Source organism: Roseomonas acroporae, assembly GCF_023223525.1.
GTDB lineage: Bacteria > Pseudomonadota > Alphaproteobacteria > Acetobacterales > Acetobacteraceae > Roseomonas_E > Roseomonas_E acroporae.
This window is the reverse complement of sequence record NZ_JALPRX010000017.1, coordinates 1-44346: the sequence shown is the minus strand read 5'-3', so window position 1 is coordinate 44346 and position 44346 is coordinate 1. Positions and strand designations below refer to the sequence as shown.

36 protein-coding genes are annotated in these 44346 nt (G+C 73.5%); 21 read left to right on the top strand and 15 right to left on the bottom strand.

Going from position 1 to position 44346, the window contains the following annotated elements:
• Positions 1-94: 94 nt before the first annotated feature.
• Positions 95-1555 carry a DUF5666 domain-containing protein gene (locus M0638_RS28750; protein ID WP_282571849.1) on the bottom strand — a complete coding sequence of 487 codons (1461 nt, stop codon included), beginning with the start codon at positions 1553-1555 and terminating at the stop codon, positions 95-97.
• Between the two features lie 2 nt (positions 1556-1557).
• Positions 1558-2385 carry a DUF6502 family protein gene (locus M0638_RS05275; RefSeq protein ID WP_248665915.1) on the bottom strand — a complete coding sequence of 276 codons (828 nt, stop codon included), beginning with the start codon at positions 2383-2385 and terminating at the stop codon, positions 1558-1560.
• A 190-nt stretch (positions 2386-2575) separates the two neighbouring features.
• Between M0638_RS05275 and M0638_RS05270 the strand changes: the two genes are divergently transcribed.
• From M0638_RS05270 to M0638_RS05255, 4 genes are all read left to right on the top strand, one after another.
• Positions 2576-3310 carry an ATP-binding protein gene (locus tag M0638_RS05270; RefSeq protein WP_248665914.1) on the top strand — a complete coding sequence of 245 codons (735 nt, stop codon included), beginning with the start codon at positions 2576-2578 and terminating at the stop codon, positions 3308-3310.
• A 652-nt stretch (positions 3311-3962) separates the two neighbouring features.
• On the top strand, positions 3963-5372 hold the full coding sequence (locus M0638_RS05265; protein WP_248665913.1) for an MFS transporter: 1410 nt from the start codon (positions 3963-3965) through the stop codon (positions 5370-5372).
• A gap of 196 nt (positions 5373-5568) precedes the next feature.
• The gene (locus M0638_RS05260) at positions 5569-6345 is read left to right on the top strand and encodes a class II aldolase/adducin family protein (protein WP_248665912.1); all 777 of its coding nucleotides are present in this window, start codon (positions 5569-5571) and stop codon (positions 6343-6345) included.
• A gap of 260 nt (positions 6346-6605) precedes the next feature.
• Positions 6606-8270, top strand: coding sequence for an ABC transporter substrate-binding protein (locus tag M0638_RS05255; protein WP_248665911.1), 1665 nt, complete (start codon positions 6606-6608; stop codon positions 8268-8270).
• A gap of 75 nt (positions 8271-8345) precedes the next feature.
• Here M0638_RS05255 and M0638_RS05250 read toward each other — a convergent pair whose 3' ends face one another.
• Complete coding sequence (locus M0638_RS05250; protein WP_248665910.1) at positions 8346-9335, bottom strand: tripartite tricarboxylate transporter substrate-binding protein; 990 nt, start codon at positions 9333-9335, stop codon at positions 8346-8348.
• 212 nt (positions 9336-9547) lie between these two features.
• Between M0638_RS05250 and M0638_RS05245 the strand changes: the two genes are divergently transcribed.
• On the top strand, positions 9548-10762 hold the full coding sequence (locus M0638_RS05245; RefSeq protein ID WP_248665909.1) for a hypothetical protein: 1215 nt from the start codon (positions 9548-9550) through the stop codon (positions 10760-10762).
• A gap of 241 nt (positions 10763-11003) precedes the next feature.
• On the opposite strand, the gene lepA is transcribed toward M0638_RS05245, so the two are convergent.
• Positions 11004-12815, bottom strand: coding sequence for a translation elongation factor 4 (gene lepA / locus M0638_RS05240; protein WP_248665908.1), 1812 nt, complete (start codon positions 12813-12815; stop codon positions 11004-11006).
• Between the two features lie 615 nt (positions 12816-13430).
• Between lepA and M0638_RS05235 the strand changes: the two genes are divergently transcribed.
• Together M0638_RS05235 and M0638_RS05230 are read left to right on the top strand one after the other, a co-directional pair.
• Positions 13431-14039: a PadR family transcriptional regulator gene (locus M0638_RS05235; RefSeq protein ID WP_248665907.1), complete on the top strand. Its 609-nt coding sequence runs from the start codon at positions 13431-13433 to the stop codon at positions 14037-14039.
• Positions 14040-14056: 17 nt separating this feature from the next.
• Entirely contained in the window at positions 14057-14347 is a 291-nt protein-coding gene (locus M0638_RS05230; protein ID WP_248665906.1) for a DUF2218 domain-containing protein, read from the top strand.
• Between the two features lie 93 nt (positions 14348-14440).
• On the opposite strand, the gene M0638_RS05225 is transcribed toward M0638_RS05230, so the two are convergent.
• A complete protein-coding gene (locus tag M0638_RS05225; RefSeq protein ID WP_248665905.1) occupies positions 14441-14986 on the bottom strand; it encodes a MarR family winged helix-turn-helix transcriptional regulator in 546 nt (181 codons plus the stop codon).
• Between the two features lie 282 nt (positions 14987-15268).
• Between M0638_RS05225 and tkt the strand changes: the two genes are divergently transcribed.
• From tkt to M0638_RS05195, 6 genes are all read left to right on the top strand, one after another.
• Positions 15269-17308 carry a transketolase gene (gene tkt / locus M0638_RS05220; RefSeq protein ID WP_282571848.1) on the top strand — a complete coding sequence of 680 codons (2040 nt, stop codon included), beginning with the start codon at positions 15269-15271 and terminating at the stop codon, positions 17306-17308.
• A gap of 58 nt (positions 17309-17366) precedes the next feature.
• On the top strand, positions 17367-18383 hold the full coding sequence (gap, locus tag M0638_RS05215) for a type I glyceraldehyde-3-phosphate dehydrogenase (protein WP_248665904.1): 1017 nt from the start codon (positions 17367-17369) through the stop codon (positions 18381-18383).
• A gap of 270 nt (positions 18384-18653) precedes the next feature.
• The gene (locus tag M0638_RS05210) at positions 18654-19856 is read left to right on the top strand and encodes a phosphoglycerate kinase (RefSeq protein WP_248665903.1); all 1203 of its coding nucleotides are present in this window, start codon (positions 18654-18656) and stop codon (positions 19854-19856) included.
• Positions 19857-19924: 68 nt separating this feature from the next.
• A complete protein-coding gene (locus M0638_RS05205) occupies positions 19925-20254 on the top strand; it encodes a hypothetical protein (protein WP_248665902.1) in 330 nt (109 codons plus the stop codon).
• A gap of 235 nt (positions 20255-20489) precedes the next feature.
• Positions 20490-21080: an NUDIX hydrolase gene (locus M0638_RS05200; protein WP_248665901.1), complete on the top strand. Its 591-nt coding sequence runs from the start codon at positions 20490-20492 to the stop codon at positions 21078-21080.
• Complete coding sequence (locus tag M0638_RS05195) at positions 21077-21610, top strand: hypothetical protein (protein ID WP_248665900.1); 534 nt, start codon at positions 21077-21079, stop codon at positions 21608-21610. Before M0638_RS05200 ends, M0638_RS05195 begins: the two co-directional genes overlap by 4 nt.
• Positions 21611-21825: 215 nt before the next feature.
• On the opposite strand, the gene M0638_RS05190 is transcribed toward M0638_RS05195, so the two are convergent.
• Positions 21826-22650 carry a creatininase family protein gene (locus tag M0638_RS05190; protein WP_248665899.1) on the bottom strand — a complete coding sequence of 275 codons (825 nt, stop codon included), beginning with the start codon at positions 22648-22650 and terminating at the stop codon, positions 21826-21828.
• 107 nt (positions 22651-22757) lie between these two features.
• On the opposite strand from M0638_RS05190, the gene M0638_RS05185 reads away from it, so the two are divergent.
• Positions 22758-23228, top strand: a complete 471-nt coding sequence (locus M0638_RS05185; protein WP_248665898.1) for a hypothetical protein — start codon at positions 22758-22760, stop codon at positions 23226-23228.
• Positions 23229-23268: 40 nt separating this feature from the next.
• On the opposite strand, the gene ftsY is transcribed toward M0638_RS05185, so the two are convergent.
• The 6 genes from ftsY to M0638_RS05155 all read right to left on the bottom strand — a co-directional run bounded on the left by ftsY (position 23269) and on the right by M0638_RS05155 (position 30413).
• The gene (ftsY, locus tag M0638_RS05180) at positions 23269-24315 is read right to left on the bottom strand and encodes a signal recognition particle-docking protein FtsY (RefSeq protein ID WP_248665918.1); all 1047 of its coding nucleotides are present in this window, start codon (positions 24313-24315) and stop codon (positions 23269-23271) included.
• Positions 24316-25024: 709 nt separating this feature from the next.
• Entirely contained in the window at positions 25025-26299 is a 1275-nt protein-coding gene (gene mtaB, locus M0638_RS05175; protein ID WP_248665897.1) for a tRNA (N(6)-L-threonylcarbamoyladenosine(37)-C(2))-methylthiotransferase MtaB, read from the bottom strand.
• The gene (gene dapF, locus M0638_RS05170; protein ID WP_248665896.1) at positions 26296-27138 is read right to left on the bottom strand and encodes a diaminopimelate epimerase; all 843 of its coding nucleotides are present in this window, start codon (positions 27136-27138) and stop codon (positions 26296-26298) included. The genes mtaB and dapF overlap by 4 nt, the downstream gene beginning before the upstream one ends.
• 353 nt (positions 27139-27491) lie before the next feature.
• Positions 27492-28346: a Hint domain-containing protein gene (locus M0638_RS05165; protein ID WP_248665895.1), complete on the bottom strand. Its 855-nt coding sequence runs from the start codon at positions 28344-28346 to the stop codon at positions 27492-27494.
• A gap of 142 nt (positions 28347-28488) precedes the next feature.
• Positions 28489-29547, bottom strand: a complete 1059-nt coding sequence (locus tag M0638_RS05160; protein ID WP_248665894.1) for an MBL fold metallo-hydrolase — start codon at positions 29545-29547, stop codon at positions 28489-28491.
• A gap of 5 nt (positions 29548-29552) precedes the next feature.
• Positions 29553-30413, bottom strand: coding sequence for an ATP-binding protein (locus tag M0638_RS05155; protein ID WP_248665893.1), 861 nt, complete (start codon positions 30411-30413; stop codon positions 29553-29555).
• A 346-nt stretch (positions 30414-30759) separates the two neighbouring features.
• Here M0638_RS05155 and yajC point away from each other — a divergent pair, with 346 nt between their 5' ends.
• Complete coding sequence (gene yajC, locus M0638_RS05150) at positions 30760-31125, top strand: preprotein translocase subunit YajC (RefSeq protein ID WP_248665892.1); 366 nt, start codon at positions 30760-30762, stop codon at positions 31123-31125.
• Positions 31126-31292: 167 nt separating this feature from the next.
• On the opposite strand, the gene M0638_RS05145 is transcribed toward yajC, so the two are convergent.
• Positions 31293-31928, bottom strand: coding sequence for a superoxide dismutase (locus M0638_RS05145; RefSeq protein ID WP_248665891.1), 636 nt, complete (start codon positions 31926-31928; stop codon positions 31293-31295).
• A 225-nt stretch (positions 31929-32153) separates the two neighbouring features.
• Between M0638_RS05145 and M0638_RS05140 the strand changes: the two genes are divergently transcribed.
• Both M0638_RS05140 and M0638_RS05135 read left to right on the top strand, forming a co-directional pair.
• Positions 32154-33053: a squalene/phytoene synthase family protein gene (locus M0638_RS05140; RefSeq protein ID WP_248665890.1), complete on the top strand. Its 900-nt coding sequence runs from the start codon at positions 32154-32156 to the stop codon at positions 33051-33053.
• Positions 33054-33356: 303 nt separating this feature from the next.
• Complete coding sequence (locus M0638_RS05135) at positions 33357-34139, top strand: hypothetical protein (RefSeq protein WP_248665889.1); 783 nt, start codon at positions 33357-33359, stop codon at positions 34137-34139.
• Between the two features lie 153 nt (positions 34140-34292).
• Here the strand turns inward: M0638_RS05135 and uvrA are convergent, their stop codons facing one another.
• The gene (gene uvrA / locus M0638_RS05130; RefSeq protein ID WP_248665917.1) at positions 34293-37280 is read right to left on the bottom strand and encodes an excinuclease ABC subunit UvrA; all 2988 of its coding nucleotides are present in this window, start codon (positions 37278-37280) and stop codon (positions 34293-34295) included.
• Between the two features lie 288 nt (positions 37281-37568).
• On the opposite strand from uvrA, the gene ssb reads away from it, so the two are divergent.
• Complete coding sequence (gene ssb, locus M0638_RS05125) at positions 37569-38138, top strand: single-stranded DNA-binding protein (RefSeq protein WP_248665888.1); 570 nt, start codon at positions 37569-37571, stop codon at positions 38136-38138.
• Between the two features lie 58 nt (positions 38139-38196).
• Here the strand turns inward: ssb and M0638_RS05120 are convergent, their stop codons facing one another.
• Positions 38197-39747, bottom strand: coding sequence for an OmpA family protein (locus M0638_RS05120; protein ID WP_248665887.1), 1551 nt, complete (start codon positions 39745-39747; stop codon positions 38197-38199).
• Between the two features lie 315 nt (positions 39748-40062).
• On the opposite strand from M0638_RS05120, the gene gyrA reads away from it, so the two are divergent.
• The 3 genes from gyrA to M0638_RS05105 all read left to right on the top strand — a co-directional run bounded on the left by gyrA (position 40063) and on the right by M0638_RS05105 (position 44202).
• A complete protein-coding gene (gene gyrA, locus M0638_RS05115) occupies positions 40063-42867 on the top strand; it encodes a DNA gyrase subunit A (RefSeq protein ID WP_345892993.1) in 2805 nt (934 codons plus the stop codon).
• Positions 42860-43366: a pantetheine-phosphate adenylyltransferase gene (gene coaD, locus M0638_RS05110; protein ID WP_248665886.1), complete on the top strand. Its 507-nt coding sequence runs from the start codon at positions 42860-42862 to the stop codon at positions 43364-43366. The genes gyrA and coaD overlap by 8 nt, the downstream gene beginning before the upstream one ends.
• Positions 43367-43683: 317 nt before the next feature.
• A complete protein-coding gene (locus M0638_RS05105) occupies positions 43684-44202 on the top strand; it encodes a peptidylprolyl isomerase (protein ID WP_248665885.1) in 519 nt (172 codons plus the stop codon).
• Positions 44203-44346: the final 144 nt, after the last annotated feature.

Here is a 44346-nt window from a genome sequence, read left to right as displayed (position 1 = left end):
CCCCCCCCGCCCCGCGGGGGGCGGAAACGTGCCGGGCCCCGTCCTCCCCGGACGCGGCCCCGGGCGGGGCGTGGACGCCCGGCCCGGGAACGCTCTACCGCCCGCCCGGCGCGCGCCCCATGCCGGCCGGATCCGGGGCGCCGCGGGCCCCGATGCCGGCACCGATCCCGGCCCCGGGTCCCGGGCCGATGTCGATGCCGCCATCGCCCCGGAGCGGCGGCGCCAGGCCGAGGCGGCCTGCGACCGGATTGCCGGGGCCTTGATCCCGGCCGCCCGGAAAGCCCGGTGCGCCGCCCGTCCGGCCTTCTCCCGGGCCGCTGCCGCGCAGGCCGGGCATCGGGGCCGGCGACCAGTGCCCGTTGCCGCCCGTTGCCCCGCCGTCACGCGGCGGCGCGAAGGCGCCGCCCGGGGCCGGCGGCGCTGGCGGTTCCGCCGCGGCGCGCATGCCGGTGGCGAGCAGGCTGCCATCCGGCCGGCGCTCCAGTTCCAGCACCGCACGCCGCTCCGGGGGCGCCATGCCGGGAAGGCCGAGTGGCAGCGTGACGCCGTCGCCCAGCCGGAAGCGGTCGCCGAGCCGTTGCACCTCGGCCTCCACCACGTAGCGACGGACCGCCGGCCCGAAGGCCGCGGTGGGGTCGCGCAGCAGCGGGTCGGCGGCAAGGGAGGCGGCGGCCAGCGTGCCCTCGGCGTAGCGGCCGGTGGCCTGCACGGGCTGGCCGAGCAGGGCGGCCGGGAGCTGGCCCGGCCGCACCGTCAGCGCCCCGATGCGCAGCGCGCCGCCGTCGCGGCGCAGGACGCCGCGCACCACCGCCTCGCCGGGCGCCCGCCGGTCGAGCCGCGTGGCGCCCACCGTGCCGTCCGGGCGGCGCAGCCCGCTGACATCCACCCAGTCGCCGGCCCGCAACCCGGCCACGCCCGGCACCGTCCCGGCGGTGACCACGCCCTGGCCGGCGACCCGCAGCAGCACCGGCGAGGCGTCGCCGCCGGCGACGATGGACTCCACCGGGCCCGACACCTCGTGGCGCAGCACGACCCGCCGCGCCTCCAGCACCGTGTCGCCCGGCGCGTCGCCAACGGGGCTGCCAACGGGGCTGCCAGCGGGGCTGCCAGCGGGGCTGCCAGCGGGGCTGTCCGCAGGAGTGCCCTGGGAGGCGGCCACGGGACCGCTCGCCTCGATCAGCACGATCTGGCCCACGCGCAGCATGCCGATCGGCATGGCACGCCCGTCGATCTCCACCGTGGCGTCGGGCGCGTGCCGCACCTCCAGCCCGTTGACGCAGATGCTGGCGAAGCCGGTGATCACGCCGACGATGCCGATGGGGGCGCCGGTGCCGCCGATGCCGCGCTCGGCGAACCGGGCCGTGCCCGGCGCGGCGGGGGCGCCGGTGCCGCCGATTCCCCGCTCTGTCACCTGCGCCGGCACCGGCGCGCCGCCATCCGGACCGACGCGGCACTGGCCGGGGCGGTCGAGCGCCGCGGCGGGCGGCGCGGGCGGCGGCGCGGCCGGGCGGCAGGCGGTGAGGGCCGCCAGGAACAGCAGTGGCAGGCGACGCATCGTCACGCCTTCTCGTCGGCGGGTTCGTCCTCGACATACAGGAATACGCCGAGGTTGACCCGCCGGGTCGGCGCCGGCGCCGCCTCTCCCGGGGCCGTCCTTCCCGGGCCGCCGGCCGCCTCGTCGGCCTCGACGATCGCCAGCGCCAGCCGGTTGATGTCGAGCAGCAGGCGCTGCGCCGCCTCGCGCCCGGCCGCCTCCAGCCGCGCCGCCGAGTCGGGGCTCAGCCGGTCGTAGTGCACCGTCCGGTCGAGGAACGGCGCGGCGCCGGCGGCGAGGATGTTGGCCCCCGCCGCCGCGATGTGGTCGTGCAGGTTGCGCGAGAAGTAGAAGAGCTGCGCCTCGCGCCCCGGGCGCGGGATGAAGGCCGACTCGTTCAGCACCACGAGCCCCGACCCGTCGAGCGAGACGATGCCCTGGTCGAGCCAGTCATCCAGCACGGCGCGCGCGCGCAGGTCGGTGGTCACGGACTCGACCAGCGTCTCGAAGCTCGCATCGCCGCTGCGGGGCAGGGGCCTGGGCCGTCCCTCCGCCGCGTAGGCCGGGGTGCCGAGCCAGCGGGCGACGATCTGGCTGCCCAGGGTCACCGCGGCGGGCGGGGCCTCGCTGACCGCCGGCTGCTCGCGCAGGCGCCGGATCTCCTTGCGGTGCACGCCGGTGAGCAGGCTGACGCGGCTGTCCGTGCGCGCGCCCTGGCCCGACAGCATCTCGCGCGTCGCCACCTCCACGTAGAGCGCGCGGAGCAGGTCGGCGAGCACCGGGAAGGTGACCCCCGTGCGGATCAGCACGCGCACCAGCGGGCGCAGCAGACGCGCGAGGGGCCGGAGCATGGCGTCCGGCTGCGGGGTGGAACTCTGGGACAAGAGGCCGTGGCGGTTCGACGTGATGAAGCGATATACCACCCGAAGCACGTGGGAAAAATACCCACGAACGCGCCCCGGATTGACGTCGCCCCGGATTGACGTGGGAAATTTTCCCACATAATGTCCGTCCGTCAACGCCTCCTCGCAGGATCGCTGAATGACCGAACTCCATCCCATCGCTCCCAGGGGCATGCCGCCCCGGCACATGGGGGTCAGGGCCGGCGCGGCGGTCACCGCCGCCGGGACGGACCGGGCCGAGGACCCGTCCGATCGGCGCGAACCGCTGGACGAGACGGCGTTCCGCCAGCTCCGGCACCAGACCAAGAACGCCCTGCAGCGCGTGCTGGGCCTCGTGCTGCACAACCCGGCGCTCCACGCGACGCTGGACGGCCAGCGCCTGGCGCGGGAGCTGGAACGGCGCATCTGCCTTTCCGCCGCCGTCTCGGACGCGCTGTTCGGCCTGACGCGACGGCCGGCCACCATGGCGGAGCGGCTGCGGCAGCTCGGCGAGAGCGTGATCGCGCTGCTCGGCGACATGGAGCAGATGCTGCACCTCGACGTGGCGACGCAGGGCCACTGCCCGCCGCCGCTGCGCGGCACCGTGGTGCGCATCGCGCACGAGCTGCTCGGCAACACGGTCAAGCACGGCATGCATATGCGCCTGCTGGGACACATCGAGGTCCGGCTGGCCAGCGAGGCGTCCCGGACCGTGCTGACGGTGCGCGACGACGGCTGGGGCTTCGTGGGCACGGTGCAGGATGGGGAAGGCCTGTCGCTGGCGCGCCAGCTCGCCGCCGCGCATGGCGGCAACGTGCGGCTGCGGCGCGCGGAGCCGTTCACCGAGGCCGAGGTGATCCTGCCGCATCCGCGGGGCTCGGAGCCGGTCGAGTAGCGCGCGGATGGGTCCGGCGGGTCCTTTCCGCGCCCGAGGGGAGAGGGTGGACGTCGGCACCCCGGCACGATGCATCGCCCGCGCCGGCTTCCCTTCCTGCCAGGCGCGGAGGCTCTCTCGTCATCCCCTGCCGGCCGGCCTGCCCATGCACTCCCTGCCTTGCGGGCGGCCTGATCCCCCGGGCCGCCCGCTGCGGACGCCGCGCTTCCCCCCGCTGGCGGCGTCCGGCCCGGCATCGCTCCGCAGCCCGGAACGATGCCGGGCACTCCTCCCGCGAGTGCCCGTCGGCCGCGTGCCGCCGGTCCCGCGCCGCGTCCTGCCCGCGCGATCCGCGGCGGGGTGCCGGGCCGGGGGACTCGCGCCTGCGGGCATATCGGTCCTGGAGGCGTTCCGGCCTGACCGTGCCAGGCCGGAACGGCTCTAGAGCGGATCGCCGACGGGCGGGCATGTAAGGCGGCGTGAATCCGCGCCGAGAACAACGAGCTACGGCGAACCGCAGTCCGGTTAGGACTGCGGTTCGCCGTAGCCTCTTGATTCGGCGAATTTTCCGAGCCGCCGAGCGCGTGCGCCCAGCTCGGGGATGCTCTATGCTTCCGTCCGGATGAGAGAACAGAAAGAGCCGGCCGCCGAGGCGCCCTCGCCGGAACCGACCATGCCGCCGCCGCGCGACCCGCGCCTGATCGCGGCGATCGTCGCCAGCGCGCTGTTCATGCAGAACCTCGACTCCACGGTGATCGCGACGGCGCTGCCCGCCATGGCGGCGGATTTCGGCGTGCCGGTGCCGCGCATGAGCGTCGCCATCACCGCCTACCTCGTGGCGCTGACCGTGTTCATCCCGGTCAGCGGCTGGGTGGCGGACCGGTTCGGCGCCAGGCGGGTCTTCCTGGCGGCGATCCTGGTCTTCACCGCCGCCTCCGCCCTGTGTGGCCGCGCCGAGGGGCTCGGCGCGCTGGTGGCGGCGCGGGTGCTCCAGGGCATGGGCGGGGCGATGATGGTGCCGGTGGGGCGGCTGCTGCTGCTGCGGCAGGTGCGGCGCGACCAGCTCCTGACCGCCACCACCTGGCTGACCATGCCGGCGCTGCTCGGGCCGATCATGGGGCCGCCGCTGGGCGGTTTCCTGACCGACGCGCTCTCCTGGCGCGCCGTGTTCGACATCAACGTCCCGGTGGGGCTGCTCGGGATGGGGCTGGTCTGGCGCTTCATCCCCGACCTGCCGGCCGGCGACCCCGGGCGGCTCGACCTGACGGGGCTGGCGCTCACCGGGATCGCCCTGGCCTCGCTGATGCTCGGCATCGAGACGATCGGCCGCGGCGTGCTGCCGCATCCGCTGCCCGAGGCGGCGATGGCGCTCGGGCTCGGCCTGGGCTGGCTCGGGGTACGGCACTGCCTTTCGGTGCCGTCGCCGGCGATCGACTTCACCCTGCTGCGCATCCCGAGCTTCAACGTCCCGGCCCTGGCCGGCTCGCTGTTCCGCGTCGGCGCCGGGGCGGTGCCCTTCCTGGTGCCGCTGACGCTCCAGATGGCCTTCGGGCGCAGCGCGGCGCAGAGCGGTCTGATCTCCTTCGCCAGCGCCCTCGGCGCGCTGCTGATGAAGCCGGTGGTGCGGCCGATGCTGGCCCGCTTCGGCTTCCGCCGGGCGCTGGTGGGCAACGGGGTGGTGGCGGCGCTCTCGGTCGCGGTCTGCGCGCTGTTCGACGCCTCCTGGCCGGCGGCGGCGCTGTTCGGCGTGCTGCTGGCGGCGGGGCTGTCCCGGTCGCTGCAATTCACCGCGCTCAACACGCTCTGCTACGCCGACGTGCCGCAGAACAAGCTTTCGGCCGCGACCAGCCTGTACGGGACCCTGCAGCAGCTCTCGCTGGCGGCCGGGGTGGCGGTGGCGGCGGCCTCGCTGGAGGTGCTGACGGCGCTGGCCGGAAGGGCGGAGCCGGTGCGGGCCGACTTCGCCGGCGCCTTCCTGGTGGCGGGGCTGGCCGTGCTGCTCGCCGTGCCGCTCTACGCGCGGCTGCCGGCCGATGCCGGGGAGGGGGCGTGGGAGCAGCGTCGCGCGAAGGCGCGCGGATGACGGAGCGCGAAGGCGCGCGGATGACGGGGGAGCCGAGACGCGCGGATCGAGGTCGTGCAGGCGTCGGCGCGGCCCGGCGGAGACGGGCGCGGCCCGTCGGCGGGGCACCGTGGTCGGGCCCTCGGGACGTGTTGACGCAGGGGTGGGGCGGGCGGAAGCTGGCGGGCACCCCCGCCAAGCCCGCCGGAGATGCGCCATGAACGTCGTCACCTCGCCCGCCCGCCTGCACGGCTGCTCCGAGGAGGAGTGGCAGATCCGCTGCGACCTCGCGGCGCTGTACCGGCTGGTGGCGCACCATCGCTGGACCGACCTGATCTACACCCACATCTCCGCCCGCGTGCCGGGGCCGGAGCACCACTTCCTGATCAACAAGTACGGGGTGATGTTCCACGAGATGCGCGCGAGCGACCTCGTGAAGATCGACTGCGACGGCAACGTGGTCGAGGGCGACGCGGCGAGCAGCCCGGTCAACGCCGCCGGCTTCACCATCCATTCGGCGGTGCACATGGCGCGCGAGGACCTGACCTGCGTCATCCACACCCACACCGCCGCCGGCATCGCCGTCTCGGCGCAGAAGGACGGGCTGCTGCCGATCTCGCAGCACGCGCTGAAATTCTACGGGCACCTCTCCTACCACGGCTACGAGGGCATCGCGCTCGACCTCGACGAGCGCGAGCGGCTGGTGGCCGATCTCGGCACCAACAACGCGATGATCCTGCGCAACCACGGCCTGCTGGCCGCCGGGCGCACCATCCCCGAGGCGTTCAGCAACATCTACTACCTGGAGCGCGCCTGCTCGGCGCAGGTCGCCGCCATGTCCGGCGGGGCCGAGCTGGTCTTCCCGCCCGAGGAGGTGCGCCGCAAGACCGCCGGGCAGTTCCACCGCGAGGACGTGCTCGACCACTACAAGGACATGCTGTGGCCCTCGGCGCTGCGGCTGATCGAGAACGACCGGATCGACTACCGGAGCTGAGCGGCGCGAGGCGCCCCGCTTCCCGGGAGCGGGGCGCGGGGGGCTGCCGGCACGTTGTGCAGGCGGGGCGCCGTTTGGGTGCCGGTTGGGCAAGGGATTGCGGCGCGGCCCCGTTTTCCGGCCGCGGTGCGTCGGGCGGCCGCTTGTCGCGCGGCGGTCGGGCTTCATAGCCTTGCCCGCCGGCCCCGCTGGAGCCGAAGCCGCGCAGGCGGCCCGGGAGCGGCGGCTCGACCCTCCGCAGCCCGAGCGCGAGTACCCGCATGCCCATGCCCCGACCCTTCGGCCGCCGCCGTCTCGGCGGCCTCGCCCTCGGCCTCACGGCCGGCGCCGCGACGGGGGCGCCGCCGGCGCTGGCGGCGGAGAAGGTGGTGCGCGTCGGCATGACGGCGGGCGATATCCCGCGCACCCACGGCCAGCCGGACCAGGCCTTCGAGGGCGTGCGCGTCGCGGCGCTCACCCTGTACGACGCGCTGACCGTCTGGGACTACGACACCGGCACCACGCTGCGCCCCTGCCTCGCTACCGACTGGCGGGTGGACGAGGCGGACCGCACGAAATGGGTGTTCCGGCTGCGGCCCGGCATCCGCTTCCACGACGGCGCCGCCTTCGACGCCGAGGCCGTGGTCTGGAACGTGCGCAAGGTGCTGGACCGCGACGCGCCGCATTTCGACCCGAGCCAGGTCGGCCAGACCGTGTCGCGCATGCCGACGCTGCGCTCGGCCCGGGCGATCGACGCGCTGACGGTGGAGCTGGCCACGGCCGAGCCGGACGCCTTCCTGCCGCTCAACCTGTCGAACCTGTTCTTCGCCTCGCCGGCGCACTGGCAGGCCAAGCTCGCCGCGGTGCCGGCCACGGTGACGGAGCCGGCGCAGCGCGCGGCCCAGGCCTGGGAGGCCTTCGCCCGCGATCCCTCCGGCACCGGCGCCTGGCGCCTCGCGGTCCTGGTGCCGCGCCAGCGGCTGGAGCTGGTTCGCAACCCGGACTACTGGGACCGCGACCGCGTGCCGAAGCTGGACCGCTTGGTCTTCCTGCCGCTGATCGACCACAGCGCGCGGGCAGCGGCGCTGCTCTCCGGACAGGTGGACTGGATCGAGGCGCCGGCGCCCGACGTGATCGATTCCATGAAGGCGCGGGGCTTCCGCATCGTCACCAGCCGCATGGCGCATGTCTGGCCCTGGCAGCCCTCGCTGCTGGAGGGCTCGCCCTGGCGCGACAAGCGGGTGCGGCAGGCGGCGAATCTCTGCGTTGACCGCGGCGACCTCGTGGTGCTGAACGGCGGCCTGGCCGAGCCCGCCGCCGGCCAGGTGCGCCGCGACCATCCCTGGTTCGGCAATCCGGGCTTCCGCCTGCGCCACGATCCGGCGGAGGCGCGCCGGCTGATGGAGGCGGCGGGCTACTCCGCGCAGCGCCGCGCCGCCGTGACGGTGCTGGTGACGCCGGGTGGCTCGGGCCAGATGCAGTCCCTGCCGATGAACGAGTACCTGCAGCAGGCGATGGGGCAGTGCCACTTCGACGTGAAGCTGGAGGTGCTGGAGTGGGGGACGCTGTTCACCAACTGGCGCGAGGGGCCGCGCGCCCCGGCCGCGCGCGGGGCCAACGCCACCAATGTGAGCATCGCCACCATCGACCCGTTCTTCGCCATCGCGCGCTTCGCGGATTCGCGCATGGCGCCGCCGGTGTCGAACAATTGGGGTTTCGTGAACGATCCCGAGCTCGACCGACTGACGGCGGCCGCGCGCCTCGCCTTCGGGCCGGGCGCGCTGGACCAGGCGGTGGCGCGGATCCATGAGCGGCTGGTGGACGAGGCGATGATGCTCTGGTTCGTCCACGACGTCTCGCCGCGCGCGCTCGGGCCGCGCCTTGCCGGCTACCGGGCGCCGAACGGCTTCTTCGTCGACTGGTCCTCGCTGGACATCGCGGCGTAGCGGCCGCGCCTGCCGGGGCCGCGCCTGCGGCCCCGGCGATGCCGCCCGATCGGGGCGTTCCGGTGCGGGCGGCGCTCAGTCCGCGTACTGCCCCGCCGCCTGGATGATCGGCCGCCACTTCGCGATCTCGGCCATCCAGAAGGCGCGGTGCGCGTCCGGAGTCGCGCGCGCCTGCGGCTCCGGCTCGGTGCCCAGCTCGCGGAAGCGGCGCACCACCTTCTCGTCGCGCAGCGCCACCTGCAACGCCTGCGAGAGGCGCTGGCGCACCTCCATCGGCGTGCCGCGCGGGGCGTAGAGCCCGTGCCAGATCGTCACCTCGAAGCCGGGCAGCCCGGCCTCGGCGGCGGTGGGCACGTTGGGCAGGGAGCCGAGGCGCTGCGGCACGGTGACGGCGAAGACCTTCACCGCGCGGGCGTTGATCTGCTCGGTGGTGTTGGTGGTCTGGTCGCACATCAGGTCGACGCGGCCGGAGAGCAGCTCGGTCATCGCCGGGCCGGTGCCGCGGAAGGGCACGGTGGTCATCGGCGCGTTGATCGCGGCCATGAACAGCAGCCCGCAAAGATGGCTGGCGGCGCCGATCCCGGCATTGGCGTAGTTGATGCCCTCGCGCTCGCGCCGGATCACCTCGATCGCGCCCTGGAGGTTCTCGGCCGGGAAATTCGGCTTGGCGATGATGGTCATCGGCACGGCGGTGACGAGGCCGATGGTCTCGAAGCCGGTCGGGTCGTAGCCCAGGCGCCGGTACAGGGTCGGCGTGGTGGCCATGCCGATATGGTGCAGCAGCAGGGTGTAGCCGTCCGGCCGCGCCTGGGCGACGCGCTGCGAGCCGAGCGTGCCGCCGGCGCCGCCCACGTTCTCCACCACCACGGACTGGCCGAGGTTCTGCGCCATCGCCTCGGAGACGAGGCGCGAGACCGTGTCGGTGGGGCCGCCGGCGGCGAAGGGGACGATCACGGAGACGGTGCGGTTGGGGAAGGGCTGGGCCAGGGCGGCATTCGAGGCGGGGCCGAGCAGTGCCGCGGCGGCGAGCGCCACCACGGGCAGCCCTGGCAGACGTAGCCGCATGAAACGTTCTCCCGGATTGGATCGTGGGCCGGGAAGATGAACAGGCCCTGTCCGAATTGCAATTTTCTCCTGTCCGGCCGGGCGGCGGCCCATGCGGCCCTCCGGTAACGGGGCGTCAAGCCATGGAAGCGCAGGATGTTCCATCAGGCGGGTGCCGAGGGAGCACCCTGTCGGCCGGCAGCGATGCGGGCCGGGGAACGAGGCATCGCAGGATGGTGGAATTCGCCGCTCAGGCCGGAGGCTTCGACTTCCGGACCTTCTCGATGCCCCCGGCCCAGGACTTCAGGACGCGCGTGGCCGCCGAAAGCGTCTTCATCGGCGTCTCCATCAGCGTCGTCCCGTCCGAGCAGTACAGCATCACCCTCATCGGCAGCGGCTTCGGCAGCTTCACGGGTGTCGGCCCGATCGAGGGCCAGGTGTCCCGGATCGCCTTCGCGGCCAGCCCGGATTCGCCCTACGCGCATGCGGGCTTCACGATCCAGGGGATCGCCATCGATATGGCGCCCTACCGGATCGCGATGCAGATGGGCACCTGGCAGGGCCTGCTGCAGACCCTGATGTCGGGCTCCAACCAGATCACCGGCTCCCCGGCCGACGACGTGCTGCCGGCGTTCGGCGCGATGAATTCGATCGACGGCGGCGCCGGGCACAACACCGTCATGCTCCCCTTCGCCGTGTCCCAGGCGCACCTGCTGGGCTGGCACGGCCAGTACGTGGCCTACGACACGGTGGCCCTGCATTTCGACCGGATGGTGAACGTCCAGACGCTGCAATTCACCGACGGGACGCTTGCCATCGGGGCGGCGGTGGCGGCGAGGCCGCTGCAGTACATCGCCAGCCATGCCGACCTCGCCACCGCCCTCGGGGCCGATGCGCAGGCCGGGTTCGACCACCTCGCCAGCACCGGCCTCCTGGAGGGTCGCAGCGTCAGCTTCGACGGGCTCGCCTACGTCGCCTCCCACCGCGACCTCGTGGCGGCGATCGGCGCCGACGGCGAGGCGGGGGCGGCCCACTACATCGTCGCGGGACGCGCGGAGGGACGCGGCGTCGATTTCGACGGCCTCGCCTACATCGCCTCCTCGCCGGACCTGATCGCGGCCTTGCCGCACGACGCCGATGCCGGGGCCGCCCACTACATCCGGAACGGCTTCCAGGAGGGCCGCGCCGTGACCTTCGACGCGGCCGAGTACACCGCCTCCCATGCCGACCTGATCCAGGCCTTCGGCACCGATGCCGACCTGGCGACGCGGCACTACCTCGACACCGGCTTCGCCGAGGGACGCAACCCGGCGCTGTTCAACGCGGCCCAGTACCTCGCCAACTACGCGGATCTGCGGGCGGCGTTCGGCGGCGACCTGCACGCGGCGGCGCTGCACTACGTCCGGAGCGGCTACGCCGAGCACCGCACCGATCATCCGTTCGGCTGATCCGACGGGCACCGGGTGAGGCCGCCCGCCGGGCCGCCCGCCGAGCTGCCCGGAGCCGGCGGAAAGACCGGATCGGGAACGCCCGCCCGCCGGAGGCACCGGCCCGACCGGCCAGGGTCAGGCCGGACGGGCAGCGGCCTCGCGCGGCGACTCGGCCGGTTTCCGGCCGATCCGTTCGAATCGTGGGGCCGCACTCGATGCGGGGGACGGGTCCGGCCGAGGGAAGCGGCCGGGAACCGTATCAGCCATCCATCTTGAGCGCGGCGATGAAGGCGCTCTGCGGGATCTCGACCTTGCCGAACTGCCGCATGCGCTTCTTGCCCTCCTTCTGCTTCTCCAGGAGCTTGCGCTTGCGGGAGATGTCGCCGCCGTAGCACTTGGCGGTGACGTCCTTGGAGAGGGCGCCGATCGTCTCGCGCGCGATGACGCGGCTGCCGATCGCGGCCTGGATGGCGATCTTGAAGAGCTGCTTCGGGATCAGCTCCTTGAGCCGCTCGCAGATCTGCCGGCCGCGCTTCTCGGCCTGGGAGCGGTGGGCCATGAAGCTCAGCGCGTCCACCGGGTCGCCGTTGACCAGGATGGAGATCTTGACGAGGTCGCTCTCCTCGTAGCCGTCCATGTTGTAGTCGAAGGAGGCGTAGCCGCGGCTGACCGACTTCAGCCGGTCGTAGAAGTCGAACACCACCTCGTTCAGCGGCAGCCGGTAGACCGCCATGGCGCGGCTGCCGACATAGGTCAGGTCCGCCTGCCGGCCGCGCCGCTCGGTGCAGAGGGCGAGGATGTTGCCGAGGTAGTCGTCGGGCACGAAGATCGTGGCCTTGATCCACGGCTCCTCGATATGGGCGATGCGCACCACGTCCGGCATGTCGGCGGGGTTGTGCATGTCCTGCACGCTGCCGTCGTTCATGTGCAGCTTGTAGACCACCGAGGGGGCGGTCGCGATCAGGTCGAGGTCGAATTCGCGGGAGAGGCGCTCCTGGATGATCTCCAGGTGCAGCAGGCCGAGGAAGCCGCAGCGGAAGCCGAAGCCCAGCGCCGCCGAGGTCTCCGGCTCGTAGTGGAAGCTCGCATCGTTCAGCCGCAGCTTGGAGAGGCTGTCGCGCAGCTTCTCGAAGTCGTCCGCATCGACCGGATACAGGCCGCACCAGACCACCGGGATCGAGGGCTTGAAGCCGGCCAGCGGCTCGGCGGCGGGGGTGCGGTCGTCGGTGATGGTGTCGCCCACGTTGGTGTCGGCGACGGTCTTGATGGCGGCCGTGATGTAGCCCATCTCGCCCGGCCCGAGCGACTCGACGCTCTGCATCTTCGGGCGGAACACGCCGACCTGGTCGATGGTGTGGACCGTGCCGGTGGACATCATGCGGATGCGCTGGCCGCGCCGCAGATGCCCGTCCTTGATGCGCACCAGGATGATCACGCCGAGATACGGATCGTACCAGCTGTCGACCAGCAGCGCCTTGGTGGGCGCCGCGGCGTCGCCCTCGGGCGCGGGCAGCCGGGCGACGATGGCCTCCAGCACGCCCTCGATGTTGAGGCCGGTCTTGGCGGAGATCTCGACCGCGTCCGAGGTGTCGAGGCCGATCACGTCCTCGATCTGCTGCTTCACCCGCTCGGGCTCGGCCGCCGGCAGGTCGATCTTGTTGAGCACCGGCACGATCTCGTGCCCGGCGTCGATCGCCTGGTAGACGTTGGCCAGCGTCTGCGCCTCGACGCCCTGGGAGGCGTCCACCACCAGCAGCGAGCCCTCGCAGGCGGCGAGGCTGCGCGAGACCTCGTAGGCGAAGTCCACGTGGCCGGGCGTGTCCATCAGGTTCAGGACGTAGGTCTCGCCGTCCTTCGCCTTGTAGTCGAGGCGCACGGTCTGCGCCTTGATGGTGATGCCGCGCTCCTTCTCCAGCTCCATGTTGTCCAGCACCTGCTCCTTGCCGGCCATCTCGCGCTCGGAGAGGGCGCCGGTGGCCTGGATAAGCCGGTCGGCCAGCGTGGACTTGCCGTGGTCGATATGCGCCACGATCGAGAAATTGCGGATGCGGGAAAGGGGCGTGTCGGTCATCGGGATCCGGCGGTAGGCGGGCGAACGGGTCCCGCGGCGTTGCAGCACCAGATAGGCCAGCGGCACCGGAAGTCCAAGCGGCGCGTCGGCGGGGCAGGCCAGCGGCCCCGGTGCATCGCCCCGGATGTCACGGGGAGCATCGTCCCGGGTACCCGGGTGGCGTCGCGGCGGGCGACCGGACCGGAAGGCAGGCCGGCGGCGGGCCGTAAGCCCGCCCGGCCATGCCGCGCGCCTCCGCCGCGCCCGGCGCGTCGTGGCGCGGGGCGGCCCGGCTCGGCCTGCGCCGCGACGGCGGGCGGCAGGGTCGGGGTGGCGGGATCGACGCGGAGGCGCTCGCCGGTGGCCGCGTCCTCGGCCAGCCAATCCGGGCGGGGCGCCATGCGGCAGCGGATGCGTTCGAGGCGCCATCGTGCGGGGCGCCCGGCCTGATACGGTCAGGTCGGAACGGCCCTGGGCGGCCCTTCTGGCGGCCGCCGCTCGTGTCCCGCGGTCTTCTTCCGCCCGGCCCAAACATCACGAAATCGAGAGCGCTTCGCGACCCCTTGCGCTCAGACTGTGTTTCGATATATCGGAAAGCGCGAAACAGATATATCGAAACACACTCTGGAGAGTTTCATGTTCGGACGTCTACGCAATTGCGGCGAAGGCCGCCGCTTCGCCCGCGGCTTCATGGGCGAGGGGCGGGGCGAGGGCCGCGGCCCGATGGGAGAGGGGCGGGGCTTCGGTCGTCATGGCGGCCGGGAGCGGTGGGGCGGCGGCCGTGGCGGCCGCTTCTTCGACCACGGCGACCTGCGCCTCGTGATCCTGCACCTGATCGGGGAGAAGCCACGCCACGGCTACGAGATCATCAAGGCGGTCGAGGAGCGGCTGGCCGGCGCCTACAGCCCGAGCCCGGGCGTGGTCTACCCGACCCTCACCATGCTGGAGGAGCTGGGCCAGGCCACGGTGACGCCGGAGGAGGGCGGCAAGAAGCTCTACAGCATCACCCCGGAAGGCGAGGCGGCGCTGGCGGCGAGCCGGCCCGAGCTGGACGCGATCCTGGCGCGCATGGACGCGGTGGGCGGGCAGGCGGGCAGCGATCCGACGCCGCGCATCATGCGGGCCATGCACAACATGAAGATGGCGCTGCGCCTTCGCCTCGGCCGCGGCCCGGTGGACGCGGCCGAACTGGACCGGATCGTCGCCGCGATCGACGCGGCGGCGGCCGAGATCGAGCGGAATTGAGAGGAAGGACGGAAGCCATGTCGAATTCCACGGCGCGCGTCGCGACGGCGCTGCCCCGGCGCTACATGGGCCAGCTCTGCAAGCACTTCGAGCACAAGCTTGCGGTGCAGCTGGAGGAGGAGGCCGGGCGGATCGAGTTCCCGATGGGCGTCTGCCTGCTGCGCGCCGAGCCGGAGACGCTGGTGATGCGCGCCGAGGCGGCGGATGCGGAGGCCCTCGCGAAGCTGGAGGACGTGGTGGCGCGCCACCTCGTCCGCTTCATGTTCCGCGAGCCGGTGACGGTGGACTGGGTGCGCGAGGCGGGCTGAGGGCCCGTTCGGGAAGCCCGCCGGAAAGCCCCGCCGGGGAGCCCCGCCGGGGAGCCCGGACGGCGCGGCGCCGGCGGCCTTCCCGGCGTCTCCTCACCGGATCCTGGGCGCCGCGTCCCCGGCGGCGCCGTGCAGGTCCACCAGCCGGCGCAGGTTGCGCACGAATTGCTCGCGCTGGCGCGGCGGCAGCCCCTCGACCAGCCGGTCGTGCGCGCGCTGCGCGCTGGCCTGCATCTCGTCCAGTAGCCTGCTGCCCTGCCGGCTCAGGAACAGGGACTTGGCGCGCCGGTCGCGGCCACGCTCCGTGCGCAGCAACCCGGCCGTCTCCAGCCGCTTGACCACGTCGGCGGTGGTGAAGCGGTCGAGACTGAGCCCGGCGGCGGCGCGCCCCTGGTCGATTCCGGGGGCGTGCTCCAGCAGCGTCATCAGGCTGTACTGCACCGGCGTGACCCCGTAGGCCGCGCATTCCTCGGCGAACATGGCGGAATGGATCTGGTGCAGGCGCCGGACCAGGAAGCCGGGCCGGGAGAGCAGGGCGTCGGCCGGGTCCGGCACGCCCAACGCTGCCTCCGGCACGGCCTGCGGCGTGCGCGCCGGCTCGTCGCCCGCCCGTCCGAGCCCCCCGTTGCGTCCTGTCATGCCGTCCGGCTCTCCCATACCCTCGGCCCGGCCGCGCACCGGCCTGACGGCGACGGGCAGGAAGGCTTCTGCCCATTGCGTGTGCACGAACTCCGCTCCGCCGACAACCTGCCTCGGCCGCGGGCATGGTCGGCGGCGCGCGCCGCCCAGGGCCGCCATGGGCGCCGTCACGGGCGCCGCCGGCCGGCCGACGCCCTGCCGGTGCGGCCCGCCGCCACCCCGGGTTGCCGCACCGCGGGGCCGCCTCTATAGGGGCGGGGCTTTCCGGCGGAGAGATCCCCCTTGGCCACCACCGACGCGCCCGCTCCCGAGTCCAACCCGGCCCTCGCGGCGCAGGCCGCGCTGCTGGCCAGGCCGGTCACCGAGGAGCGGCGCATGGCCGACGCCATCCGGGCGCTCGCCATCGACGCCGTGGAGAAGGCCAAGTCCGGCCATCCCGGCATGCCGATGGGCATGGCCGACGCCGCCACGGCGCTCTACACGCGCTTCCTCAAGTACGACGCCGCCGACCCGCGCTGGCCGGACCGCGACCGCTTCGTGCTCTCGGCCGGGCACGGCAGCATGCTGCTCTACGCGCTGCTGCACCTGACCGGCTACGCCGGCATGACGATCGAGGACCTGAAGCACTTCCGCGCGATCGGCTCGCCCGCCGCCGGCCACCCGGAATACGGCCACCACCCGGCGATCGAGACCACCACGGGCCCGCTCGGCCAGGGCCTCGCCACCGCGGTCGGCATGGCGATCGCCGAGCGCCACCTCGCGGCGCGCTTCGGCAAGAGCCTGGTGGACCACCGCACCTGGGTGATCTGCTCCGACGGCGACCTGATGGAGGGGATCAGCCACGAGGCGGCCTCCCTCGCCGGCCACCTGAAGCTGAACAAGCTGACGGTGCTCTACGACGACAACCACATCTCGATCGACGGCAGCACGGCGCTCGCCTACACCGAGGACCGGCTGAAGCGCTTCCAGGCCTATGGCTGGGCGGTGAAGCAGGTGAACGGGCACGACCCGGCGGAGCTTGCCGCCGCCATGTCCTACGCCATCCGCTCGCCGCGCCCGACGCTGATCGCCTGCCGGACCATCATCGGCTTCGCCGCCCCCACCAAGGCCGGCACCGCCGCCGTGCACGGCGCGGCGCTGGGCCCGGACGAGTCGGCCGGCGCCAAGCAGGCGATGGGCTGGAATTACGGCCCCTTCGAGGTGCCGGAGGGCATCAAGGAGAAGTGGGAGGCGGCCGGCCGCAAGGGGCAGGGCGCGCGCCGCTCCTGGCTCAAGCGCCTCGCCAACCACCCGCAGAAGGACGAGTTCGAGCGGGCGATCTCCGGCAAGCTGCCCGAGGCGTGGCACGAGAGGCTGGCCGGCTGGCGCCAGCAGATCGCCGCCGAGCAGCCCAAGATCGCCACCCGCGTCGCCTCGCAGAAGGCGCTGGAGGCGCTGGTGCCCTCCATCCCCGAGCTGATCGGCGGCTCGGCCGACCTCACCGGCTCGGTCAACACGCTGGTCAAGGGGATGCCCTCGATCGGCCCCGGCGAGTTCGGCGGCCGCTACATCCACTACGGTGTGCGCGAGCACGGCATGGCCGCCGCGATGAACGGCATGGCGCTGCACGGGGGCATCATCCCCTATGGCGGCACCTTCCTGATCTTCTCCGACTACTGCAAGCCGGCCATCCGCCTCTCGGCGCTGATGCACCAGCGCGTCGTCTACGTGATGACGCATGACAGCATCGGCCTCGGCGAGGACGGGCCGACCCACCAGCCGATCGAGCAGCTCGCCGGGCTGCGCGCCACCCCGAACCTGCACGTCTACCGCCCCTCGGGCGCCATGGAGACGGCGGAGTGCTGGGAGCTGGCGATCAAGCGCGCCGACGGGCCCTCCCTGCTCTCGCTCACCCGCCAGAACCTGTCCGAGACCCGCACCGATGCCGGCGAGAACCGCTGCGCCCGCGGCGGCTACGTGCTGGAGGAGGCCTCCGGCGAGCGCCGCGCCACCCTGGTCGCCACCGGCAGCGAGGTGACCATCGCCCAGACCGCGCGGAAGATGCTGGAGGAGGCGGGCATCCCGACCGCCCTGGTCTCGCTGCCCTGCTTCGAGCTGTTCGCGGCGCAGGACGCCTCCTACCGCGAGCAGGTGCTGGGCAGCGCGCTGCGCGTCGGCGTCGAGGCGGCGATCCGCTTCGGCTGGGACCAGTGGATCGGCCCTGACGGCATCTTCATCGGCATGACCGGCTTCGGCGCCTCCGGCCCGCTCGACAAGATCTACGCCCATTTCGGCATCACCGCCGAGGCGATCGCGGCGGCGGTGCGCAAACGCCTCGGCTGACTTAAGCCGGATTTCATGCTAAGCACCGGCCTTAGTTAACATCCACAGGACGACCCGCATGACCGTCAAGCTCGCCATCAATGGTTTCGGTCGCATCGGCCGCCTGGTGCTGCGCGCCGCCATCGAGAGCGGGCGCGACGACATCGAGGTGGTGGCGATCAACGACCTCGGCTCGGTCGAGGCCAACGCCCACCTGTTCCGCTACGACAGCGTGCATGGCCGCTTCCCGGGCGAGGTGAAGGTCGAGGGCGACAGCCTCGTCATCGCCTGCCGCGGCCGCCAGTACGCCCCGATCAAGGTGACCGCCGAGCGCGACCCGACCAAGCTGCCCTGGCAGGGCATCGACGTCGCCGCCGAGTGCACCGGCATCTTCACCAAGCGCGACAAGGCCGCGATGCTGCTCCAGGCCGGCGCCCGCAAGGTGCTGATCTCGGCCCCGGGCGAGGAGGCGGACGCCACCATCGTCTACGGCGTCAACCACAAGTCCCTGACCAGGGAGATGCAGGTCGTCTCCAACGCCTCCTGCACCACCAACTGCCTGGCGCCCGTCGCCAAGGTGCTGCACGAGAAGTTCGGCATCCTGCGCGGCTACATGGTCACCATCCACGCCTACACGGGCGACCAGAACACCGTCGACACGCTGCACAAGGACCTGCACCGCGCCCGCGCCGCCGCCGTCTCGGCCATCCCGACCTCGACCGGCGCCGCCAAGGCCGTCGGCCTCGTGCTGCCGGAGCTGAAGGGCAAGCTGGACGGCACCGCCATCCGCATCCCGACCCCGAACGTCTCGCTGATCTCCCTCGACGTGAACCTCAAGGCCGAGGGCGTCACGAAGGAGGCGGTAAACGCGGCGATGAAGGAGGCGTCCGAGGGCGAGCTGAAGGGCATCCTCGGCTACAACACCGCGCCGCTGGTCTCGGTGGACTTCAACCACGACCCGCACTCCTCGACCTTCGACGCCTCCCAGACCCAGGTGGTCGACGGCGCGCTGGTGCGGGTGATGAGCTGGTACGACAACGAGTGGGGCTTCTCCAACCGCATGTCGGACACCGCCGCGCTGCTCGGCAGCCTCTGAGGGGCGGAGCCCTGGGGCGTCTTTCCCCGGGATGCGCCGCGGCCCGGCCGGTCGGCCGGGGCGTGGCGGGCTGGATCGTCGGGGAGGCGTCCGGGGCAGCGGCCCCGGGCGCCTTTTCCGTCTGGGCGCCCTGCTCCGCCCGCGCGCCCTGCGATCCGGCTTGCGGAACCGCGCGCAACCGATTGATTCGCTGAACTTCCGCGGCCGGGACGACGCCGCCCCCGCGACCGCTTCCCGATGCGGCGACTTCCAGATCAGGTGAGAACCGCCATGGCCCGCTTCCGCACCCTCGACGACCTCGACCCCGCCGGCAAGCGGGTGCTGGTCCGCGCCGACCTGAACGTGCCGATGAAGGACGGCCAGATCACCGACCGCACCCGCATCGAGCGCCTCTGCCCGACCATCAGGGAATTGGCCGAGAAGGGCGCGCGGGTGATCGTCTGCTCGCACTTCGACCGGCCGAAGGGCAAGGTCGTGCCGTCGATGTCGCTGAAGCCGCTGGCCGAGGCGCTGGCGACGGCGCTCGGCCGTCCGGTCGCCTTCGCCGATGACTGCGTCGGCCCGCAGGCCGAGGCGGCGGCCGCGGCGCTCAAGGACGGCGAGGTGCTGCTGCTGGAGAACACCCGCTTCCATGCCGGCGAGGAGAAGAACGACCCCGCCCTGGCCGCCGGCCTGGCGAAGCTCGCCGACGTCTACGTCAACGACGCCTTCTCCGCCGCCCACCGTGCCCATGCCAGCACCGAGGGTGTCGCGCACCTGCTGCCGAGCTATGCCGGAAGGCTGATGCAGGCCGAGCTGGAGGCGCTGGACGCGGCGCTCGGCAACCCGAACCGGCCGGTGCTGGCGATCGTCGGCGGCTCCAAGGTCTCCACCAAGCTCGACCTTCTGGGCAACCTGACCGGCAAGGTGGACATCCTGGTGATCGTCGGCGCCATGGCCAACACCTTCCTGGCCGCGCAGGGCTTCGCCATGGGCAAGAGCCTGCAGGAGGCCGAGATGCACGACACGGCGCGCGCCATCCTGGCCGAGGCGAAGACGCGGAACTGCGAGATCGTGCTGCCGACCGACCTCGTGGTCGCCACCGAGTTCAAGGCCAACGCCCCGAGCCGCACCGTGCCGGTGGACGCGGTGCCGGCGGACGCCATGGCGCTGGATGTCGGCCCCGACACGGTCGACGCGATCGAGTCGCGGCTGCGCAACGCCTCGACCCTGGTGTGGAACGGCCCGCTCGGCGCCTTCGAGATCCCGCCCTTCGACACCGCCACCGTGGCTCTGGCGCAGGCCGTGGCCTCGCTCACCCAGTCGGCCGGGCTCAAGTCGATCGCCGGCGGCGGCGACACCGTCTCGGCGCTGCGCCATGCCGGGGTGCTGGAGCGGATGACCTACGTCTCCTCGGCCGGCGGCGCCTTCCTGGAGTGGCTGGAGGGCAAGACCCTGCCGGGCGTCGCGGTGCTTGAGACGAATTCCGATTAACGATTAATTCAGCGATTCCGTATCAATTATTGCTGGATTCCTAACGGCGCTGGGGCGAGGATACGGTCATGCCGACCGTCGCCATCCGCCCCAGCCATTCCGCTCCGCGCACCGCCGATCGCCGCCGACCGCTGCCGGGTACCGGCTTCACCCGCGATTCAGTGCTCGAGCAGATGATCGTGCGCATGATCAGCCTGAACTCCCTCGCCGCCTTCGCGGCGGACGTCACCCAGGCCGCCGGCCTGCCCGGCGGAGCGGGAGCGGCGCGGGACACGTCGCCGACGGGTCGCGCTGCCGCCTCGGTCGCGGCCGGTCCGGAGCAGCGGACTCTGGCCGCCGTTCCGGCGGCACCGACCCGCCCGTTGCCGCGCGGCTCCCTGCTCGACCTGCGGGTCTGATGCCGGGCCGCCGGAATCCGGATTTGGGCGGACCGGTACCGGGCGCGCGACGGTGGTAGGGCTGCGGCGCACCGGGCCGGCGGCGCATACCGGTCCGCACTGACGCGGCTCCGCGTCGGGCCAGCCTTCGCCCATGTCCGGAAGCTGTCCGGCTGCGGGAAACCTCGGGCGCGCCGGCGTCACGGTCCGCCCCGGATGGGAGCCGCCCCAATGGGCGGGCCTGAACTTGGCGTGCATGGCGCTTGATGCGCGGCACGCGGCGTCGCAATTGCTCTGCATGCCGCGCTTCGTTCAACGGATTCCCGAGGGAGACGACCGGCCGCGTCAGGCCTGTGCCGACTGCGGCTTCGTCCTCTACGAGAACCCGAAGATGGTGGTCGGCAGCGTCGTCGCGCTGGAGGGCGGCCAGGTCCTGCTCTGCCGCCGGGCCATCGAGCCGCGCTCCGGCTACTGGACACTGCCCGCCGGCTACCTGGAGATGGGCGAGACCGTCGCCGAGGGTGCCGCGCGCGAGGCCTGGGAAGAGGCGCGGGCGCGGATCGCCATCGAGGACGTGCTCGCCGTCTACTCCATCGCGCGCATCGGTCAGGTCCAGGTCATCTTCCGCGCCCGCCTCGCCGAGCCCGGCTTCGCGCCGGGGCCGGAAAGCAGGGAGGTGCGCGGCTTCGCCTGGGACGACATCCCGTGGCAGGAGATCGCCTTCCCCTCCGTCCGCTGGGCCCTGCGCGCCTGGCGGGATGGGGGCGGCAAGGCACGTCCCGCCCTCCTGAACCCCGATGAGGACCGACGCGGCACCCGCCCCCTTGCGGAAGGAACCACGCTATGAGCCGCCGTTTCCGGCTGGCCGTGGGGCTGGCCTGCCTGCTCGTGGCCATGCCGGCCCGGGGCCAGGATGCGCCGCCCGCCGTCTCGCCCGCCCCTGCCGCTCCGGCCGTGCCGGCTGTCCCGGCAGCCCCGGCCGCCCCGGCGCAGCCCCAGACGACGCCGCAAACTGCGCCTGCGGCCACCCAGGCCGCGCCGGCGGCACGCCGGCCCGTCTATCGGCAGCAGCGGCGGCGCCCCGTGGCGCGGCGCGCCCCGACCCCGCGCGAGACGGCGCCGGACCAGAGCGATACCCTGAACGTGCCATCCGTGCCCATGCCGTCGCCGAACTCCACGCCCGCGCCGGTCCCCAACCGCTACATGGAGGCGCCTCGGGCCACGCCGCAGGAGGGGCCGCGCGTCTCGCCCAGCTTCATCTCCCCACGGGTGAACGAGCGGTTCGGCGGCGCCGTCGAGGGCGAGGTCTACCGGCATGACCGGATGCAGCCGGCGCCGGGTGCGCGGCTGACGGTGCCCTTCGAATACGACCGCTGACGCTCCCGCGCTTCGCCCTCGCGGTCCCGCCGCTGCCGCACGGCGCGAAGCCGCTCCGGGAAGGAGAGGCGTTTTCCGGGCGGCGATCGTCCTGCCCGCGCGGCTGATCGGGCCGGCAACGGAGCATTTCCAGGCCGAGCGCGTTCAGCGGCTCGAAAGCGCGCCGGACCAGGGGTCTGGAACGGCTTCGGGGGCCGCCGACCGGGACCTGCGGATCATGCCGGATCGTCGCGGAGCGCGCGGCCGACCTCCCAGACCGGGTCGGGCGGCGTCCACAGGGCGGGGTCGCGGATCACGTCCGCCAGCGCCCCGGCCAGCGCCGACAGGAGCCGTTCGCCCTTCTCGGCGGTCGCCGCGCGCGGGTCGCCGCGCACTCCCGTTCCCGGCGCCCGTTCGGCGAAGCTGAGCGCGCGGTCCAGGCCGGGCGGATCGGCGATCCCGCGCTCCGGGTACTCGGCCGCGATCTCGCCGGTCCGTACCTGCGCCGGGTCGATCGCCAGCCACAGGCTGGTTTCCGCCTCGCAGGCGTGGCGGATGCCGGTCTGGCGCTCCAGGATCGCCGAGACCGCGGCCGTCGCCAGCCGCGCCAGATGCGCCACCACCACCGGCATGGCGAATTCCAGCGCCAGCTCCCGCACCGAGACGGCGAGCGATTCGGCGTTGCCGCCGTGGCTGTCGACCAGCAGCAGCCGCCGGAACCCTTCCGCGCGCAGCGAGCGGCAGACGCAGCGCAGCACGGCATGGAGGGTGGCGTGGTCCAGGCTGATCGTGCCGCCGAACGGGAGATGCTCGGCGGAAAGGCCCAGCCAGAGAGGCGGCAGCACCACGGCCGGCATCCCGGCCGCCTCCCCGCCCTGCGTCCCGGCCACCAGCCCGGCCGCGCGCAGGGCGACGCTGTGGCCGATCTGGCTGTCGGTCCAGACCGGCAGGTGCGGGCCGTGCTGCTCCAGGCTCGCCACCGGCAGCACCGCCAGCGCGTCCCGCAGGGCCAGCGCCCGCAATTCCGGGGCCGTGAGCCTTTCCCAGCGGCATTCCACCACGATCTCCTCCTTGTCGCCGGCTGGCCGGCAGCCCCTGCGCCATGCGAGGCGGTCGTTAACGCTTCCCGGCCGATACTCCGCCCGTCGCGCCAGGCGGAGGACACGGCATGGATACCGGAATCGAGTGCTTGCGGGGGCCCGATCCGGACCCGGGCCTGGCGACGTCGCTGCCGGGCTGGCTCGGCGAACTCGCCGGCTGCGACAGGCTGGCGCTGCGGCAGGATGGCAGCACCTGGTCCGTGGAGGCGATGATCGATCGGCCGGCGGCGGAGCTGGACTGCCTGGGCCGCAAGGCGGCACGCCGGCTGCGGGAGCGGCTGGCCGGCCGTCATGACGACCGCGCGGAGGCCCGCGCGGTCGTCCGCTGGGGCGCGACCGGCTGCCGGCCCGTCGCCACCGTGACGCTGCGGCTGCGCAACCGCGAAGGTGCCGACGCGATGCTGTTCTACCGGCACGAGCAGGTCGACGACCGGGAGACGCTGGGCTGGCGCGGCCCGGCGCCGGGCCAGCAGGCGGAATGGCACCGGGGGCCACGCGCCGTCGGCGCGTTCCTGGCCGCCGGCCAGGGTGGCGGGTAGGGCGGATCGCCGACGGACGGGGTGCCTGCCGGGAGCCGTCCTATTCCAGCCCGACCAGAGACCGCGCGAAGTCCCGCGCATCGAAGGGGCGCAGGTCGGCGGCCTTCTCGCCGACGCCCACCATGTGCACGGGCAGGCCGAATTCCTCGGCCAGCGCCACCACCACGCCGCCCTTGGCCGAGCCGTCCAGCTTGGTGACGGCGAGGCCGGTGACGTCCACCATCTCCTTGAACACCCGGGCCTGCTGCAGGGCGTTCTGGCCGGTGGTCGAGTCCAGCACCAGCAGCACGGAATGCGGCGCGTCGGGGTCCAGCCGGCGGATCACGCGCACGATCTTGCGCAGCTCCTCCATCAGCGCCGACTTGTTGTGCAGGCGTCCGGCCGTGTCCATCAGCAGCACCTGCGCGCCTTCCGACTTGGCGCGGCTCAGCGCGTCGTAGGCGAGGCCGGCGGCGTCGGCGCCCTCCTTGGCCGGCACCACCACCGGGCAGCCGGTGCGCTCGCCCCAGATCTGGAGCTGCTCCACGGCGGCGGCGCGGAAGGTGTCGCCGGCGGCGAACATCGTGACCAGCCCCTGCTCGCGGTACTGCTGGCCGAGCTTGGCGATGGTGGTGGTCTTGCCGGTGCCGTTGACGCCGACCACCAGCACCACGTGCGGGGCGCACGCGGGGTCGAGCGGCATGGGCCGCGCCACGGGGCGCAGGATGGCGGCGATCTCGTCGGCCAGCGCCTCCTTCACCTCCTGCTCCGTCACCTCGCGGCCGAAGCGGGTGCTGCGGAAGCGCTCGACGATGCGTCGGGAGGCGGCGACGCCGAGATCGGCGGCGATCAGCGTCTCCTCCAGCTCCTCCAGCGCCTCCTCGTCCAGCCGGCGCTTCTGGAACAGGCCGGTGAGGCTCTCGGTCAGGCGCTGGGTCGAGCGGGACAGGCCCGCCTTCAGCCGGCCGAAGAAGCCGCCCCGCGCGGCGGGCTCCGGCGCCGGCGCGGGCGTGCCGAGCGTGAAGGTCGGCGCGACTGGCGGCGGGGGCGGCACGAAGGCGGCGGGCACCGGCGCCCCGGCCGCGGGGGCCGGGGCAGGCGGCGCCATGGGCGGCGGGGCCGACGGTGCCACCGGGGGGGATGCCGGGGGAAGCACGGCGGGGGGCAGGCCCGGACCGGCGTCGAGAGCGGTCGGCGGGGCGGCGAGGGGCGCCTCAGCGGGCGGGGCTCCAGGCGGCGTCCCAGGGGATGTCCCATAGGAAGTCCCAGAGGATGTCGCACCGGATGCCCCGGGGGCTTCTCCGGCGGGCCCTTCGGGTGACGTCGTCGGGGCCGGCGTCGGTTCGGCGCCGGGGAGCGGCGCCTCCTCGCGGCCCAGGATGCGGCCGAACAGGCCGCCGCGCGCGGCGGGCGGCGGCGGGTGCAGCACCCGCTCCAGCGTCGCCTCCGCCTCGCGCAGCGCCGCGGCGTCGTCGGCGGGCGGCACCAGATCGGCGCCGGGCGGCGGCTCGGGCGGGATCGGGCCGGTGATGCCGCCGGCCGGGTCGGCCTCCGGGCGCAGGGTGGGGCTCGGCGCGGTGAAGGGCGGCGGCACTGGCAGGGTGGGCGGCGCGGCCGGGACGGGCGGCCGCAGCAGCGTGGGGGGACCCTGCGGCGGCTCCGGCACCGGCGGCTGCCCGGGCGGGGTGGTGATCGGCGGCGGCTGCAGCGGCGGCGTCGGCACGGCACCCGCCGGGAGCTGCCGCTCGGGCGGCGGCTCGGGCGCCGGCTTCGGTTGGTCGCCGCGCAGGCGGCTCAGCCATTCCCTCAGCGCCATGTCACGCGGCCTCCGCCAGCAAGCCCTCGTTCTCCACGCCGAGCACGCGCAGCCGGCGCAGCTCGCCGGGGCGCGCCGCGCCGCGCACGAGGCGAAGCGGCACGAACTGCTCGGTATGGCCGCGATCCTCGCGCTCCAGCAGCACGGTCTCCTCGCGGCCGACGCGCCCCTCGTAGAGCCGGCGCGCCGCTTCCTGCCCGGCCGCGCGCAGCCGCGACGCGCGCTCGCGCCGCACGGCGACGGGCAGGGCGGGCATGCGGGCGGCCGGGGTGCCGGGGCGCTCGGAGTAGGGGAAGACGTGCAGGAAGCTCAGCCCCGCCTCCTCGACCAGCGACAGGGTCTCGGCGAAATGCGCTTCCGTCTCGGTCGGGAAGCCGGCGATGAAGTCGGCGCCGAAGGCGATCTCCGGGCGCAGCGCGCGGGCGCGGCGGACGCAGGCGAGCGCGTCGGCGCGCAGGTGGCGGCGCTTCATGCGCTTGAGGATCAGGTCGGCGCCATGCTGGAGCGAGAGGTGCAGGTGCGGCATCAGGCGCGGCTCCTCGGCGACCAGGCGCCAGAGGTCCTCGTCCATCTCCACCACGTCGAGCGAGGAGAGTCGCAGGCGCGGCAGCTCCGGTACCAGCGCCAGCAGGCGGCGGCAGAGCTGGCCGAGGCCCGGTCGCCCCGGCAGGTCCGGCCCGTAGCTGGTGATGTCGACGCCGGTCAGCACCACCTCGTTGTACCCGGCGGCGACCAGGGCGCGGGTCTGCTCCACCACGGCGCCGATGGGGACGGAGCGCGAGGGGCCGCGGCCGTAGGGGATGACGCAGAAGGTGCAGCGGTGGTCGCAGCCCTGCTGCACCTGCACGAAGGCGCGGGCGCGGCCGGCGAACTCGGTGACGAGGTGCGCCGCCGTCTCGCGCGCCGCCATGATGTCGGAGACGGGGGCCGGGGCGGCGCCGGGGGTCCAGGATTCCGGCTTCAGCTTCTCGGCGTTGCCGATCACGCGGGCGACGCCGGGCAGGGCGGCCCAGCGCTCCGGCGCGATCTGCGCGGCGCAGCCGGTGACGAGGATGCGCGCCTGCGGGTTGTCGCGGTGGGCGCGGCGGATGGCCTGGCGCGCCTGGCGCTCCGCCTCGGCGGTGACGGCGCAGGTGTTCACCACCACCGTGCCGGCGGGCTGGCCGGCGCGGGTGGCGAGGTCGCGCATCGCCTCCGACTCGTAGGTGTTGAGGCGGCAGCCGAAGGTCAGCACCTCGACCGGAGCCGGGGGAGCGGCGGGGGCGGACTCGCTCATGCCGGGTAGCCGTCGAGGTCGAGCGCGCCGGTGAAGGCCGTGGCGACGGGGCCGGTCATCAGCACGTGGCCATCGGTCTCGCGCCACTCGATCACCAGCTCGCCGCCGGGCAGCGCCACCGTGGCGCGCCGCGCGGCGAGGCCGCGGCGATGCGCGTTCACCAGCGCCGCGCAGGCACCGGAGCCGCAGGCGAGCGTCAGCCCGGCGCCGCGCTCCCAGACGGCAAGGCGCAGATGGTCGGGGGCGATCGCCTGGACGAAGCCGATGTTGGCGCGCTCGGGGAAGATCGGGTCGTGCTCCAGCGACGGGCCGATCGCCGCGAGCGGCAGCGCGTCGAGCGCCGGCACGAAGAAGGTGGCGTGCGGGTTGCCCATCGAGCAGGCGGCGGGGTCGGCGACCGGACCGCGGGAGAGGGGCAGGTGCAGCGTGTCGGCGGGGAAGGCCAGCGGCACCGACTGCCAGTCGAGCCGGGGCGGGCCCATGTCCACGGTGATGCGGCCGTCGGCGCCGCGCGTCGCCGGCAGCAGGCCGGAGACGGTGCGGATCGTGGCGCGGTCGGCGCCCGCCTCCCCGAACAGCAGGTGGGCGACGCAGCGCGTGGCGTTGCCGCAGGCGCCGGCCTCGGAGCCGTCCGGGTTCAGGATGCGCATGAAGGCCCCCGGCTCGCCGGGCGTCCCGTCGGCGGCCGGCTCCAGCACGATCAGCTGGTCGCAGCCGACGCCGTGCCGGCGGTCGGCGATGGCGGCGGCGCGGGCCGGGGTGATGCCGAGCGGCGAGCGACGACCGTCCATGATGACGAAGTCGTTGCCCAGGCCGTGCATCTTCACGAAAGGCGTCATGCCGGCGGATATGCCCTGGCGGGAGGCAGGCTCCAAGGGGGGGCGGCGCCGGGCTGTCGTGCCGGGAGAGGATGGGTGCGCCGCCTCGCCCGCCCGCGGAGGGAAGGGGCCGGGGGCGGCGCATGCGGCCGGATCGGGCACGGGCCGGGTGGCCGGAGGTCGCGCTCCGCCGCCCGGCGGCGGGAAGGCAGGCCCGGCCCGACACGCCCGTGCGCCGGGCCGGCCTCACGCGGATGGCGGGATCGTCCGGCCCGCCGCCGGGCGCGGCAGGGTCCCGACGGGCCGCGCCCACGGTTCCCGGCGCGGGGTCCGGGGCGGCGCTCCGGACGGGGCGGCGAACGCCGCCGCGGGGATCAGGCGGCGATGGCGTTCCCGGCCGGGGCGCCGCCGATGGCCGGGAAGGGGGCGACCGGCGCGGGGAAGGGCGGCATGGCGGATGCCGGGCGGGCGGCCGGGGCGCGGCCGTCGGACAGGGCGCGCGCCAGGAGCCGGGCGCGCAGCGCGTCGAGCCTCGGCCCGTCCCAGAGCGGCGGCGCGAAGGCGGTGCCGTCGTTCCAGGCGTTCCAGTCGCGCGGGCCGCGCCGGTCGAGCCATTCGCAGGGCTCGCCGGCATTGTCGAAGCGGGCGCGGTTGCCGCAGTCGAGATAGCTCTCGGTCTCGGCGCCCTCCGCCAGCACGACGGCATGGCGGTCGAGCTCGATGTTCACGTAGTCCACCGTCGCGTGGCCGGCCTCGGCCAGGATAGTGACGCCGTTCACCAGCAGCTTCGCCGGCACGAGATGGCCGTCGAGATGCAGGCAGTGGTCGGCGGAGACCAGCAGGTCGCGGTGCGGCATCCCCTCGCCGAGGGCCCCGGCGCGGATTCGCACCGGCTGCATGCAGAGCGCCTGGAGACCGTCGCGATGCTGCCGGCCGATCCAGCGGATGGGCATGGTGGCGGCCGGGCCGCCGGGGGTGACCACCTCGTCGCCGATCCGCAGCGATTCGACCGCCACCTCGCCGCGCGTGGTGAGGATGCGCGTGCCGTGCAGGAAGCAGAGGGTGGACACGATCTGCGAGGCTTCCTGGAGCAGCGTCTGCGCCTGCCGCTGCAACTCGGCCACGGCGGCCTCGTCGACCGGCTCGATGCTGAGCAGCTGCTGGATCTGGAGGGAGATCTCCTGGACCTGCTGGAGGATCTGGTTGAGCTGATCGACGGATCCGGACACGGGACCTCCTGCTGCCGCCTGCGCTCACGCACACGGTATGATGAAATCTTATAGGATTCCGGGAGCGGCGGCTGGCAACGCCGAACCCGATCACGATGACGTCACCTGCCGCGCGCGGGGCCGGCACCGGCCCGCCGGCGCGTCACGCGGGCTCCCCGGCCGCGAGGTCGCGGATCACGGTCTGCCCCACGCCCGGCACGAGGAATGCCGCCTCCGGCAGGCCGGCCGCCTGCCTCGCCGCCGCGAGTCGCCGGGCCGGTTCGTCGATCGGCTCGCGCGTCAGGCGGAAGGTGCCGAAATGCATGGCGAGCGCCGTCCGTGCCCGCACGGCCTGGAAGGCGGCGACCGACTCCTCGGGGTCCACGTGCACCGCGTCCATGAACCAGCGCGGCTCGTAGGCGCCGATCGGCAGCAGGGCCAGGCCGAACGGGCCGAGCGCCTCGCCGATCTCGGCGAGATGGGCGCCGTGGGCGGTGTCCCCGGTGAAGAGCAGGCGGCCGCCCCCGGCGGTGCTCAGCGCGAAGCCGCCCCAGAGCATGCGGTTGCGGTCGCCCAGGCCGCGCGCCGAGGCGTGGCGCATCGGCAGGTAGGTGGCGACGTGCCCGCCCGGCAGCGGCGCCGAGCGCCACCAGTCCAGTTCCACCGCCCCCGGGACGCCCTTGCGCGCGAGGTAGGCGCCGTTGCCGAGGCCCGTGACCAGCAGCGGCCGGTCGCGGGCGTGCAGCCGGCGCAGGCTCGGCAGGTCCATGTGGTCGTAGTGGTTGTGGCTGAGCAGCACCGCGTCGATCCGCGGCAGGGCCTCCAGGGCGAGGCCGGGGGCGCGGTGCCGGCGGGGGCCGTGGCGGCGGAAGGGGCTCGCCCGCTCGCTGAACATCGGGTCGGTCAGGCAGGTGAAGCCGTCCGGCAGCCGGATCAGGAAGGTGACGTGGCCGATGAAGGTGACGGCGGCATGGCCGGGCGGCACCGTGGCGGGCGGCGGCGGGAAGGGCGGATCCTCCACCCGTTCCGGCCAGGGCGTGCCGCCGCCCTCGCGCATCAGGCGCCAGACCTCGGCCAGCGAGCGCCCGGCGGGCGTCCCGTCGGGGTTGAGGAAACGCCCGTCCCGGCGTTGCGCGCCGGGACGGTGGCCGAGGCGCGCCGCCAGCGCGTCGAGGAGCGGCGTGGCCGGGCCGGGGGCGTCCGGCGCTGCCGGGGCGGGCATCGGGCTCAGCCCGGCAGCGCCACCCCGTGGCGGCCGGCGAGGTCGGTGACGAACTGCCAGGCGACGCGGCCGGAGCGGCTGCCGCGGGTCACCTGCCACTCGTTCGCCTCGCGCCGCAGCGTCTCGGGGTCGACCGCGATGCCGAGCGCCGCGACGTAGCCCGCCACCATGGCGTGGTAGGTCGGGCCGTCGCAGTTGTGGAAGCCGATCCAGAGGCCGAAGCGGTCGCTGAGCGAGACCTTCTCCTCCACCGCCTCGCCCGGGCTGATCGCGGTGCTGCGCTCGTTCTCGATCATGTCGCGCGCCATCAGGTGGCGGCGGTTGGAGGTGGCGTAGAACAGCACGTTGGCGGGCCGGCCCTCGATGCCGCCGTCCAGCACCGACTTCAGCGCCTTGTAGTCGGCGTCGTCCTTCTCGAAGGAGAGGTCGTCGCAGAACACCAGGGCGCGGCGCGGCTGCTCGCGCAGGATGTTGAGCAGGTCGGGCAGGGTGCGGATGTCCTCGCGGTGGATCTCGATCAGGGCGAGGCTGCCCGGGACCGCCTGGTTGGCGGCGGCGTGCGCCGCCTTGACCAGCGAGGACTTGCCCATGCCGCGCGCGCCCCAGAGCATCACGTTGTTGGCCGGCAGGCCGCGCGCGAAGCGCAGCGTGTTCTCGACCAGGATGTCCTTCTGCCGGTCGATGCCCTGCAGCAGCCCGATCCCCACCGCCGCGACGCGCCGCACGGGCTGCAGGCGCGGGCGCGGCGAGGGATGCCAGACGAAGGCGTCGGCGCCCTTCAGCGAGGGCGAGGCGGCCGCCGGCGGGCTGAGGCGGTCCAGCGCCTCCGCGATGCGGGTGAGGGCCGGCAGCAAGGCGTGATCCATCGGACGGCGGTTCCGGGCAGCGGTGGTTGGCAGCGACGCGTGGTATTGACGCTGGGGGGCGGGAAGCTAGGGTGCGCCGCCCTTCTCCCGCAAGTCGCAGCCCGCGGCGGCCGCCGGCGCCCGTCCCGGGCGCCCGGGGACCCGTCCCGGGCCGCCGGCGGGAAGCCGGGACGGTCAGCCGGGGCGTTTCCGGGCCGCCACCTCGGTGCCGGGCCGCGCCGGGCCGTCCCGGTCCCACCACGCGCGCGGCGCCGCGCGGGCGGACCTTCCGTCCGGCCGGCGCTGGCGGCGTGGCCACAACGCCGCCCGGCCCAAGGCCGGGCCCAGTCCACGGAGCCGGACCCCGATGTTCTCCCTCATCTCTCCCGCCTGGGCGCAGGACGGCGCCGCCACCGCCACCGGGATGCTGGCGCAGTTCCTGCCGCTGGTCCTGATCTTCGGCGTGTTCTACTTCCTGCTGATCCGCCCCCAGCAGCAGCGCGCCAAGCAGCACCGCGCGCTGCTCGCCCAGATCAAGCGCGGCGACCGCGTGATCACGGCGGGCGGCATCATCGGCACGGTGGCGCGCGTGAAGGAAGGCGCCGACGAGGTCGAGGTGGACATCGCGCCGAACGTGCGCGTCTCGGTCCTGCGCGGCACCATCAGCGACGTGCTGAAGCCGATGCCGGCGAACGATTCCACGAAGCCGACGATCGACGTCTCGAAGAGCTGATCCGCGGCGTCAGGAACGCGACGGCCCGGCGCGGATGGTCTCCGCGCCGGGCCGTTTCCGTTCCGGCGGGCCGCGCCCCAGGCGCCGCACCCCAGGCGTCGCACCCCGGACACCGCACCCCGGGCGCCGCGTCGCCGCGCCGGGGGCGGTCCCGGGGCCGGTCGGGTTCAGGCCGACTGGCCGGACTTCATGCCGCCGTTCTGCAGGAAGCCCTCGACGACCTCCCAGTTGATCAGCTTGTCCATGAAGTTCTGGAGGTAGTCGGGGCGGCGGTTGCGGAAGTCGACGTAGTAGGAGTGCTCCCACACGTCCACGCCGAGCAGCGGCGTGCCCTCGCCGGTCGCGAGCGGGTTGGAGCCGTTCGGGGTCTTGGTGATCTTGAGCTTGCCGGCCGGGTCGAGGATCAGCCAGGCCCAGCCGGAGCCGAACTGGCCGATGCCGGCCGCCTTGAACTGCTCCTTGAACTGCGCGAGCGAGCCGAAGTCCTGCTCGATCTTGGGGCCGATCTTGCCCGGCAGGCTGTCGCCGCCGCCGCCGGGCTTCATCACCTGCCAGAACAGGATGTGGTTCCAGTGCTGTCCGGCGTTGTTGAAGACCGGCGCGGCGTCGTCCTTGCCGTAGGACCCCTTGACGATCTCCTCGAGCGACTTGCCGGCGAGGCCCTTGCTCTCGACGAAGCCGTTCAGCGCGGTGACGTAGGCCTGGTGGTGCTTGCCGTGGTGCAGTTCCAGCGTCTCCTGGCACATGCCGGAGGCGGCGAGGGCGGAGGTGTCGTAGGGAAGCGGCGGCAGGCTGAAAGCCATGGTGGCTTCTCTCCCGGGGGCTGGAGGATCGGAGTCGGGCAGCGGCCACCGGACCCTTCCGGAAGCCGCGATTGACCTAGGCGGCGTGCCGGGACAGGTCAAGCAAGCGTGCCGGTTGCAACGCCGGCTTCACCCGACCCGCATCGGCGATGGCGCGCGGCGATCGGCCCGAGGGCGCCGGCATGGGCGCTTGCGCGGCCGGCATCCGCGACAGTAACGCGCGGCATGGCCGAACGTCCCGAATCTTCCGCGTCGCCGGGTGCCGTCCCGACCGGCCGCAATCCCCCCTCCCTGTCTCCCCCCTCCCTGTCGCCGCTCGGCGAGGCGGCGCGCCGGGCCGATCCGGACCGCTTCCTCTGCGCCCTGTTCGCGCCGCCCGCGAAGCGCGAGCCGCTGTTCGGCCTGATCGCCTTCAACCACGAGCTGGCGCGGGCGCGGGAGGTGGCGAGCAACCCGATGCTGGCGCTGATCCGCCTGCAGTGGTGGCGGGACGCGGTGGCGGAGGCGGCGGCGGGCGGCGGCCGGCGGCACGAGGTGGCGGGACCGGTCGGCGGCTGGATCCGCGACGGAACCCTGGATGCCGCCGATCTCGACGCGATGATCGACGCGCGCGAGGCCGAGGCGGACGAGGCGATCCCGTCGCGCGAGGCTTTCGCCGCCTATCTGCGTGGCACCTCCGGCGGGCTGGCCGTGGCGTCCGGGCGGCTGCTCGGCGCGTCCGGGGGCGCCCTGGCGGGCCTGCAGGCGCTGGGCGCCGCTTACGGCCTGGCGGGCGTGCTGCGCAGCGTCGCGGCGCTGGCCGGGCAGGGGCGCTGCCTGCTGCCCGCCGACGCGCTGGCGGAGCACGGCACCACGACGGAGGCGGTGCTGCGGGATCCGCATGCCGCCCCCGTGGCGGCGACCATCCGCGACCTCGCCGCGCTGGGCGGAGGCTGGCTCGACCAGGGGCGCGCGGCGGGCATTCCTCGATTCGCTATCGCCGCGGCGCTGCCCGGGGTATTGGCAAGGCGGGACCTCGCGCGACTGCGGCGGGTAGCCGCAGGTCGTGTTGCTACCGGCATCGCGCGGCGAGGGATTGCGGATCGCTTGGCTGTCACAGCCCATGGGTTGCGCGGCAAGGTATGAACACACCTCGAGGCTGGGTTCGGGCCGTGGCCGGCAAGCTTACCGAGCGCACAATTTCGTGATTCGGCGATCATCCGTCTAGAATGACAGTCCGTTTACGGAAGAAGATCAAAATCTGAGCGCGGTCATCCAAAAAGAATGAACCCGCATGAACAAAGCGGGCTTCAGAGGAGCTTGGAGATGCTGGAAGCCGTTCAACACCTGTCCCGGAGTATCGCGGCGCCTCTCCCGGGCACGGGGGAACGGTCGTTCCTGCGCAGCTTCCCCACCCGGCCGATGCGCCTGCGCCCCCCGATGGGCGGAATGGCGACGCGGGCCTTCGGGCTGGCGGGCGTCCTGTCCTGCCTCGCCGTCATGGCGCTCGCGGGGCAGGCCCTGATTCCGGCCCTGGCCACCGATTTCGCGATCCGGGAGACCGCGGTGCAGATCGGCGAGGGGCGGGTCGTCGAGGGGCAGTGCAAGCCGCGACTGGGCCTGGTCGATTGCCGGACGTCAATCCGCTATCAGGTGGATCGCGGCGGAAGGGAATTCAGCCGCGACTTGCACTACCTCTTCACGGACGTGAATTTCGGCGGCCACGCCGCCACCGTCCTCGCCGACCCCACCCGGCCCGAGCTCGGCACCACCGACCTGGCCCTCGACACCCTCTGGAACCGTGCCCTGACCCTCGCCGTGATCGCGGTGGCGCTGCTGGCGGGCCTGGTCGGCAGCGCGCGGCTGCTGCTGGGCGGCGGGCTCTGGCAGACCGCGCGCCGCGAGCTGGACGGCAAGGTGCTGGTGCCCGTGCCGGTGCGCCTGTCGGGCACCCAGAAGGGCGCCTGGATCATCCACCACAAGGATGCCGGCGGCCGGGTGCGGAGCGGCATCTGGCCGGCGAGCAAGGCCCAGCCCCTGTGGCTCGGCGGCAAGACCATCCTGGCCGTGATGCCGGCCGGCGGCGGCCGCGCCGTGCCGATGGATTCCGCCCTGTCCTGGCTCGACCTGACGGAGGAGGAGCGGCGCCAGGTGCTGGCCGAGGCGCTGCGCCCGGAGCCCCTGCTGCCCGACGGGCTGCGCCCCAGCGAGGCGCTGCGCCCGGCGGCCTGAGACGAGTGACGGAATTGCCCGGCCTCTCCCGCAAAGGGGGCTTCGCCCCTTCGCGGGCTCTGGGGCAGAGCCCCGGATGGGGCAGCGAACGCCATCGTGAGCATGAGAACGACCCGGGCCTTCCGGAAGGCACCGGGCGCGCTCTCCGGACGGTCAGGCCCGGCGCCGCTGCCTGACCGGGGCTTCCAGGGGGGCTTCCAGGGGCGCCTCCGGTGGCGCTTCCGGGACCGCCGCGATGCGGCCACCGGCATCGGCCGCCGGGGCCAGCAGCGGCGCCAGGAAGCGGCCGGTATGGCTCTCCGGCGCCGCCGCCACCTGCTCCGGCGTGCCTTCCGCGACGATCCGCCCGCCGCCCTCGCCGCCCTCGGGGCCGAGGTCGAGGATCCAGTCGGCGGTCTTGATGACCTCCAGGTTGTGCTCGATCACCACCACCGTGTTGCCCTGCTTGACCAGCGCGTGCAGCACCTCCAGCAGCTTGCGCACATCCTCGAAGTGCAGCCCGGTGGTCGGCTCGTCGAGGATGTAGAGGGTGCGGCCGGTGGCGCGGCGGGAGAGCTCCTTGGCCAGCTTGATGCGCTGCGCCTCGCCGCCCGAGAGCGTCGTCGCCTGCTGGCCGAGATGGATGTAGCCGAGCCCCACCTCGCTCAGCATCCGGAGCTTGTCGCGGATGGCGGGGACGGCGGAGAAGAACTCCGCCCCCTCGTCCACCGTCATCTCCAGCACGTCGGCGATGGACTTGCCGCGGAACTTCACCTCCAGCGTCTCGCGGTTGTAGCGCTTGCCCTTGCACGCGTCGCAGGTGACGTAGACGTCGGGCAGGAAGTGCATCTCGATCTTGATGACGCCGTCGCCCTGGCACGCCTCGCAGCGGCCGCCCTTGACGTTGAAGGAGAAGCGGCCCGGCTTGTAGCCGCGCGCCCGTGAGTCGGGCAGCTCGGCGAACCAGTCGCGGATCGGCGCGAACAGGCCGGTATAGGTGGCGGGGTTGGAGCGCGGCGTGCGGCCGATCGGCGACTGGTCGATGTCGATGATCTTGTCGAGGTGCTCCAGCCCCTCGATGCGGTCGTGCGGGGCGGGGATGGTGCCGGCGCCCATCAGCTTGCGCGCCGTCGCCTTGTAGAGCGTCTCGATCACCAGCGTGGACTTGCCGCCGCCGGAGACGCCGGTGACGCAGGTGAAGGTGCCGAGCGGGATCGCGGCCGAGACGTCCTTGAGGTTGTTGCCGCGCGCGCCGACGACGCGGAGCTGGCGCTCCGGATCGGGGGCGCGCCGCTCGGCCGGCACCTCGATGCGGCGGCGGCCGGAGAGGTAGGCGCCGGTGAGGCTGTCCGGGTGGCGCGCCACCTCCTCCGGCGTGCCCTGGGCGATGACGCGGCCGCCGCCGGCGCCGGCCGCCGGGCCGATGTCCACGAGGTGGTCGGCGGCGCGGATCGCGTCCTCGTCGTGCTCGACCACCAGCACCGTGTTGCCGAGGTCGCGCAGCCGGCGCAGCGTGGTCAGCAGGCGCTCGTTGTCGCGCTGGTGCAGGCCGATCGAGGGCTCGTCCAGCACGTAGAGCACGCCGGTCAGGCCCGAGCCGATCTGCGAGGCGAGGCGGATGCGCTGGCTCTCGCCGCCCGAGAGGGTAGCGGAGGACCGGCCGAGCGAGAGGTAGTCGAGCCCGACATCGACCAGGAATTGCAGCCGGTCGGTAATCTCCTTGAGGATGCGCCGGGCGATCTCCTGGCGCTGCGGCGTCAGCGTCGGCATCACGCCCTGGAACCAGCCGAGCGCCTTGCGGATGGAGAGGTCCGAGGCCGCGCCGATATGGCTGCCCGCCACCTTCACCGCCAGCGCCTCCGGCTTGAGCCGGGCGCCGTGGCAGGCCTCGCAGGGCTTGTCGGCGCGGTAGCGGTTGAGGTCCTCGCGCACCCAGGGATTGTCGGCCTCGCGGTAGCGCCGGTCGAGGTTGGGCAGCACGCCCTCGAAGGACTTCTTCACGTCGTAGGCGCGCAGTCCGTCCTTGTAGCGCAGGGTGACGACCTCCGTGCCGGTGCCGTGCAGGATCGCCTTCTGCACGTTGCGCGGCAGCTCGCCCCAGGGGGTGGTCATGCGCACCTTGTAGTGGCGCGCCAGGCTCTCCAGCGTCTGGTCGTAGTAGGGCGAGGAGGCGCCGCCGGCCCAGGCGGCGACGGCGCCCTCGGCAAGCGGACGGCCCTCGTCCGGCACCACCAGCCTTGCGTCGAAGAAGCTCTGGATGCCCAACCCGTCGCAGACCGGGCAGGCGCCCTGCGGCGAGTTGAAGGAGAAGAGGCGGGGCTCGATCTCCTCGATGGTGAAGCCGGATTCCGGGCAGGCGAAGCGCGAGGAGAAGACGGTGCGGGCCGCGTCATCCGCGCCTTCGGCATAGGCGATGCCGTCGGAGAGGGAGAGGGCGGTCTCGAAGCTGTCGGCGAGCCGGGACTGGATGCCGTCGCGCACCACCACGCGGTCCACCACCGCCTCGATGTCGTGCTTGAACTTCTTGTCGAGCTTCGGGGCCTCCTCGACGCGGTAGAGCTTGCCGTCGATCTTCACCCGCTCGAAGCCGCGCCGCTGGATCTCGGCCAGCTCCTTGCGGAACTCGCCCTTCTTGCCGCGCGCGATCGGGGCGAGCAGCAGCAGCCGCGTGCCCTCGGGCATGGCCAGCACGCGGTCCACCATCTGGCTCACCGTCTGCGCCTCGATCGGCAGGCCGGTGGCCGGGGAGTAGGGCACGCCGACCCGCGCCCAGAGCAGGCGCATGTAGTCGTGGATCTCGGTGACGGTGCCGACCGTGGAGCGCGGGTTGTGCGAGGTGGTCTTCTGCTCGATGGAGATGGCCGGCGACAGCCCCTCGATGCTGTCCACGTCCGGCTTCTGCATGAGCTGGAGGAATTGCCGGGCGTAGGCCGAGAGGCTCTCGACGTAGCGGCGCTGTCCCTCGGCGTAGATGGTGTCGAAGGCGAGGGAGGACTTGCCCGAGCCCGAGAGGCCGGTGATGACGGTCAGCGTGTCGCGCGGGAGGTCGAGGTCGAGCGACTTCAGGTTGTGCTGGCGGGCCCCGCGCACGCGGATCAGCCCGGCGCCGGTGGCGGCGGGGCGGTCGGGGGAGGGGCCTTTGGACGGGCCGAGCTGCGCCATGCCGGGGGGCACTCCGGGGGTTTCGTTCACGTTGCGTTCTTGCGCGGGAAGGGTTCTGCCATCATATTGGGACGAACGGAAGCGGATACCGCCCTGTTGCCCGCCGGGCTGTTCACGGGGGCGGCATGGCGGCTATGGTCCGGGCGCGGGGCGCCTCCTCAACCGGCGCCGCAACCGATTCCCGGGGGCCCGTACCGGCCTTCCGCCTCCACGGGCCCGTCCCGTCGGCCGTCAGGGGCCGGCGCGGCGGCGCCCGGCAACGACGATTCCAGACGAGGGTGCGCGGGCATGGCCGGCAGCGTCAACAAGGTGATCCTGGTGGGCAATCTGGGCCGCGACCCGGAGGCCCGGAACATGCAGAACGGGTCCAAGGTCGTCACCTTCTCCGTCGCGACCAGCGAGAGCTGGAACGACCGCGCCTCCGGCGAGCGCAAGGAGAAGACGCAGTGGCACCGCATCGCGATCTTCAACGAGAAGCTCGGTGAGATCGCCGAGAAGTACCTGCGCAAGGGATCGAGCGTCTACATCGAGGGCCAGATCGAGTCCCGCAAGTACACCGACAAGGACGGCAACGAGCGCGAGACCACCGAGATCGTGATCGGCCGCTTCAAGGGCGAGCTGACGCTGCTCGGCGGCCGCGGCGAGGGCGGCGGGGGTGGCGGCGGCTACGGTGACGGCGGCTACGGCGGTGGCGGCGGTGCTGGCGGTGGCGGCTATGGCGGGGGTGGCGGAGGCGGCAGCCGCTCCGGCGGCGGTGCCTCGCGCGGCGGCGCCGGGGGCGGCTCGCGCGGCGGCGGCGGCGGTGGCTGGGACAGGCCGAAGGGCGGCGGCGACCTGGACGACGAGATCCCGTTCTGAACGGCCGGCCCGTTCCCCCCGCGCGGGGGAACGGGCCGCGCGCTTCAGCCGGTCGTGCTCACGGCAGCACGCGGAAGCTGATGCGGCGGTTGCGGAAGCGGCCATCGGCGGTCTCGTTGCTCGCCGCCGGCTCCTCGCTGCCATAGCCCCTGGCCGTGAGCATCGCCTCCGGCACGCCGTCGCGCACCAGCGCGGCGACCACCGCTTCCGCCCGGCGCTCCGACAATTGCCGGTTCAGCGCCGCGTCGCCGGTGCTGTCGGTGTGGCCGCCCACCTCGATGCGCGTGCCCGCCGGAAGCTGTCGCAGCCGCTCGGCGGCGGCGGCGAGCAGGGCGCGGGCGCCTTCGGGAACCTCGGCACTGGCCGTGTCGAAGTTGATGATCGCCCGATCAAGGACCGCCGAGATGGCGGCCGCCGTGGTGTCCTGCGGCAGCGTGCCGAGCGCCGCGACGGCCTGCCGGCCGGAGGCCTCGACCATCTCGCCCTCGTCCGGCATGGGCCCGACCCGTAGCGCGCCGCCGACCAGCGCGCGCAGCGCGGCGATCACCCGGTCCCGCTCGGCCGGCGGCGCGTCGCCGCCCACGGCCACGGTGTCCCCTTCGAGCAGCAGACTCACGCCCACCTGCCTCGCTTCGGCCAGCAGGCGCTGGAGGCGCGGCAGCCAGGCGGGGGGCGCCGCCGCCGGGTCCACGGTGATGTCGCCGCGCGGCGCGCCGCCGCCGAACGCCTCGCGCAGGGCGGCGAGCACGGCGTCGCGGGTGCCGGCGTCCGGCACCGTGCCGGAGACCGCGATGCCGTCGGCGCCCTGCTCCACGGCGAGGCGGGACGGCGGCGCCGGGATGCCGGGCGCGCTCGTCGTCGCCGCTGGCGGCGCGGCCGTTGTCGCCGCTGGCGGCGCGGCCGTTGTCGCCGCTGGCGGCGCGGTCGTTGTCGGGGCGGGAGAGGGGGCGGCCGGCGGCGGGGCCGCCGCCTGCTCCGTGGCCGTGGGCGGGGCGGCGGACAGCCGGCTCTCCGTCGCGAACGGCGACGCCGGCGTGGCGGGCGAGGCTGGCGGCGGGGCCGAGGCGGTCCGCGTCGGCTCCTCGCCGCGGCCGGCGAACCAGTACCAGAGCCCGCCCAGCACCAGCAGCGCGGCCACCAGCGGCAGGGCCCAGCGGCCGGCGCCGCCCGCCGCGGCCGTGGTGGTTGCGGCCGTGGTGGCGGACGCCGCCGTGCCGGCCGTACCACCCAGGAAGGCGGCGGCGGCCGGGGGCAGGAACGCCGGCACCACGCGGTCCGGCGTCAGCAGCCCGACCAGCTTCGGCAGCGCGTAGGCGAGCGCCTCGGCGGTCCGCTCCGCCGTCAGCCCGGCCTCCCGCGCGATGCCGTCGATTCCATCCCCGAAGGCGGCCCGCGCCTGTGGCGCGGTGATGGCCGGGGCGTCCGGACGGCCGAGCCAGCCCGGCACCAGCGCGTCGAGGCCGGCGGCCCGGACCTCGTCCAGGAAGCCTGCCAGCCCACCCTGGTGGCCCTCGATGGTGCGCAGCACGGCCCGCAGCAGCGGCGCCGCCCGGCCGCCGAGGCCGACATGCGTTTCCAGTTCGTCGATCAGCGTGTCGAACAGCGCCATGCGGCCTGCCTCCCGTCGGCGTCGTAACCGTGCCTGGTGATACGCCTTGCCAACGGAGCGTGGCGCAAGGGGTTCCGCCGATGGCCGGCCAGGAGCATGTCGGGGAGCGTGTCGGGGAGCACGTCGGCGCCCGCCGTCGGACGGTAGGCGGACGACCGATTTCGACACGAAGTTCGCTGTCCGTTCCGGTGTTCTCGTTTACTTGCGGGGCGTCCACGCCTACATGCAGTGCTCCGCGACCGACCCGACCGGACCCGTGCGCGACCGGCCCCGGGCGGGGCATCCTCCGACGAACCGAGAGCTGGATCCTGCATCGTGAGTGACACCACCGAGGGCCCCGGCGGCGAACGCCCCGACGGGACGCGACCCGACGAGACGCGGCCGGTCGCCCTCGAGGAGGAGATGCGCCGCTCCTACCTCGACTACGCGATGAGCGTGATCGTCTCGCGCGCCCTGCCGGATGCGCGGGACGGGCTGAAGCCGGTGCACCGGCGCATCCTGTTCTCGATGCACGAGAGCGGCTTCAGCCACGACAAGCCGCACCGCAAGTCCGCCCGCATCACCGGCGACGTGATGGGCAAGTACCACCCGCACGGCGACGCCGCGATCTACGACGCGCTGGTGCGCATGGCGCAGCCCTTCTCGCTGCGCGTGCCGCTGATCGACGGGCAGGGCAATTTCGGCTCCGTCGACGGCGATCCGCCGGCGGCGATGCGCTACACCGAATCCCGTCTCGCCCGTGCCGCCACGGCGCTGCTGGAGGGGATCGACGAGGACACGGTCGACTTCCAGCCGAATTACGACGAGAGCGCCGAGGAGCCGCGCGTCCTGCCGGCCGCCTTCCCCAACCTGCTGGTGAACGGCGCCAACGGCATCGCCGTCGGCATGGCGACCAACATCCCGACGCACAACCCGGGCGAGGTGATCGACGCGACCCTGGCGCTGATCGAGGACCGCGACACCACGCTGGAGCAGCTGCTGGAGATCATCCCCGGGCCGGACTTCCCGACCGGCGGGCTGATCCTCGGCCGCGCCGGCATCCGCCAGGCCTTCGAGACCGGGCGCGGCTCCGTGCCGCTGCGCGCCAAGGCGGATCTGGAGGAGATGCGCGGCAACCGCACCGCCATCGTGGTCACCGAGATCCCCTACCAGGTGAACAAGTCGAGCCTGCTGGAGCGCATCGCCGAGCTGGTGCGCGCCAAGCAGATCGAGGGCATCTCCGACCTGCGCGACGAGAGCGACCGCGACGGCATGCGGATCGTGATCGAGCTGAAGCGGGACGCGACGCCGGAGGTGGTGCTGAACCACCTCTACCGCTACACCCAGCTCCAGACCTCCTTCGCCGTCAACATGCTGGCCCTGCACGAGGGCCGGCCGCGGCAGATGGGGCTGAAGGACGCGCTGCTCGCCTTCATCGGCTTCCGCGAGGAGGTGATCCTCCGCCGCTCGCGCTTCCGGCTGAACAAGGCGCGCGAGCGCGGCCACCTGCTGATCGGCCTCGCCATCGCCGTCGCCAATATCGACGAGGTGATCCGGCTGATCCGCCAGAGCCCGGACGCGGTCGCAGCGCGCCTCGCGCTGATGGCGCGCGACTGGCCGGCGGGCGACGTGGGCGCGCTGCTGGCGCTGATCCAGGACGAGGGCAACGTCGTCTCGCCTGAGGGCACGGTGCGGCTGACCGAGGCGCAGGCGCGCGGCATCCTGGAGCTGCGCCTCCAGCGCCTGACCGGCCTCGAGCGCGACAAGATCGACGCCGAGCTGAACGAGGTGGGCGAGCGCATCCGCGACCTGCTCGACATCCTCGGCTCGCATGTCCGCCGCATGGAGCTGATGGCCGAGGAGCTGCGCGCGGTGCGCGGCCAGATCGCCAGCCCGCGCCAGACCGTGATCGTGGACGGCGTCGCCGACCAGGACGACGAGAGCCTGATCGAGCCCGGGCTGATGGTCGTCACCCTCACCCGCGACGGCTACGTCAAGCGCACGCCGCTCGAGACTTTCCGCGCCCAGCACCGCGGCGGCCGCGGCCGCTCGGCGGCGCAGACGCGGCAGGACGACGTGGTGGTGCGCAGCTTCAACGCGCACACCCACCAGTGGGTGCTGTTCTTCACCTCGCGCGGCATCGCCTTCCGCGAGAAGGTGTGGAAGCTGCCCGAGGCCGGGCCGCAGGGCAGGGGGCGCTCGCTGCGCCAGCTCCTCCAATTGCAGGAGAGCGAGGCGGTGACGGCGGTGCTGCCGCTGCCGCAGGACGAATCCCTCTGGGAGAACCTGCACCTCGTCTTCGCGACGGCGCTGGGCAACGTGCGCCGCAACCGGCTTTCCGACTTCCGCAACGTGCGCGCCTCCGGGCTGATCGCGATGAAGCTCGACGAGGGGGACAGGCTGATCGGCGTGCAGACCTGCCGCGAGGGCGACGACGTGCTGCTCGGCACGCGGCTCGGCCGCGCCATCCGCTTCGTGGCCGATGCCGACACGCTGCGCGTCTTCGCCGGCCGCGATTCGACCGGCGTGCGCGGCATCCGGCTGCTGAACGACGACGCGGTGATCGCGCTCTCCGTGCTGCGCCACGTGGACGCCTCCACCGAGGAGCGCGCCGCCTATCTGCGCAGCGCCGGCCAGCGCCGGCGCAACGGCGCGGAGACGAACGGCGCGGAGACGAACAGCGCGACCGAGGCGGAGGCGAACGGCGCGGAGGAGGCCGAGGTGGCCCCCACCGAGGACGATGCCGAGGTCGCCGCCGAGGTGGCGCTGCCGCCGGAGCGCCTGGCCGAGATGGAGGCGGCCGAGGAGATCCTGCTCACCGTCACCGATGCCGGCTTCGGCAAGCGTTCCTCCGCCTACGAGTACCGCGTCACCGGCCGTGGCGGGCAGGGCATCACCGGCATCACGCTGAGCCGGCGCACCGGCCGGGAGGTGGTCGCGACCTTCCCGGTGCGCCCCGGCGACGACGTGATGCTGGTCACCGACGGGGGTGGTTTGATACGTCTGCCGGCCGATCAGGTGCGAATCACCGGGCGGCAGTCCATGGGTGTCACGCTGCTGCGCCTCAAGGCGGGCGAACGGGTGACGAGCTGCTTCCCCGTGGTCGACGAGCAGGGCGAGGGGGAAGCGTCCAATGGCTGAGAGGGTCGGTCTCTATCCCGGCACCTTCGATCCCGTCACCAACGGGCATCTCGACGTGATCGGCCGCGCCGCGCGGCTGCTCGACCGGCTGGTGGTCGGCGTCGCCATCAACATCGGCAAGGGGCCGCTCTTCCCGCTGGAGGAGCGCGCCGAGCTGGTGCGGGCCGAGACCGAGGCGATCGCGCGCCGCTGCGGCACGGTGATCGAGGTCGCGCCCTTCGAGGGGCTGCTGGTCGACTTCGCCCGCGAGCGCGGCGCGCAGATGATCGTGCGCGGCCTGCGCGCCGTCTCCGACTACGACTACGAGGTGCAGATGGCCGGCATGAACCGCCGCCTGGACCCGGAGATCGAGACCATCTTCCTGATGGCCAGCGAGACGAACCAGTTCATCTCCTCGCGCTTCGTCAAGGAGATCGCGCGGCTCGGCGGCGACGTCTCGACCTTCGTGCCGGCCCTGACGCTGGAGCGGACCCTGGCGCGGGTGCGCGGCGGCGGCTGAGGCCGGCCGTCCGCCATCCCGTCGCATCGACCGGGGGGCGATTCCACCCCGTCCGGAAATGCTCTAGAGCGTCTGCCCGAGGTTCCACGGGCATCTTCACCCGGCCGGCCGGTTCCAGGCCGGCCGGGGCCTGCTCTGGAGCCGGCCTCGCCTGACCGCCTCGGGCGAAAGCCGCGGGCGCGCACGCCCTGCCGTGCCGCCGACACCCGTCCCCCCGGGCCGCCCCTCGCGACCCCTGCGGGGGGATCGCAGCGAAGGACCACACGGCCTTGGATCGACGCAGCTTCCTCGCAACCCTAGCCGCCACGGGAATCGCCATGAGCGACGAGACGCCAGCCTCCGCCCAGACCACGACGGATCCGGAGAACACCCTCCTGATGGATCTGAAGGATGGCCGCGTGACCATCCAGCTCCTGCCCGACGTGGCGCCCAAGCACGTGGAGCGGGTCAAGACCCTGGCGCGCCAGGGCTTCTACGACAACACGCCGTTCCACCGGGTGATCGAGGGCTTCATGGCCCAGGGCGGCGACCCGACCGGCACCGGCACCGGCGGCAGCCCGCTGCCCGACCTGCCCGCCGAGTTCACCACCAAGTACCGCTTCATCCGCGGCGTGGTGGGGGCGGCGCGCACCCAGAACCCGAACAGCGCGAACAGCCAGTTCTTCATCATGTTCGCCCCGGCGCCGAGCCTGGACGGCCAGTACACCATCTGGGGCCGGGTCGTCTCCGGCATGGACGTGGTGGACAAGATCAAGCGCGGCCAGGGCGGCAACGGCCAGGTCCGCGATCCGGACCGCATCAAGCGTCTGCGCGTCGCCGCCGACGTGCGCGACTGATCCGGCCCGGGGCCGCCGGCGGGGCCGATGCCCGGCCGGCGGCCCCGCTCGGGGATGCCCACGGCGCTCCCGCCCGTGGCGAACGGGCCCTGAACGATCGAAACGATTTCGGAGCGATGCCGCCGGGCAGGAGCGGTTGGGATG

Coding starts and splice junctions, on each gene's coding strand:
- M0638_RS28750 (WP_282571849.1), bottom strand. CDS start 1,555: ATGCGTCGCCTGCCACTGCTGTTCCTGGCGGCCCTCACCGCCTGCCGC.
- M0638_RS05275 (WP_248665915.1), bottom strand. CDS start 2,385: ATGCTCCGGCCCCTCGCGCGTCTGCTGCGCCCGCTGGTGCGCGTGCTG.
- M0638_RS05270 (WP_248665914.1), top strand. CDS start 2,576: ATGACCGAACTCCATCCCATCGCTCCCAGGGGCATGCCGCCCCGGCAC.
- M0638_RS05265 (WP_248665913.1), top strand. CDS start 3,963: ATGCCGCCGCCGCGCGACCCGCGCCTGATCGCGGCGATCGTCGCCAGC.
- M0638_RS05260 (WP_248665912.1), top strand. CDS start 5,569: ATGAACGTCGTCACCTCGCCCGCCCGCCTGCACGGCTGCTCCGAGGAG.
- M0638_RS05255 (WP_248665911.1), top strand. CDS start 6,606: ATGCCCATGCCCCGACCCTTCGGCCGCCGCCGTCTCGGCGGCCTCGCC.
- M0638_RS05250 (WP_248665910.1), bottom strand. CDS start 9,335: ATGCGGCTACGTCTGCCAGGGCTGCCCGTGGTGGCGCTCGCCGCCGCG.
- M0638_RS05245 (WP_248665909.1), top strand. CDS start 9,548: ATGGTGGAATTCGCCGCTCAGGCCGGAGGCTTCGACTTCCGGACCTTC.
- lepA (WP_248665908.1), bottom strand. CDS start 12,815: ATGACCGACACGCCCCTTTCCCGCATCCGCAATTTCTCGATCGTGGCG.
- M0638_RS05235 (WP_248665907.1), top strand. CDS start 13,431: ATGTTCGGACGTCTACGCAATTGCGGCGAAGGCCGCCGCTTCGCCCGC.
- M0638_RS05230 (WP_248665906.1), top strand. CDS start 14,057: ATGTCGAATTCCACGGCGCGCGTCGCGACGGCGCTGCCCCGGCGCTAC.
- M0638_RS05225 (WP_248665905.1), bottom strand. CDS start 14,986: ATGACAGGACGCAACGGGGGGCTCGGACGGGCGGGCGACGAGCCGGCG.
- gap (WP_248665904.1), top strand. CDS start 17,367: ATGACCGTCAAGCTCGCCATCAATGGTTTCGGTCGCATCGGCCGCCTG.
- M0638_RS05210 (WP_248665903.1), top strand. CDS start 18,654: ATGGCCCGCTTCCGCACCCTCGACGACCTCGACCCCGCCGGCAAGCGG.
- M0638_RS05205 (WP_248665902.1), top strand. CDS start 19,925: ATGCCGACCGTCGCCATCCGCCCCAGCCATTCCGCTCCGCGCACCGCC.
- M0638_RS05200 (WP_248665901.1), top strand. CDS start 20,490: ATGGCGCTTGATGCGCGGCACGCGGCGTCGCAATTGCTCTGCATGCCG.
- M0638_RS05195 (WP_248665900.1), top strand. CDS start 21,077: ATGAGCCGCCGTTTCCGGCTGGCCGTGGGGCTGGCCTGCCTGCTCGTG.
- M0638_RS05185 (WP_248665898.1), top strand. CDS start 22,758: ATGGATACCGGAATCGAGTGCTTGCGGGGGCCCGATCCGGACCCGGGC.
- ftsY (WP_248665918.1), bottom strand. CDS start 24,315: ATGGCGCCGCCTGCCCCGGCCCCCGCGGCCGGGGCGCCGGTGCCCGCC.
- mtaB (WP_248665897.1), bottom strand. CDS start 26,299: ATGAGCGAGTCCGCCCCCGCCGCTCCCCCGGCTCCGGTCGAGGTGCTG.
- dapF (WP_248665896.1), bottom strand. CDS start 27,138: ATGACGCCTTTCGTGAAGATGCACGGCCTGGGCAACGACTTCGTCATC.
- M0638_RS05160 (WP_248665894.1), bottom strand. CDS start 29,547: ATGCCCGCCCCGGCAGCGCCGGACGCCCCCGGCCCGGCCACGCCGCTC.
- M0638_RS05155 (WP_248665893.1), bottom strand. CDS start 30,413: ATGGATCACGCCTTGCTGCCGGCCCTCACCCGCATCGCGGAGGCGCTG.
- yajC (WP_248665892.1), top strand. CDS start 30,760: ATGTTCTCCCTCATCTCTCCCGCCTGGGCGCAGGACGGCGCCGCCACC.
- M0638_RS05145 (WP_248665891.1), bottom strand. CDS start 31,928: ATGGCTTTCAGCCTGCCGCCGCTTCCCTACGACACCTCCGCCCTCGCC.
- M0638_RS05140 (WP_248665890.1), top strand. CDS start 32,154: ATGGCCGAACGTCCCGAATCTTCCGCGTCGCCGGGTGCCGTCCCGACC.
- M0638_RS05135 (WP_248665889.1), top strand. CDS start 33,357: ATGGCGACGCGGGCCTTCGGGCTGGCGGGCGTCCTGTCCTGCCTCGCC.
- uvrA (WP_248665917.1), bottom strand. CDS start 37,280: ATGGCGCAGCTCGGCCCGTCCAAAGGCCCCTCCCCCGACCGCCCCGCC.
- ssb (WP_248665888.1), top strand. CDS start 37,569: ATGGCCGGCAGCGTCAACAAGGTGATCCTGGTGGGCAATCTGGGCCGC.
- M0638_RS05120 (WP_248665887.1), bottom strand. CDS start 39,747: ATGGCGCTGTTCGACACGCTGATCGACGAACTGGAAACGCATGTCGGC.
- coaD (WP_248665886.1), top strand. CDS start 42,860: ATGGCTGAGAGGGTCGGTCTCTATCCCGGCACCTTCGATCCCGTCACC.
- M0638_RS05105 (WP_248665885.1), top strand. CDS start 43,684: ATGAGCGACGAGACGCCAGCCTCCGCCCAGACCACGACGGATCCGGAG.